This is a genomic window from Pedobacter sp. AK013 (genome assembly GCF_014205835.1).
Lineage (GTDB): Bacteria > Bacteroidota > Bacteroidia > Sphingobacteriales > Sphingobacteriaceae > Pedobacter.
In genome coordinates, this window is record NZ_JACHCQ010000004.1 from 173,014 (window position 1) to 227,626 (window position 54,613).

Genomic DNA, 54,613 nt, shown 5'->3' on the forward strand with positions numbered 1-54,613 from the left:
GTAGAGAAAAATCTGCCAGAATTAAAAGAAAGCATTACGCTGCAGCTTGAAGAAAAAATGTCCATTATCAAAACGAAATATCCGGATTTTAATTTGCAGGAGGTATATCCGTTTCATGCAAATCTATCTGACGGATTAGATCGGGAAGCATTTTATACCTCATTCTTCAAACAGCCCGATCTGTTTATTAGGGTAGGAGCCGAAGAATCTGCAAGTATTATTTCCAAATTAGAAGATGAAAAAATTGAGGTTAAAGCTATTTCTCCAACTGCTTTAGCCTTACCTAACGGAACCAAGCTCGAAACTGTTTTAAAGGAAGGCAGTTACCAGGTTCAGGATTTATCTTCTCAGCACACGGGCCATTATTTTAAGCCTAACAAATGGGATAAATGGTGGGATTGCTGTGCAGCATCTGGTGGCAAAACATTGCTTTTACATAGTTTGGAGCCTGTTATCGAACTTTTGGTTTCCGATCTGAGAGAAAGTGTACTCCTAAATTTAGATGAACGTTTCCGCTTGGCAGGTATCAAAAAGTACCATAAAAAAGAACTAGATCTTTTACAGAACAATGATCAGGTTTTACATCATTATCAATTTGATGGGATCATTTTGGATGCCCCATGTACCGGTTCCGGAACATGGGGCAGAACACCAGAAATGCTTACTTTTTTTGAAGAACGAAAAATCAATCAATTTGCAAACATCCAAAAGGGGATTGTCCAAAATATTGTAAAATATTTAAAGCCTGGTAAGCCTTTAATTTATATTACCTGCTCTGCCTTTGCCGAAGAAAATGAAGCCATTGTGCAGCATATGATTGAGCAGTTGCCATTAGAACTGGAAAAAATGGAACTGATTAAAGGTTATGAAAATAATGCCGATACGATGTTTGTAGCGAGGTTGATTAAGAAAAGCCAGGATTAATCACTCGGTTCGTCTCCCTGAATTCATTTCAGGGTCTTAGCGCATAGATGAAATAAATTAAGCATAACAACGCTTTTAGCAACGTTACGTATGTTCAAACCAAGATTTGAAATTCTTTTTGAAGTATTTAACCGCCTCGATTAAAACGGCTATTGCTCCGATAATTACAGTATATTCTTCAAAGCCGTTCATAATGTAAGCTTTATGTTTAGATGAATGTACGGAATTATTGTTACAGATTGATTGAAGGATTGTCATTTAAAAACGTTATTTACCTCGATTAATCGTCATGCTGAATTTATTTCAGCATCTTTTCTGTAAGCGGACATTGAAATAAATTACCTTCGGTGAGCTCGCTTAAGGTTCGGTTTACTTCATAGCTTTTCGCTTCGCTAGAGGTCAGGGTAATGAATCGTTGAAATGGCACTTTAAAGCCCTGTATTATTTCTGAATAATTTAATTGCTATAGCCAATAAAATTACCCCAAAAGCTTTACGTAAGATGTTTAAACCAGATTTTCCGAAAAGTTTTTCGAGTCTGTTGGTGTTTTTCAATACAAAGTAAACAAACAACATATTAAGTATAATGCCTACTAAGATATTCTGGGTATGGTATTCTGTTTTTAATGATAGCAAAGTGGTCATTGTGCCCGCTCCGGCAATTAAAGGAAAGGCCAATGGAACAATAGAAACCGTTTCGGGTGCTTCTTCTTTAAAAATGGTTAATCCCAATACCATCTCCATGGCAATAAAGAAGATCACAAATGAACCTGCTATGGCAAAAGATTCTACATCTAGTCCGATAACTTTTAACAACGATTCTCCAACAAACAAAAAGAGGATCATTAAGCCTGTAGCCACTAATGATGCTTTTTCTGATTCGATATGACCAGCTTTTCTACGCAATTCGATCACAACAGGAATAGCTCCCAAAATATCGATAATAGCAAAGAGTACCATCGTTGTCGACAGAATCTGGCTTAAGTTGAACGTCATAAAATCGAATTTCATAGCGGCGCAATTTTAAGCAAAGGTAGTGGAATTTGTATCAATTCCTCAATTGTACAGTTATTTATTAGAAATAGAACTGCGTTCTTAAAGTAAGCACGTTGTCTTTTCTGTCAGCTGTATAGCCCTGAATTTGGGTCGATTCGTTTTTAATAATATCATAATAAAGCACCGCTTTAAAATGTGGATTAAAGTGGTGTAAAAAGCCAAATCCAAAGGTATCGAAACGCACATCAGCAGGAGAAAGCCCTTTATCGCTAGAAATATCCATGCCTTTTACTTTAGCATTCGGATCGTACCAGTCATATTTTAGAATTAGCTGGTTATCCGTACTGTTCAAGGTTTGTACAAAGGTAAAATAAGCGCCATTAAATGTGCGTGTATAAAAAGGCAAAGCAATGGCCTTATTATCAACAGGGTAAGAGCCAGGCGTAGTTGAAGTGGTTGAGGTACCTGTTTGTAAGCCCGATATTACTTCTGCCCTAAACTCCGATTTCCAACTTTTGGTTTTGGTAGCCAGTTGTATATCCGTACCATAATATCTTCTTGGCGCTACCTTGTTTATGGTAGCTGTAGATGAATCTTTAACCATTTTCCATGTATCATTTATTTGCTCCATCTTGTAGCTCACAGGTAAGCGGTGATCTAAACCTCCCTGTAGGGTGCTTATACCACCGGCAATGGTAAAGTTTTTAAATGCATAAGTTTTATGGCTTAACCTTAAAATATAATCCTTGCTGTTATCGAATTCTCCGTTGCCGGCTAAGCCCTGACCATTATAAACACCAAAATCGAGTACAAAATTTTTGAGTTTGGCATCTTTCCAGCGCGGGTTTAAAGTAAAGGTTACGCCCAGATCGCGTTCTGTTTTCATTAAAATCTGCGACATTCGACCACGTTCAGGTGCTTCCCTTACTGATGATGACAGCTGGAGCTCATTACCAAAGGGACGTCCCGAAAGACCAAGTGTTACTGCCAATATCTTCCATTTATTTTCGTAATAACGTCCCCAGAAATCCCTGATCGCTACACCCTGTTCTGTACCATCAAATTGAAGTACGAAGTAGGTAGAGGGAGCACCGTCTTCCGTTAACATCATATAATCTGCTCTCAAACGGCCTCTTCTTAACCTAAACCTGTTATTGGTAAAATCACCAAAATTTCCACCCTGAAACTCAGCCTGCGTACCTTTCGATTGCGCCAATTGGAACTGTGGCTGTAAATAGCCGCTGAAAGACAATGAACCATATTTCTTCGAGATAATGAGCAAATGGTTTACTGTTGTAGAATCCATTACATCATTAATTGTTCTTTGTGCATATCCTGCAGCAGAAATGAATAGCAAAATAATAGTTAAGGAGAAATAAATGCGCTTAAATTTGGCTGGCTGGCGGTACATGTTATCAATTTTTTGCAAAGGTAGTTTTATTAACAATTATTTAACATAAAAAAAGCCCCGACTTTTGGTCGGGGCTCTAAATTTTTTAAATATTAGGCTTATTTGGAATCTTTTAAATGAGAATTCTTTTTGCTATATCCAAAATAAATAATAAAGCCTAAAGCTAACCAGCCAAATAACCTTAACCAGTTTGTCCAGCCTAAACCAAGGATCATTAATCCGCAGGTAACTACACCTAAAATTGGAATTAAAGGTACCCAAGGTGTTCTGAACTGACGTGGAAGATCAGGATCCGTTTTTCTTAAAATAATTACTGCAATACAAACCAGCATAAAGGCAAATAAAGTGCCAATACTGGTCATATCACCCACTACATCACCAGGGATGAAAGCGGCAAATAAACCTACGATTACCAAAATTACTAAGTTTGCTTTGTAAGGTGTTTTGAATTTAGGGTGTAAATCGCTGAACATTTTTGGTAATAAACCATCTTTACTCATTGAATAAAATACACGGCTCTGGCCCAATAACATCACTAAAATTACTGAAGAAAAACCAGCTAAAATAGCTACGGTAACCAACTTAGCTAACCAGCCATAACCCGTCATGTATTCGCTAATTGCTGCCACAACTGATGCTTCACCACCTTTGGTTCTGAAGAACTCAACAGGAGCGATACCGGTTAAAACGTGCGCAAATAAGATATATAAAACAGTACATACTGCTAATGAACCTAAGATACCGATTGGCATTGCTGTTTTAGGGTTTTTAGTTTCCTGTGCGGCAGTACTTACAGCATCAAAACCGATGAATGCAAAGAATACTGTTCCGGCAGCACCGAGAACACCCCAGAAACCACCAAAACTATGGCTGATACCTGCATGATCTACATAAGTAGTTGCTTTTGGAATATATGGATGGTGATTGGCTTCATGAATAAAGCCCCAACCTAAAATAATGATTAAAATTACAATACTTACTTTAGTAATTACGATCAGGCCGTTTACAAAAGCGGATTCTGAAGTTCCTTTAATTAAGAGTAAGCTCAATAATCCTACAATAAATAACGCAGGAAGGTTGATTATTCCATTTACGGTACCATCTGGATGCGACTGGAAAGGGGAGTGGCACCACTCATAGGGTATGGGCGAGGTATGCAATACTTCGACCAGTAATTTATTTAAGTATTCGCTCCAGGCAATACCTACTGTTGCAGCTCCAACAGCATATTCTAACACTAAATCCCAGCCAATTACCCAGGCCATAAGCTCGCCCATTGTGGCATAAGTGTAAGTGTAAGCACTACCTGAGATTGGAATAGATGATGATAATTCTGCGTAGCATAAACCGGCCAGTGCACAACCAATTGCGGCTATAATAAAGCCAATGGTAACAGATGGCCCAGCATTTTGTGCTGCTGCTGCTGCTGTCCTAACAAATAGACCAGCACCAATAATTGCGCCCACACCTAATGCCACCAATGCACCTGCGCTAAGTGTACGCTTTAAGCCTTTTGCTGAATCTCCTGCTTCTTCTAGCAGTAAATGCATTGGCTTCTTAGTAAATAAACCCATATTTTAGTTTTTGTTTAGATTATTTCAGCCCCAAACGTAATTAAAAATTACGGAAAAGTAAAAGGGATTTTGGTTAAAAATCCCTTTTACTTTTATTATATCTATGATTTTACAACTAAAACTTTAATGTATCGGTTGTATTTGTTAAAGTGTCGGTAATTGTATGCCCCAGATTATCGGTTTTTTGCTCAATTCTGATTTCTTTCCGAACTTCTTGCTTATGTTCGCTTGCAATTGCCTTAACTGCGATGTATGGAGCAATAACCAGTGAAACAATAGACATTAATTTAATCAAAATGTTCATCGAAGGGCCCGAAGTATCTTTAAAAGGATCGCCAACGGTATCTCCGGTAACAGAAGCCTTGTGCGGTTCTGATTTTTTGTAATATGTTTCGCCATTAATGATTACCCCCTGCTCAAAAGACTTTTTGGCATTATCCCAGGCACCACCGGCATTACTTTGGAAAATCCCCATCAATACACCTGTAACGGTTACTCCCGCCAATAAGCCACCCAAAACTTCTGGCCCAAAGGTAAAGCCTACGATTACCGGGGTAATTAAAGCAATAGCTCCTGGCATCATCATTTCACGGATAGAAGCTTTGGTAGAAATGGCTACACACTTTTCGTATTCAGGTTTAGCTTTGTATTCCATAATGCCCGGGATTTCGCGAAACTGACGACGAACTTCCTGAACCATATCCATTGCCGCTTTACCCACCGCCTGAATACAAAGTGCAGAAAAGATAAACGGAATCATACCACCAACAAATAGTCCGGCCAAAACTGGCGCTTTATAGATATCTATCGCTGTAATGCCTGCAATACCCACAAAAGCTGCAAATAAAGCTAAAGACGTTAGAGCCGCAGATGCAATAGCAAATCCTTTACCGGTTGCTGCGGTTGTATTTCCAACCGCATCTAAATTATCGGTACGCTCGCGCACTTCCGGCGGTAACTGACTCATTTCGGCAATGCCGCCTGCATTATCCGCGATCGGTCCGAAAGCATCAATAGCTAATTGCATAGCTGTGGTAGCCATCATCCCAGCTGCAGCAATAGCAACGCCATATAAGCCTGCAAAATGATAAGAGGTCATAATACCTCCTGCCAATACCAGGATAGGGATTACTGTAGATTTCATTCCTACCGATAAACCGGCGATAATGTTGGTGGCATGGCCAGTTGAAGATTGTTGAATAATAGAATTTACTGGTCCCTTACCCATCGCTGTAAAATATTCGGTCACAAGACTCATAATGGTACCCACTACCAAACCGACTATAATGGCGTAAAATACATTGATGCTCGAGAATTCATATCCACGGAGGTTAAGGGTTTCTGGCAGCATCCATTTCACAATAAAGAATGACGCCACTGCCGTAATCACAATCGACGACCAGTTACCTAGGTTCAATGCATTTTGAACATTCGATTTTTCATCTTTAATGGTTACAAACCAGGTTCCTATAATCGAAAATATAATGCCCAAGCCGCAGATTACCATTGGAAGAAGAATAGGAGACATCCCTCCAAAATTATCCTTCACATCAATTTCCTGCCCTAAAACCATAGTAGCTAATATGGTAGCTACATATGAACCGAACAAATCGGCACCCATACCAGCCACATCACCTACATTATCGCCAACATTATCGGCTATGGTAGCAGGATTGCGTACATCATCTTCAGGAATACCGGCCTCAACCTTACCCACCAAATCTGCACCAACATCGGCAGCTTTGGTATAAATACCACCGCCTACACGGGCAAATAAGGCAATAGATTCGGCACCCAAAGAAAATCCGGTTAAAACTTCTATAGCAGTTTTCATTTCAACGCTGCTTACAGATACTACGTTAAAATGCTTTAAAAACACAATAAATAAGCCACCTAAACCCAAAACGGCTAGTCCGGCAACCCCCAAACCCATTACCGTACCTCCGGTAAATGAAACTTTTAATGCTTGTTTTAAACTTGTTCTGGCCGCCTGAGTGGTTCTAACATTGGCTTTTGTGGCCGATTTCATTCCGATATAACCCGCAGTTGCAGAAAATACCGCTCCTATAATAAAAGATATAGAGATAATCCAGCTCGAGTGCATCGGAACACCTTTAATTTCGGTAATTGTTCCCGAGTAGGCTAGGAGCGCAGCCGTAAAAACAGCAAAAATGCTCAATACCCTCCATTCGGCTTTTAAAAAGGCCATAGCACCATCGGCTATGTAGCCCGCAAGTTCTTGCATATTTTTATCGCCCGCATCTTGCTTGTTTACCCAGGCACTTTTAATCATCATAACTATAATCCCAACAAGGCCCAGAGCCGGGATACAGTAAATTAAATTGTTTTGTAAAAAATCCATAGTTAATAATTGGTTTTATATTTGGTTAGTTGTTATTGCTTAACTGTGTAAATCGGTTAATTGTTTAAATTGTTTATCGACTCCAAACATCCCGTTCAAACTCCGAACTTCTTTCATCCGTTAATCTACTGTGGACTTAGGACTTATAATTAGCAAGATAATAAAATATTCTTCTTGTGATTAAAATTTTCATTGCCAAGGCAAATAAAATTTGCTCAATTAAAATAATACAAGCGAATCACGCCTATTTTCTTTTTTTTAAATAAATTAGCCACAAACTAAACCAAACTAAAGATGAAAATTGAAAAAGAAGATGGACCTTCTAAAAGAAAATTAAGCCTTTTTGATGCTACAATGTTGGTAATGGGCTCAATGATCGGAAGCGGAATCTTTATTGTCAGTGCCGATATAATGAGGAATTTAGGTTCTGGTTATTGGTTAATTGTAGTGTGGGTAATAACTGGGGTGATGACAGTTGCAGCTGCAATTTCTTATGGGGAGCTTTCTTCTATGTTTCCTAAAGCGGGTGGACAATACACTTACCTGAAGGAGATTTTTGGCAAAATGATGGGATTTCTTTACGGTTGGGGCTTATTTACTGTAATCCAAACCGGAACTATTGCAGCCGTTGCTGTTGCTTTTGGTAAATTTACGGCTTATCTAATCCCTGCATTAAACGATGCTGCTCCGATTTTCCAAAGCGGTGGCTATAAAATTACCTGGATACAGATTCTTGCTATTGGTGTTATTCTGCTTTTAACTTATATTAATACGAAAGGCGTTGAAAGCGGTAAAATATTACAGAATATTTTTACAGGATCTAAAATTGTGGCGTTAATTGCTTTAATTATTTTAGGCTTCTTCTTAATAAAAAATAGCTTTTGGGCTGAAAATTTAGGTTTTGGGTCTAGTGCTTTTAATAATCTCAAAACAGATTCGAGTGGAAATTTCTTAAAATCTGGATGGGAATCTATTTCTGGAATGACTATAATGGGTGGAATTGCAGCGGCAATGGTAGGTTCAGTATTTTCGAGTGTGGCTTGGGAAAACGTAACTTTTGTTTCGGGAGAGATTGAAAATCCTAAAAAAAATGTAGTGCGTTCTATGGTTTTAGGTACCTCAGCAGTAATGATTCTTTATTTGTTGGTCAACTTTATTTATCTCAATACCCTTAACAGAGATAGTATTGCTTTTGCGTTAAATGATCGAGTTGCTGTTGCCGCTTCAGAACAAATTTTTGGTAACGGAATCGGTACAATTGTAATTGCCTTATTGGTGATGATTTCTACTTTTGGTTGCGTTAATGGAATTGTATTAGCTGGGGCAAGGGTTTTTCAGACGATGGCAAAAGATGGCATGTTTTTTAAAGCGGCGCTTAAAAACAATAAAAATGGTGTTCCCGAAAAATCACTTTGGATGCAGGGGATCTGGGCATCTGCTTTATGTTTAAGTGGGCAGTATGGCAATCTGTTAGATATGATCTCTTTTGTTATTGTGCTCTTTTATATGATAACTGTTTTTGGGGTTATTTATTTAAGGATAAAACAGCCTAAACTTGAAAGACCTTACAAAACCTGGTTATATCCAATTACTCCAATTATCTATTTATTAATAGGGGCAGCATTTTGCATTTTATTGCTCATTTATAAACAACAATATACCTGGCCTGGGCTTGTAATTGTTTTACTTGGGCTTCCAGTTTATTTTTTTATAAACAAAAAAGAACAGCAGGAGTAAGCAGGGGTGTTTGTTTCAGTATCTCAATGGTAGTATAGATCCTGAAAATGTTCAGGGCGATGGTGCCAATGAATAATCTATTAGGGAACCTCGCAGGCTTTAAAAACTGCGGGGTTTTTACATTAAAGAATACTGCTTGCCAACCCGGCTTTTAGACCTCAACCTTATATTAGCCCTTCAATCTGATTTTGAAAAGCAAGAATTGGTATCAATAGGTTCCTAAATCCCCGTTATCCGCTTTACTTCTCCAGATGGAAAAATCGGGATCGTGTGCGCTGCTACCGGGTTTAGCTAACTTAGGCCTGTGCAGGTAACAGCCTATTCTAAACCCGACATGGCGGATGCCTGCTCAAGTGTAAGGCCTGCAGGCGTATGAGCATGTGGCGGGGCTGACGTTAAAATGAAACACGGGTATTGCTTTTCTAAAAAAAATAGAATACTTATATATTATAGCTCATTTTCTTTAAACAGTTTTGGAAATCAGGGTTCTGTTTCAATCGGTCCCGAAATCTCCGTTATTCGCTTTACTTCTCCCGATGGAAAAATCGGGATCGTGTTCGCTACTACCGGGTTTAGTTAACTTAAGTCTGTGCAGGTAACAACGTTTTCTAAACCCGACATTGCGGATACCGGCCTGTGTTTAAGGCCTGCAGGTGTATGAGCATGTGGCGGGACTGACGTGAAAATGAAACACAGGTATTGCTTTTCTAAAAAATAAATAAACTATATTTTAAACTTTAGTGAGTTGCAGCGTGTTTCCCTTAAACCCTAATTGTAGGCCCAATCTCACATCTCAAACCTAATATCTTAAATCTAACCTCGTGTCTCGAACAAAAAGCGTATTTTTGCAATTAATGGGAACACTTGTAGATTCAGGGATAAAGGGATATAAAAATTACGGTACGTATTTGCGCGAAAAATATAAAGGGCAGCGCGTGTTTAAAGTAATTGTAGATGGTGGTTTTACCTGTCCTAATCGCGATGGCAGTAAGGGCTACGGTGGATGTACATATTGTAATGTAGATTCTTTTACACCAGAACCCTCGCGTAAAAATCCAAATATTAAAGATCAGCTTGCCGAAGGCATGTTAAGGGCTAAAACTTCTTATAAAGCTGATAAGTATATTGTTTATTTTCAGCCGAACACCAATACTTACGCTCCGGTGCATTATTTAAAGATGATGTACGATGAGGCCTTATCTATTAATACTGAAGATATAGTGGGATTTGCAGTGGGTACCCGCCCAGATTGTATCGATGCCGAAAAGGTAGCTTTATTAGAAAGTTATACCGATCGTTTTGATGTAGACTTAGAAATGGGTATGGAATCTATCTATGATGAAACCCTCGATCAGATTAACAGGGGCTGCAGCCATGGCGAATTTGTTGCCGCGGTTGAGCTTTTAAAAGACAGTAAGCTTGATTTGTGTGTGCATACTATTTTTGGCTTCCCTTGGGAAACCAGAGCGCAGATGTACGGTTATATTCACGAAATTAACCGTTTTCCTCAAATTAAGTTTGTTAAATTTCACCATCTTCATGTTGTAGAGGGTTCTATAATGGGTGCTAAATACAAAAAAGAGCCTTTTAAATTATTTTCACTTGAAGAATATACGGATCTGCTTTGCGAGTTGATTCCGCTTTTGCGTCCAGATATTGTTATTCAACGCCTTTTTGGCATTTCGGACTGGGATTTGCTAATTGCACCAAATTGGGGGCTTAATAAATCAGCAATTCAAACGTATATGGATAAAGAAATAGAAAAAAGAGGAATAGTTCAGGGATCTGATTATTTTTCTTAAAAATATAAAATTCTTAATAATTTTTAGAAAAACCCATGAAATTTCATGGGTTTTTCTGTTATTAATAAGTTTTTTAGGATAATTTTTGTAAATTTTAGATAAAATCAGGTAAATGATGGTTAATATGTGATTTTGTTTTTATTAAAAACTTATATTAAAATCCCCTCAATTTTTTGTTATTTTTAATTTTACGGTTAATTTTTGTTCTGTTTAATAAAAATCATTCGTTTTTATTAAAATATTTCAATTTAATGGTGTAAAAACTACAATATGTCGTATTTTTATAAAAATAAATCAAACGTTTGATCTATAATTATCAATCGTTTGATCAATAGTTAAAAATCACAAACAAATTAAACTAAAAACTATGAGTAAATTCTCCTTTAAACAGTATGCGCCTTTTGCGATATTGATGATTGTCGCAATTTTCGCTCTATTTATTCCACTTCTCCCTAATTTTGATGAAGGCAAGTACAGTGGACCTGATATTGCATTTATATTAATCGCAGCTGCGCTTGTATTTTTAATGACTCCAGGTCTTGCATTCTTTTATGGTGGTATGGTTCACCGTAAAAATGTATTATCCACAATGATTAAAAGTGTTGTAGCGGCAGGAGTAATTACAGTTTTGTGGACAGTTGTTGGTTTTAGTTTGGCCTTTGGAGATACCATCGGTGGCTTTATCGGAAATCCATCAACATTTTTGTTCTTCAAAGGTGTAAATTCTGGAGCACCACATCTTCAAGGAGGATCAGACTTAACTATTCCGCTTTCTTTATTTGCTGTGTTTCAATTAATGTTTGCCATTATTACACCAGGTTTGGTAGTTGGGGCAGTAGCAGAACGTATTCGTTTTACTTCATACATTCTGTTTATTGTTTTGTTCGCAATATTTGTTTATTCTCCTTTGGCCCACTGGACATGGCACCCACAAGGTTTCTTGTTTAAAATGGGCGTGTTAGATTTTGCAGGCGGTACAGTAGTACACATTTCTGCAGGTATGGCAGCTTTAGCAGGAGCATTGGTTTTAAAACGTAGAAAATCTCACTTAGAGCATAAAGAAGTTCCACCAGCTAATATTCCATATGTATTAATTGGTACTGGTTTGTTATGGTTCGGTTGGTTCGGTTTTAATGCAGGTTCTGCATTAAGCGCGGGTAGCTTAGCTGTTTCGGCATTTTTAACTACAAATACTGCTGCCGGTGCTGCTGGCTTATCTTGGATGTTCTTTGATGTTGCAAGAGGCAAAAAACCTTCTGTGTTAGGTTTTTGTATCGGAGCAGTAGTTGGCTTAGTGGCCATTACACCAGGAGCAGGTTTTGTAAGTATTTCGGCCAGTATATTTATTGGTGCTATTGCTGCTGTTATTTCTAACCTTGTGGTTACATGGAAACAAAAAACCAGTTTGGATGATACATTAGATGTTTTCCCTTGTCACGGTGTAGGTGGTATCGTTGGTATGTTGTTAACTGGTGTTTTTGCTACAAAAACAGTAAATGCTGCCGGTGCTGACGGATTATTTTATGGTAACCCAGCTTTCTTTATTACACAATTAAAAGGTGCAGTAATCGTAATCATCTTCAGTTTCGTTGTATCGTTTGTTATTTTCAAACTGGTAAATCTGATCAATCCAATCAGGGTTTCTGAAGAAGAAGAAGAGTTAGGTCTTGATGCATCTCAACATGATGAGAAATACTCTCAAGGAACCTTACTGGTTGAAGAAAGAGCCATCTATATCGAAAAAAACAGCCCATTAACCGAATCAATTTCTTAAAGATTTTATATATCTAAACTCAAATCAAGCTCAAACATGAAGAAACTTTTAACAGCTATTTTTGCAATGGCCAGCACTACGTGTGCCCTGGCTCAAGAAACCACCACATCGCCACTTGAAATTTCAGGGTCGGTAGATACGTACTTTAAATATGATTTTGCCAAGAATCCATTAAATGCAAAAACATCTTTTGTAACAGATCACAACTCAGTATCACTAGGGATGATTGATATTGCGCTGAAGAAAAAAACAGGCAAGGCTTCATTTGTTGGAGAGCTTTCTTTTGGCCCGAGAGGACAATCGCAATCTATTCCTGATGCTGCCGCTGGTGGTTCTTCATTTAATATCCAGAATTTATATGTTAACTACGAGTTCACAAATGAGTTTAGCATGACGGCTGGTTACATGGGTACGTTTATTGGATATGAGGTAATTTCTCCGGTTGGAAACTTCAACTACTCAACTTCATATTTATTTACCAATGGTCCATTCCAAAATGCAGGTATTAAAGCAACTTATAAATTCAGCGATAAAGTAAGTTTAATGGCTGGTTTATTTAATGATTGGAATGTTTACAGCGCATCGCGAGGTGTTTCGGCCATTGGCGGCCAGCTAATGGTTGCACCGGTAGAAGGTTGGACAGCCTACATTAATGCTTTATTGGGCGCAGGTTTTGGTGGGTACGGAACCATTGTGGATTTAACTACTGCGTATCAGATTACGGAAAAGTTTAAATTAGGTTTAAATGCTGCTAATTATGATATTAAGGATAGTGCTGTACCAGGAAGTTATGCTGGTGCTGCTTTATACCCTCAGTACGCAGTATTAGATGCCGTAACTTTAGGGTTAAGAGGTGAATACTTCAAATTTAAAGCAGCAGGTGCAGTTCCAGCTACAGCCTTTACAGCAGTAACACTTACCGCAAACATTAAATCTGGTGGTTTAACCTTTATCCCAGAGGTAAGATTAGACCACAACAGTGATAAACCTTTCTTTAAAGAAGGTGGCGCTGCGGCACCAAATGGAGGTCAGTTCTCTTTAGCAGCTGTTTACGCTTTTTAAGTAAATAAATAATATTAGGCCGTCTCGATGTAAAATCGGGACGGCTTTTTCTTATCTTTAAATATTTAGATTTATCTATTAACCGATTTTACATGAAATATCTTCTTTTTATTATTGTTGCCACCTTTTCAATTCAATTATCTGCACAGCAAAAACAGTTTTCTAAAGATGATAACGGTAAATTTATCTATTATAAGGTTGTAGATTCTCAACGGGTAAGCAAAGATACTTTGCTGCAAAGAGCGAAAGCTTTCGTTAATGTTGCTTATAAAAAATCGATGGTTGAGGAAAGTGTTACTGATTCTTCTGTGTTAGCTAAAGGTACGATAGTAATTGATAAAACAATTTTAGTTGCTGGCCATCCAAGTGGGGAGGTAAGTTATAATTTTGTTTTTGAGGCACGCAATGGAAAATATAGATTCTGGCTAACTGATATGTTGTTTATTCCATACCAGAGAGATCGTTATGGAAATTTTGTGCCGACTACAAAAATTGGTGTGCCTTTAGAGCGTACGCCAGGTAAGCTGAATGCAGGTGCATGGAAAGATATTTTAAATAGCACTTATCTTAAAGTTGAAAAATTTGGCGACGATTTTAAAAAGTATTTAGCGACCAGCAGGGTGGAGAAAGCCAAAAAGAAAGTCGAAACCATTTCTACTAAACAATGGTAGTTGATGCGTACTGAAATTTTCCAAATAACTCTTCTACTTTCTGGGAGCGGAATTTAAAAATCTCGTTGATTTTGTTGTTCACCACAACGGTATTTGCAATAATGCCGATTGGTCCCCAACCGATGCCGTAATGCAAAATATCGTGCATTAATACGCCGTCGTGTACCTTTTCGAAATGATGCTGGTGATGCCAGAATGCAAATGGACCAAACCGCTGTTCGTCAATAAAATATTCTTTATCCTTAACATGCGTTATTTCTGTTACCCAATTTAGTTTGATACCGAACAAAGGCGAAACTTTGTAAGTAATGATCAGACCGGGATACATTTTGGTTTTGGCCATGTTAGGGGAAGTTACCTCAAATGTCATGTTTTTCGGTGTAATCTCGGCTAAATTCAATGGTGAAGAGAAAAAGTCCCATGCGGTATCTAGGTCGGCAGGAAGTTTTTGCGTAAATTCTAATCTATATGTTTTCAAGTTTCCGTTTTAGAGCACAACAATAAAGATGCAGTTTTGTTGAGAATAGTTTAGGTTTAATCGTAAAGTTCACATAATGAAGGCGCAGAGATCGCAGAGTTTGGGTATGCTAATCTATTTACATCTTTTTTTATCGCAAAGTTGTACGGTTTTAGTCACTTAAACCCGAAGCGAAATGCCGATATTTCAATCGGCAGAAGCTAGGGCAAGACTGCAATAACCAAAAAGATATTGCAATTTGCTTTCCAAGAAAAATAAACTCTGTATTAAAACAACCAGCTTTGACAAATTTTTAACACTTGGATAAGAAATTTGTCAAAGCATTTATGCTAATGCACCATTTTATCGGCACAGGTTGAACTTGCAAATGCTTCTGGTTTAGCCTTAAAAATAAAGCCCATGCTTAAAATATATCCCATGGCATCATTAAGCGCCTTGTTTGATTTAAACGATGGACTCGTATTGATATCGGCATGTACTTCGAGTGCAACATCATAAATGTCAAGTAAATCGCAAATAGAGTAAGCTGTTTCAATAGATTTTTGTACTTCCATTAACATTCTTTCTTTTATACTTACCTGTTGTGAGCTCTTTTCCTGGTTGATATACATAAAACCACCATGATGTTCTCTTAACAGAACAATTACGGTTGCAAAATCGGTTACTGCCCCTTTAACCTGCGAATCGGTACCGATGCAAACTTTAAGCTTATAGCCATTTTCTGTTTCTCTGATAATCGCATTTTCTACTTCTTCTAGGATTGAAGACTGAATAATTTCACCACTAAATTTTTTCCACGTCATACATTTGAGTTTTTGAGGTTAACGAATGGTAATCAGGTTTTTATAAAAATAGGCGCTAAAAATTAAATATATGTTAAGTGCAGATTGTTTATTTGCTAACAAAAAGTTAGTTATCAACAAGTTACTCATAATAGTTTAGATGGACTTATTATTTCTTGAAACAAATTATTATTCGGTCAGTTAATATTTGTACATTCATTAAAAATTCTTAATTATGAGAGCAGAATTGATTCAAGAGCTTCAGTTATTACAAAATAGCAGAGCGAATAAATTTGCAGATGAACTGGCTGACAAGATTTTATCTTCGGTTGATGCAGTTAACGAAAAAGTGCTATCATCAATGTCTAAACGTGGTAACATGTTAATGTTACTCGAAAAAAGATTAAACTTTTCTACCCTGCGGAAACTTAGGAAGAGATTTTTCAGGCCCTAACCAAGAGTGCCGTTTTTGCCCTAAAGAGAAATGATTACCTTTATGGCGGAATGATAGAAAATGCCTTAAAAAAATTAAACATTACTGCACTTAATCAGATGCAGGAGTCTTCTGTAAAAGCAGCCAAGACTGGTAAAGATGTGATATTGATTGCGCCAACGGGTTCGGGGAAAACGCTGGCCTTTTTATTGCCATTACTTTCCAACTTAAAAGCCGGAGTTAAGGGCGTGCAAGCCTTAGTTTTGGTGCATTCGAGAGAGCTTGCCTTACAAATAGAGCAGGTTTTTAAACAAATGGGTACTCCATTTAAAGTAAACTGCTGTTATGGTGGGCATGCTGTGCGGATAGAAAAGAATAACCTTGCGCATCCGCCTGCAGTGTTAATCGGAACGCCTGGTAGGATAGCTTATCATTTAGAGCATCAGAACTTTGATGAATCTTTTATCGAAACCTTAATCTTAGACGAATTTGATAAGGCGCTCGAGTTTGGTTTTGAAAACGATATGTCTTACATCATTGGCTCGTTGCTTTCATTAAAACAGCGTATACTTACTTCTGCTACCAAAATGGAAGAAATTCCTGCTTTCGTAAAGTTAAATGCACCTATTGAAGTCGATTTTTCAAAAAATATCGAGACAAAGCCAGATCTAAAGCTCAAAAAAATAACAGCACCTACGGCTGATAAATTAGATTATCTTTTCAGATTATTGAGTAAAATAGGCAGTAAAAATACATTGGTTTTCTGTAATCATAGGGAAACGGTAGATCGGATAAGTGATTTACTCTATGAAAATGGTTTAGGACATGATGTTTTTCACGGAGGGATGGAACAGTTCGATCGTGAAAAGGCATTGCTTAAATTTAGAAATGGTAGCCATCGGATTTTAATTACAACAGATTTAGCCGCCCGTGGTCTCGATATTCCTGAAGTAGAGCACATTGTACATTATCAATTGCCCTACACCGAAGATGCTTATATCCATCGCAACGGTAGAACGGCAAGGATGCATGCAAAGGGAACGGCATATGCTATTTTAACTACAGAAGAGCATTATAAATATTTACCGGATGATATTGAAGAAGAAGTTTTATCAGAGCAGTATAAATTACCAGAAGCCAGCGATTGGGTAACTTTATATCTTGCACATGGCAAGAAGGATAAAATTAACAAAATTGATATTGTAGGTTTATTTTTGCAGAAAGGTAATTTAACAAAAGAAGATCTTGGCTTGATCGAAGTTAAAGATACTACGAGTTACATCGCGGTTAAAAGAAGCAAAGTAGAGAAATTATTAAAAGCATTAAGTGGCGAAAAAATTAAAGGGAAAAAACTTAAATTAGAAGTGGCCAGTTAGATCGATAAGTCCGAAGTTGTAGCATTTTATAACATTACAACTTACAACATTCACTAATTCAGTATTCTACCATTCAATAATTAACAATGAGCAACAACGATATATTAAAAAAACTGAGAGTAGCCTTATCATTAAAAACAGAGGATATTATAACCATTTGCGATCTCGTTGGATTTAAGGTAACCAAGGCAGAACTGGGCGATATTTTCAGGAATGAAGACCACGAGAATTTTAAACCCTGTGGCGATCAGATCCTGCGTAATTTTTTAAATGGTCTGGTAATTTATAAAAGAGGTCCGAGGGATGAGAAAAAGCAATAATTTATGCTTTTTATTATTTTTTATACTGATCACTTTCTCCTTTAACGCTCTCGCTCAGTCTCAGTTTAAAATAAGCGGCCGCGTAATCGATTCTTTAAAAAAGCCCATTGATGGGGTAAGTATCCGATTGATTACCGATAAAGATACGCTACGGTCTAATTCAGATTCGAAGGGCAATTTTACATTTCCAAAAGTAGGCCACAACAAATTCTACCTTAGCATAACGGCATTGGGCTATAAACCTTATGCATCAATTTACGAAGTCGAATCTTCCAAAAAAAGTTCCGACCTGGATCCAATTATACTTAAAACCGAAAGCATCCGCCTCGAAGATGTAGAAGTTAAAGTAAAGGTTGATCCCATTAAAATCAAAAAAGATACCATTGAGTACAATGCCGGCGCTTATACCATTAGGGACAACGATAAGGTTGAAGACCTTTTAAAGCAGTTACAGGGCATCGAAGTTGATGAAAAAGGTGCTGTTACGGCAATGGGAAAAAAAATGACCAAGCTTCGGGTGAATGGTGAAGATTTTTTTACCAGCAATGTAGAAGATTACATCAGACAGTTGCCTGCAGATATTATTGCCAAACTACAGGTAATTGATGATTATGGTGATGAAGCTAATTTTACCGGCATTAAAATCGGTACTCCTCAAAAAATGCTGAACCTGGTTACCAAGCCTGGCATGGATAAGGGTGTTTTTGGCGGAATAAATGTGAATTCTGCCACCAATAATGCGCATAATCTGGGAACCAACGGCAGTATATGGAAAAAAACAAAACAGATTGGTTTTGGCGGTCGCTATGGCATTACCAATAATGCGTTCAGCCAGATGAATAATGGTGCCTTGAACGGCAATATCAGGGATAAAATTTCAAAAGAATTTAGCGTTAACGGGAGTTATAATTTTAGCAATGGTACCAATAAATCCATTCAGAGCAACTACCTCGAAACTTTTAACCCTCAGGGAACCATTTACGATTTAAGGGAAAGTACCAATAACTCCAACTCTTTAAACAATAACATTAACCTGGGGTTAAACGGTGCTACAAAAAAGAATTATTTCAATGTTTCGCTGGCAGGCTCTTTGGCCGATACCAGGAATGATGCTTTTTCCACCTCCAATAAAACAGGCTATATCAAGCAAGATCTTATTTCCAATTCAGCTTCCCGCAATAGTAACCCAAATCTTAACGGAAGTATCAACTGGTCGAGGCGTTTGGCCAATAATAAACGTTCGCTATCCATGGGTTTCAACTTTGGTAGCAGTGGCGGAAATAGCAACAGCACCATTAACGATATTATCCGCTATTATAATGAAACCACCAATGTGCTGGTTAAAGATTCGTTATTAAACCGTTTGGTAGCTAACAATACTTCAAATTCGAACTTTGGCGGAAATATTCAGTTTTCGAACTCCTTAAAAAAGGCAAATGATACTAGCGGATACAGTTTTATCAATTTTTCCTATCGTTTTTCGGTAAGCAGGAGCCGGAACCTGCAGACTACATCGGTTACCAGTCCATTAGGAAATAGTTTTGTGGTCGATTCATTAGGGCAGGATTATGTATCGAATTTCATTAACCAGAATATCAGCATCGGTTACAATACCAATAGCAACCGGATCAGTTATAATTTTGGACTTAATTTTTCGCCAAGCATCATTATTGGTAAATACCAGAACACGGGGCAGGAACTCAAAAATTATCAGCTGAATTTTTCCCCTTCGGCCAATTTAAGCTATCAGATTAAAGACAATGGAAATCTGAGTTTTGGCTATAATGGTTATACCAACTCACCTGATTTTAACAAACTGCAGCCTATCAGGAATAATAATGATGTGCAGAACCTGATTATTGGTAATCCCGACCTGAAAGCAACATCGAGCCACACTGCTGATCTAAGTTTTAATAAATTTAGTACGAAATCTGGCTTAAGTATTATGGCCGGCTTATCGGGAACTTTCGCCATCAACAGCGTGGTGAGTAATACGGTTTTTCTCAGAGATACGTTGAATAGTTTAAAGCAACAAACCACCTACGAAAATGTGAATGGCATTTATAATGTAGGTGGAAATTATTCTTTCAATAAAAGGATGCTTGATAATAAACTGTCTTTATCTATAAATGGGAATGTTGCTTACAGCCACAATGTTTTTTATACCGATAATGTATTGAACAAGAGTAGCGGCATTAATGTTTCGAATGGATTTAGGTTTAACCTCAATCAGAAAAAATATTCTTTTAATACCAGTGCATCATACAGTTTCAGTTCAAATACCTATTCGGTTATGAACCAAAACATTAAAAATGTACAGGTGGTGGCTTTGAGTGGAAGTGCCAGCTGGATCCCCGGCAAGCATTTTCGGGTAAATGCATCGGCTTCTAAAAGCTTGAATTTTGGCTATAGTTTATATGCCGGCAATCCTTTATTGGTAAATATGGGGATAAATACTTCGTTCCTTAAAGGCAACAAACTCCTTTTTTCTGTCCAGGCGAACGATTTATTTAATCAGGGGGCACTTTTTAGTACCAGTATTACCAACAACTCCATTTCCGAGAACAGGACAAGGTTTATCAGCCGTTTTGTACAGGCTACCTTGAGTTATAACCTGAGCCAGTTTGGAAATAAAAAAGGTAAAACGAATGGTAACTTTAATGCCGACGAATAAAATAATTAAACCCAGATTATTTAGTTTAGCGTTTCGCTCCTTTACCAATTACCTATCTCATGAAAAGTAAATTCTTGTTTTTTATCTTGCTGATTTCTACAGGCAGTTTGTTTGCCCAGGCTCAGAAAGCAGATTCCTTAAACAATAAGTCTAAAAAAGAAAACTTTGCCGATGATTGGGCGGCGCTTACGAAGTACCAGAAAGAGAACGAACTTTTGCCTCCTTCAAACCGAAAAGAAAAGCGGGTGGTATTTTTAGGGAGTTCGATTTTTGAATTCTGGAAACAGAAAGATCCTGAATATTTTACTAAAAACCCATATCTGGATAGGGGGATAAGTGGGCAGATTTCGCCGCAACTGCTTATCCGTTTCCGGCAGGATGTAATTAACCTTAAGCCAAAAGTGGTAATTATTTTGGCGGGTAGTAATGATATTGCAGGTAATACAGGTCATGTAACCAACGAAAAGATTATGAACAACATCAAATCGATGGCAGAACTGGCCCGCTTACACCACATTAAAGTGATACTCTGTAAATATCTGCCTGTTTATCAATATCCATGGAATAAAAATATTGAGCCCGCTGAAATTATTGTTTCCCTGAATGAAATGATTGCTGCCTATGCAAAAGAGAAAAATTACACCGTACTGGATTATTGGACACCATTGGTTGATGAACGCAGTGGCCAGCGATCTGAATTAACGGTTGACGGTGTTCACCCCAACCTGGCCGGCTATAAGATTATGGAAGAGGTAACAGATGTGGCGATAAAAAAAGCTTTGAAAAATAGACACTAGAAGTTCATTGGTCATTAGTTCATTGGTTAGCATTGTGTATATAAAATAGAAACGTCGTCATCTCGATTTCGTTTCACTCCGCTCTAAATGACGATAACTTTTAGGAGATAGCTCCTAAAAGTTATATGTCATTCATATTGATTTTTTTAGAATAAAATTGATGGGATAATTTGTTTTTATGAATTTTCAATAATATTTGAAAGTTTAATAAGTTTTATTTAGTTTTACTTCATGAAAGGGAAATAAAATAGTAGATTATACATAATGCCCTTAAATGAGGCTTATTTTTTTAATCTATACTTTCATTTTTTTTCTGAAAATTAAATAATTTAAAGTTGTTGGTTATGGATTACAATGTACTCGGCTATGGCATCTTTATAACGGTTATCGTATTCATCATCGTAGTAGTAGGAAAAATATGTTACCGTAACGGAAATATCTTTGTGGCCGAACTCATTCCCGATCATCTCGATCTCTGTCAGCAGATTAATAAATCCCTTTTGGTTTCTTACTATCTGGTGAATATTGGCTACTGTGCCATGACATTAATAGGGTGGGAGACAATTCTTTCATCGCAGCAGCTTGTAGAAGTTATGGCGGTAAAAGTGGCCACCATTGTTTGCATCCTGTCTATTCTTCACTATTTAAATATCTATTTGCTTACCAATACCATTCATAAATTAATAAAGTAACAATCTAAAATTTTCAATTATGGAAACGACAAAAATTTTAATCGGTTATGCAGTTTATTTGCCAGTTGCACTTTTTTTGACTTTTTATGTTTCAAAAACGCTGTTCAAAAACAGTAAAGTATATATGTTAGATATTTTTAAGGGAAGAGAAGAGATTGCCAATGCGACGAACAAACTCTTCGAAACGGGTTTTTACCTATTGAACATTGGCTTCGCGCTGCTCATTATGAAGATTACGATAGAGGCTAACGATTACCGGAATTTAATTGAGGCATTGGGTTCTAAAATCGGTGGCTTTGCCATTTATCTTGGAATGATGCTGTTTATTAACCTGTACTTCTTTTTTAGAGGGAAACGCAAAGCAAAAGAAAATCAAAGGCCAAATCCTTTCCAACCATCTATGTAGTGGCAATAAGAGATCAAGTTTTTAAGTGCATTAGAGTTTAAGTGTAAAATACTGTATTACAAATTAAAATTTGTTAAAATGATTATTCGATTTATTTATTCTTTTTTAGTCGCGATAGTTGGAATTTTTATACTTTCATTACTTTGTACGATTCAACAACCCAGTTTTAACCCTATTGATTTATTTTTAATGGTCTTATTTTACTATTTACCTGGAATGTATATATTAATAGTAATCTCTATTTTTTTGATTCACCTAATTAGGCAAAATAAAGTACTTAGTAGATTCTTAAAAACAAATACGGGCTTTTTTTTAACTTTTTTAGCTTTTGTACTTATTAGCTCCATAGTTAAAGATAAAATAGTAAGTGATTATGAGTTCATAATAAATTTTGTAATAGCATATATTATATCAATGTTGTTTTATTTTCAGTCTCTAAGAATATTTACGGCCAAAAACAATTTATAATTTTTATTAACGCAATCATCTCAAACAAAAAAGTCCCGATTCTCATCGGGACTTTTTATTAATTCAATTTTTTATATCTGATGCGTTTTGGGGTAACATCGCCCAAGCGTTTTTTGCGGTTTTCTTCATAATCTGAATAGTTTCCTTCGAAGAAATAAACTTCAGAGTTACCTTCAAAAGCCAGGATGTGCGTACAGATCCTATCCAAAAACCACCTGTCGTGACTGATTACTACAGCACAACCACCAAAGTTTTCTAAGGCTTCTTCCAATGCACGTAAGGTATTTACGTCAATATCGTTGGTCGGCTCATCCAGTAGCAATACATTGGCTCCTTTTTTCAAAGTAATGGCCAAGTGCACACGGTTACGCTCACCACCTGATAAAATACCCACTTTTTTCTGCTGATCGCCACCGTTAAAGTTGAACTTTGAAACATAAGCACGTCCGTTTACGGCTTTAGTACCCAGTTGTATATTGTCTAATCCATCGGTAATATTTTCATAAACGGTTTTATCGGCATCTAAATCATTGTGCATCTGATCTACATAACCCAGTTCAACGGTTTCGCCTACACGGAAAGTACCGGCATCTGCTTCTTCCTGTCCAGTAATTAAACGGAATAATGTGGTTTTACCTGCGCCATTGGGTCCAATAATCCCCACAATACCTGCAGGAGGAAGGGAGAAGTTTAAATTATCGAACAATACTTTATCGCCATAAGCTTTGGTAACATTGGTTGCTTCAATTACCACATTACCCAAGCGTGGGCCTGCAGGAATAAAGAGTTCTAATTTATCTTCTCTTTCTCTGCCATCTTCTGAGGCTAATTTATCGTAGTTGGCTAAACGTGCTTTAGATTTTGCATGACGTGCCTTAGGCGCCATTCGTACCCATTCTAACTCACGCTCTAATGTTTTCTGGCGTTTGCTTTCTGTTTTCTCTTCCTGCGATAAACGTTTTGCTTTTTGATCTAACCAGCTGCTGTAATTCCCTTTCCATGGAATACCTTCACCGCGGTCTAACTCTAAAATCCATCCGGCCACATTATCTAAGAAATACCTATCGTGGGTAACTGCAATAACGGTTCCTTCGTAATTTTGTAAAAATTGCTCTAACCAATCGATACTTTCGGCATCCAAGTGGTTGGTAGGCTCATCCAATAATAATACATCAGGATGTTGGAGCAATAAACGGCACATGGCCACACGGCGACGCTCACCACCTGATAATACACCTATTTTAGTGTCAGGATCAGGGCAACGTAGGGCATCCATGGCCCTTTCCAATTTCGAATCAATTTCCCAAGCACCTAAAGAATCGATTTTATCCTGAAGTTCGCCCTGTCTGGCCATTAACTTATCCATTTTGTCAGGATCAGAATAGTTTTCTTCCAAACCAAAGGCCTCATTTACTTCTTCATATTCTTTTAAAATGGCGGTAACTTCGGCAACCCCTTCTTCAACCACCTCGCGAACAGTTTTTTCTGGATCTAAGATCGGTTCTTGCGCTAAATAACCCACCGAATAACCTGGTGAGAAAACCACTTCGCCCTGGTAAGATTTATCTAAACCGGCAATAATTTTTAAAAGGGATGACTTACCGGAGCCGTTTAAACCGATAACCCCGATTTTGGCACCGTAAAAGAAAGAAAGGTAAATATTTTTTAAAACCTGTTTTTGTGGCGGGTAAATTTTATTTACTCCTGCCATTGAAAAGATTATTTTTTCGTCAGACATTATAATGTATTGTTTTTAAAGTAGTTTTTAATGCTAAGATTGATATTAAAGGAAGGTTAACAGTTTTTCTTACAGACTGATTTTGCCTAACCAAATAATGGCAATGCCAAATTGCTTACAAAGATAAGAACAACAAGCCCATTACAAAGTGGTTTGTAAAGTATATCTTAACTTTTGGCGACGGCTGGATCATAATATCGAATTGAAGACTTAGAATCCCTGCTATATTATAGTGTCATCGAAACGGAATGGTATCTAAACTTTAACAAAGTATTATAACCACTTACTGTATTCTGCAAAACTTCATGCGTTAGTTATAATTTTTTCAAAAAAAAATAAACGTTACTTAAACGTTTTAATTTGATGATATATGTTTAATTCAGTACTGGATAGGCTTTTCATATTAATTTGGCCCCTAAAAATTACCATATTGCCCCTCACTCGGATAGGGATTTTAGTAGTTAATTTGTTGCAACCAACCAAATATAATAATGCACATATGAAGAAAACCAAACTATTAAAAACATTGGAATAACATCTGCTTATAGTTATCTCTATAATGGATGATTTTGCCTAATTTATCATCAAGCTCTTCACTAACTAGAAAAGCTTTCAGCTGAGTTTTGCAAAGTAAGCATATCTGCCATCATAAGGTTTGACCATATGGTGATTGGTATGCTCATGAATAAACTAATCAACAAACAATTTCAACTAAAATCAAAAAATGAGAAAAATCTACAAAAAGAATGCCCTGATTTCGGGCTGCTTATTTTTCCGTGGAGGCGTATTCCGAACGCTGCTCAGTATGCTGTTATTTTTGGGCATAGGCTTTTCGGCCTCAGCTCAGAATGAAGTAACGGTAAAAGGGGTAGTCAAAGACACTTTAGGCGGATTACCGGGGGTAAACGTTAAAGTTTCGGGAACAAGCCGCGGAATCTCTACAGATGATCTGGGAAGATATACCATAAAAGTCGCCCGTTCCGGTAAATTACTTTTTTCCTTGGTAGGTTACAAAGCACAAACTAAAGCTGTTATCGACTACGAAAATTCGGGCGATGGAACTTATGTAATTAATGTGGTGTTGAAGCCTGATGCCAATTCCCTACAGGATGTTGCAGTAGTTGGTTTTGGTACACAGAAAAAGCAAAGCGTAATCAGTTCAATCACTTCCATTAATCCAAAAGAGCTAAAAGGACCAACCAGTAACCTAACAACAATGTTGGCTGGAAGGGTGGCTGGTATGATTGCTTATCAACGTAGCGGTGAACCAGGTGCAGATAATGCTTCTTTTTTTATTCGGGGTTTAGGCAGTTTCGGTGCTGGTAAGCAAGATCCATTAATTTTGATTGATGGTGTAGAATCTACCCAAAATGATATGGCACGTTTACAGCCTGATGATATTGCTTCATTCAACGTGTTGAAAGATGCAACTGCTTCAGCAGTTTATGGGGCCAGGGGTGCAAACGGTGTGCTTTTGATTTTAACAAAAGCAGGACAGGCTGGAGAAACCAAATATTTTTTCCGTGCTGAAACATCATTATCCGGTAATACGAAAAATTTCAAATTCGCAGATAATGTTACCTATATGAAACTTGCTAACGAAGCAGCTTTGACCAGAAGCAGATTGGCGATATTACCTTACTTGCAGACTAAAATTGATGCTACGGCGGCTGGTGATAATCCGCTTTTATATCCAAATAACGACTGGATAAAAGAGTTAATTAAGGACTATACATTTAACCAACGTTATAATATGAACGTAACGGGTGGTGGAAGTAAAGCAAGCTATTACATCTCGGGTACTTATAATATTGATAACGGGGTGTTGAAAGTGGCAGATCTCAATAATTTCAATAGTAACATCAAACTTAGAAATTATTCTTTGAGATCTACGGTTAATATTAACCTAACCAACACCACTGAAGCTATTATTAGGGTTTATGGTCAGTTTGATGATTACAGAGGCCCAGTTGGTGGATATGATAGTAACGGAAATAAGATTAATGGTGGTCAGAAAATATTTAACCAGGCGCTTTGGTCAAATCCGGTAATGTTCCCTGCAGTTTATCCTGCTAGTTATCAGCCCTATTCCAAACATCCTCTATTCGGTAACGCAATTTCTCCTAGTGGATCACTTTATATTAATCCTTACGCAGAAATGGTTAAAGGATATCAGGATAACAATTCTTCAACCTTACAAACACAAATTGAACTAAAGCAAGATTTAAAAGGGGTACTGCCAGGTTTAAGTGCACGGCTGATGTCTTACGTAATCAGGTATTCCTACTTTGATATTGCGCGGAATTATAATCCTTTTTACTATTCGGCTGTTCCTAATCCGGCAGGTGGAGATATTATGCTCAACTTATTAAACAGTGGTGCACCTCCAACGTATGGACTTACCGGAACAGAATATCTGAATTATTCAGAGGGAACTAAAAGTTTAAACTCTACTTTTTATACAGAAGTAGCTGTAAATTATAATCATACTTTTAAAGAGAAACATGCGGTAACCGGAATGTTGATTACCAATATGAGGAATTATCTGGCTGCGAACGCAGGAAGTCTTCAGTTGTCGTTGCCGTCCCGTAATCAGGGCGTATCCGGACGTGCAACTTATGGATATGATAATCGCTATCTGGCAGAATTCAACTTTGGCTATAATGGATCGGAGCGTTTTGCTGCAAATAATCGTTTTGGTTTCTTCCCATCCTTTGGTTTGGGTTATTTGATCTCAAATGAAAAATTCTTCAAACCATTGAGCAGTGTATTAAGCAATGTAAAATTAAGAGCCACTTATGGGATAACCGGTAATGATCAAATTGGAAGAACTCAGGATCGTTTCTTTTATCTTTCAGAGGTAAACATGAATAACGGATCTTTTGGTGGAACATTTGGGGAGAATAACTTTTATTATAAAGATGGTATCTCAATTTCTCGTTATGCAAATCCTTTAATCACATGGGAAAAATCTAAGCAACTCAATCTTGGTTTGGATATGACCCTGTTCGATGCATTAAGTCTCAATATTGATGTATATAAACAAAACCGCTCAAATATTTTAACAGATAGGGTATATGTGCCAAGCACAATGGGACTTCAGGCGGCAGTTAAGGCCAATACCAATGAGATGGAAAGCAGGGGAGTTGACTTTTCGGCTAACTATAATAAGTCTTTTGGAAACGGCATGTATTTGCAATTAAGAGGTAATTTTACCTATGCCACTAATAAAATCTTAATCAACGATGAGCCTGCTTATAATACAAATGAGGCATACCGCTCCCGTGTAGGACTACCAAGTACACAAACTTTTGGATATATCGCAGAAAGGCTATTTGTTGACGATGCTGAAGCTAAAAATTCACCTGTGCAATTTGCCGGTAAACCTGGACTTGATTACGGTGGCGGTGATATCAAATACAGAGATGTAAATGGCGATGGTATTATATCAGAAGCAGATGCTGTGCCTATCGGATTACCACAAGCACCAGAAATTATTTATGGTTTTGGAGGAACATTTGGCTTTAAAGGTTTTGATATCTCTGCTTTTTTTCAAGGTTCTGCCCGTTCATCATTCTTTATCAATCCGCAAAATATTTCTCCTTTTGTATTTAACGGAGGTTCGCAAAATGGTCTTCTTGATGTGATTGCCAAGAGTCACTGGAGTGAAGAAAATCGTGATATATATGCATTCTGGCCACGACTGAGCGATAAATTTGTTGCTAATAATAATCAAACATCAACCTGGTGGATGCGTAATGGATCATTTTTAAGATTAAAAACGGTAGAGATTGGTTATAATCTTCCAACTAGAATCCAAAACAAACTTGGAATCAAGGCTACCCGGTTTTATTTAAATGCCAGTAATCCTACCGCATTTAGTTCATTTAGCTTGTGGGATGTCGAAATGGGTGGAAACGGTTTAGGTTACCCAGTACAAACGGTATACAATTTAGGTGTGAGTTTAAGTTTTTAAAGATTGTTAAAGAAAATACAATGAAAAATACCGAAATATTATTTCAAAATAAAAAGAAGCCTGGTTTAATGGGGTTTGCCACCATTTTAATGCTGAGTTTAGTTTTATTGGGCTCGTGTAAAAAGTATCTGGATATTGTTCCTGATAACGTGGCCACAATAGACAATGCATTTACCTTAAGAAGTGAGGCAGAAAAGTATTTATTTACCTGTTATTCCTTTTTGCCTAAAGACGGCGAACCATTATATAATATGGGGTTTATGGCCGGGGATGAAATCTGGTCAAATATAGAAGAGCGGGAATTTATTTCTTATGGTTGGCGTATAGCCAGAGGTAGCCAGAATGCCGACAATCCATTAATGGATGCATGGAATGGACGTTATCAGGGAGGGGGAAATGGTGATAACTTTGGTTTATACAAAGCGATCAGAACTTGCAATATTTTCTTGGATAATGTACAGGATCAAACCAAAGTTCCGGATCTTAAATTGGATGAAAGACAGCGCTGGATAGCAGAAGTAAAATTTTTAAAAGCATATTATAACTTTTTGCTGCTTCGTATGTATGGCCCGATTCCAATCGTAGATAAAAATCTGAATCTTGATGCATCTGTTGAGGAAGTAAGAGTTAAAAGGATGCCTTTTGATGATTGTGTAAACTATGTAAATAATTTGTTGGATGAAGCGATAACCAACTTACCCATGATTATTACCGATAGGACCAATGAGCTGGGGCGTATTACAAAACCGATCGCACTTGCAATTAAGGCTAGATTACTCCTCACGGCTGCAAGTCCTTTATTTAACGGAAATACAGATTATGCAGGCTTCAGGGATAAAGATGGGGTTGCCCTTTTTAATACTACATACGATGCTACTAAATGGATAAAGGCTAAGGATGCGGCAAAAGCTGCGGTAGATGCAGCCGAAGGTGCAGGATTTAAATTATATCAATTTCCTGGGTCACAGTTTAAATTATCTGACAGTACATTGAGGCAGCTTACCATCAGAGGAGCTTTGACGGAGAGAGTTGCTCAAAATTCTGAGCATGTTTGGGCTAACCCAAATAGTTTATCATCATTTATGCAACAGGTAGCTATGCCACGTTTAATGAAAGGTTCAGATCCGATCCCGGTAGGAGCAGCCAGACAACAATTAGCTCCTCCTATTAAAATTGCAGAAATGTTCTATACCCAGAACGGGGTGCCTATCAATGAAGATAAAACACTCGATTTCAGTAATCGCTATACCATTAGGAAAGCGGTAAAAGCAGAGCGTTTTTACATCAAAGAGGGGTATAACACTGCAAGGTTAAATTTTGACAGAGAGCCACGTTTTTATGCCGATTTAGCATTTGACGGCGCTACCTGGTACAAATATGACAGCCCTTCAGGCTCTGATGAAAATACCTATACGGTTGAAGCCAAATCTACGCAATTGGCCGGTGCAAATAACTTTGGCTGGTATAACGAAACCGGTTATTTTGTTAAGAAAGTGGTAGATTGGAATATGTCGCAAAGCAACAGCGGGGCAACATATAGAACTTATGCATGGCCGGAGGTCCGCTTAGCAGATTTATATCTGATGTATGCGGAAGCACTAAATGAGACTTTATCAAGCCCTTCTTCAGATGTGTATAATTATATTAATAAAATCAGAACCAGGGCAGGTTTACAAGGTGTAGAAACATCATGGACGAACTATTCAACCAATCCATCAAAATATACCACTAAAGATGGTATGCGCCAGATTATTCAACAGGAGCGTTTAATTGAAATGGCTTTTGAAGGTAGCCGCTATTGGGATATCAGAAGGTGGAAACGTGCAGCCGAAATGTTTAACCAGCCCATTACGGCATGGAGTGTAAACCAGCCTGACGAGCAGTCTTATTATCGTGTGAGAACGGTATTAAGCCAGAATTTTATAGCACCGCGTGATTATTTGTGGCCAATTAGAACTTATGATTTGACAGTTAACCCTAATCTGGTACAAAACCCTGGATGGTAAAATTATCATTAATCAATAGAAAAATATGAAAAAGATTAATAAACTATTTTTTTTGGTGCTATCGATGGTGGTAGTATCATTTATAGGATGTAAGCAGGATGCACTTATACCATTCGAGAAGAATGAAACGCCACCAGGGCAGGTTTCTAACATTTTAGTAGAGAACGGTCCGGCAAATGCAAAAATTAGCTATACCTTGCCTATTGATAAGGATTTACTTTATGTTAAAGCGGTATATAAATTGGCAAATGGTACGGTGGCTGAAGTTAAAGCATCTTATTATAGCAACAGCCTATTGGTAGAAGGCTTTGGCGATATCAATGAGCATGAAGTTATGATTTATGCTGTAAACAGAAGTGAGGTCGCTTCAGCACCAACAATTGTCAAAATAAAACCTTTGGAAAACCCAATCAGGGGTGTGTTCAGAAACCTAAAAGTGATACCTGATTTTGCAGGGATTAACTTTACATCAAGCAATCCGGCCAAAGCCGATTTATCCATTGAAGTAATGATCATGAAAAATGGTAAATATGAATCGCTGGGTAAAAACATATACACTTCTGCGGCAGATATTAACCAGTCAATCCGTGGTTTGGATACACTTACCAGTAAATTTGCCATTACTATTCGCGACAGGTGGTTAAATTATAGCGATACCTTATATACTACCTTAAAGCCGCTGTATGAAACAGCGCTTTCTAAATCACTGTATAAGGCCTTAAAACTTCCAACAGATGCAGTACAGACTTACACTTCAACTGCATTAGAGAATATGTGGGATAATAATTTTATTGATTGGCCAAGGTGTTCACTTACAGATGTAACACAGATAACACCACAATGGGTAACTTTCGATATCGGAAAACCTGCTGTTTTAAGCAGAATTGTAGTGTGGAACTATCCGGAATATCTGAATGCCGGAAGGATGTATTATTATGGTGGAAATTTAAAGGATTTTGAGATTTGGGCATCGGATAACCCTCCTGCAGATGGTAGCTTTAATAATTGGGTAATGATTGGATCGTATAAATCTACAAAACCATCAGGTAGTGCTTATGGTGTTCAAACATCAGAAGATTATGCCTTTGCCAATGCCGGTATCAGTTATACTTTTGGAGCTGTTGCTAAAAAATTCCGTTATCTGCGTATTAAATCTAATAAAAACTGGCAGGGTACAACTTTTCAATCCATTTCTGAGATTCAATGTTATGGAGATCCGCGATAGCGATTTAAGTTTCATTTAAAAATTATAAAGATGAATAATTATAAATCAAAAAAATATAAAAAGTTAACTGTTTTTGCCTTGCTTATATTGGTTGCAGGCATTTACAGTGCCTGTACCAAACAGGATGACTTTAAGAAATTTGTAGCAGGTGGTGAAATTTCTTACACAGGTAAGCTGGATTCTGTGAAAATGTATTCTGGTGATTCGAGAGTAGTGTTAAAAGGACTTTTTCTGGCAGATCCTAAAGTTGTAAGTTGTAAAATATTTTGGAACAACAAAAAAGATTCGATAGTAATCCCGGTTGTGAAAAAAAATATTGTAGATACGCTTAATTACTCTATACCCATTAGTGCGGAAGGTTTGCAGAATTTTACCATATACACTTATGATAAAGCGGGTAATAAATCTATTCCAGTTTATGCCAATGCCAGATCTTATGGAGATCGTTATAAAGCTTCATTAAGTAACCGCGGTATTTCCACAGCGGTTAAAGGAACAGATGGCAACGCAACCATCCAGTGGTTAGGTATGGATAAATTAACTGGCGTTTTTACAACTGAGCTTCAGTATACAAATTCAAGCAATACGCTGGTTACGGTTAGAACACCAATTGATTCTACCAAAACAATTCTTAAAAATTACAAGAGTGGTTCAACATTTAAGTACCGCACATTGTTTCTGCCAGATACAAATTGCGTAGATACTTTCAGAGTAGCTTATTCTGCCAATCTCGCTGTAGATGAAGATATGACCAGCTTATTGTCGAATACCGGCCCATTTGTAAGAGCTGCTTATGATGGATCAAGATGGGGGACATTAGCCGGATGGACCACCAGTGCAGGTGCCAAAAATATCAACAATAATCAATACGGTGGATATGAGTTAAGAAGTGGCGTTGGTGTATTGTCTTTCGAATCCGGCTGGGGAATCAATACACCTGTTACCAATGGTCTTATTTATCAAACCATCACATTGCCCGCAGGCAAATATACTTTTAGGTTATCCGGTATTGATCAGAATAGTGGAGGGTCAAGGTATATTGCTGTTGCTGCAGGTAATACCTTACCTAATGTAACTGATATTCCGGCTGCAGCTATTGCTTATGCTAATATCGCTGATGGTGAATTGAATTTTTCACTTACGCAACAAACTACTGTATCAATAGGTTTCGCTGTATCGATAGATAATTCTGGCCAATATATAAAAGTTAAAAGCGTCAAATTATTGAAGTGGGCTAAATAATTTTATCACCCTAAGCTTAATTGCTTAGGGTGTTTTTATTCAGAATTTCTTTAGCAAACATAGAAACAAGCCTTTAATTCTTGATTCTGACCTGCTATTGCCTAAATTTTTTTCTCACTAAATAACGACTAAATGAAAACTCAATCAAGAAAATATTTTATTGCAGCATGTTTTATTATTGCCCTATCTGTTGGGTGTAAAAAAACTGAAAAAGTAACAGAAACCACAACTACTAAGACGGAGGTAACCGGTTCTGTCGCTACGTTAACCACTACCGAATTTACTTCCATTACAACAACCGGAGCGATAAGTGGAGGAACCATTACCAATAAGGGAAGTTTTGCTGTTACTGACCAGGGGATTTGCTGGAGTACCTCACCAAAACCCACTATAGAAAGTAAGAAGGTTGGTGTTATTAGCATTAATGGGGCAGGTGTTTTTACCAGTCAGCTTACAGGTTTAACTGCCTCTACTAAATATTATGTCAGAGCCTTCGCCATTAATAAAGCAGGAGTTGCTTACGGTAATGAAATCGAACTCACCACAGCCAGTATAGCCAGCTCAACATTTGGTTTTTCGCCTATGTATATTATAGGCTCAACGGTAGCAGCAGCAGATATTGAAGTGCTAACAGATGGTGGAGATGCCATTACAGAACGGGGCATTGTTTATGCTTCCTTACCCAATCCTACCATCAGCAACAGCAAAGTGAAGCATAATAATGCCGGACTTGGTAAGTTTAGAGTGAGTTTAAAAGACCTTACGCCAAAAACCACCTATTATATCAGGGCTTATGCCATTAATGCAAAAGGCGTGAGTTATAGTAATGAAGTTACCTTTAAAACCATTGCAAAAGGTAATTTCACCTACACCTTTAACAAATCTCAGAATCCTGGAGCAGAAGAGCTTGCAGCATATGGCAGGTTACAGGTGGCTATTGATAGTGCACTTTGGTATTTTAATAATTATACCTCTGTTACGAAACACGTGTATTTAAATTATGTTGATGGTGTACCAACAGCTGATGCCAACAATCAAGGCTGGATGCGGTTTGGAACCAATTCTTCCTATCAAAACCTCAGAACAATGCTTCATGAAGGTTCGCACACTTTAGGTACCGGAACTTCTTCGTGGTGGTGGAATACACTTGTAAATGGTAAACTGCAGGCACCAAGCGTAACAGCAATATTGAGGCTGATCACAAATGACAATACAGCCCAACTTAGTGGTGATAGCCAACATTACTGGCCTTATGGCCTTAATCAGAATTCAGAGGTTACTTCAAGCTGGGATTTTGCCTATACCTGCTTAATTATTGAAGCCATGCGCAAAGATGGTTTAACAGAATTCAGCGGACCCTATACCCCATAATAATTAGATCTGATGTAATAGCATCAGCCATTTTCATTAGTACAATGAAAAATTAATATTCATTTTAAAGCTGCCTGATTTTTAGATTTTCCCGGTTGTAAATAACAGCCAAGGAAATCTAAAACTCGTAAACCATCAATCCTAATCTTTTTTTAATGTGATTTATAGGTGGTGCTGTAAAGAAAATAGATGATTTTTTCTTAGTGCCCAAAATAAATGCAAAAAAATATGCTTGTTATTTTTTAGATAGTTGGCCTATGAAGGTGAATAATAGGTTTGTTAATGGTTTTTAGTTGAGTTTAAGTGATTGAGGTTATGTTTTGTTTAATTTTTTTAAGAATAGTCAGATAATTGGCGTATTTTATCGGGAAATATAAAAATTAGCGTTAATTATCCCTATGAAATTCGAGAATGAAATTTTAAAACCCATTTTTTATTTAATTTATACAAGCGTAGAGAGCGACCTATTTAATAAAGATGAACTTAAAGTGTTGCTTAATCAGTGTAAGGATTTTAATAACCGAAATAATATTACCGGGATATTATTGTATGTAAGAGGTCAGCAAATTACAAAGAGTAAAGGGAGGTTTATGCAATTGCTTGAAGGAGATGAACGGATCATCCGCAGACTTTTTAAAAAAATTGTAAATGACGAACGCCATGAATCAGTTGCTTTACTCCAAATTGGCAAATATGACCGACGCTGCTTTACAGATTGGAGTGTGGGGTTTGAACAGGCCGCAGAAGAACTTTATCAATCATTATCAGGCCATTTCGATTTAAATGATTTAGTTTCACGATGTAATAAACTTGGTGCCACTGATGTTCCGTTGCAGTTTTTGCAGAAGTTATCCTCAAACAATAAAGCGCAATTTGCTGAAACGTTTTTATAGCCCAACTGTTAAAGCCCCTTACCTAAGGGTATACCTATTCTTTTTCTTTATGATAAATGAATTACAATAAACTACTATGTTAAAAAACAAAAACAACCTAATTACAGTTAACTTCGTATTAAGGTTATTATAGGTAGGGTCGATTGAATTCGTTTGTTGATTTTTATCTAATGAAATTGTTAAATGATGTCACGTTGTTTTTGTTTTTCTGTCAAAACTTGTAAATTGCCTTAGTAAAAAGATACATATTGTCAGTTTTTGACGGCGAAAAAATCCTTACAATAAACCGACAATGTAATATCTGTAATCGGATGTTTTTGGCAAATGTCCCTTTAAAACCTATAGAACACTTATTACGTAGATAGATATAAATAAAATAATATTTGTCGAAGCGATAGTCTTACATTGAATTTTGGGTTCTCAGGCATTCGAAAGCCTCTTTATCCACCCATATGGCGCAATTGTTGATAAAATAAAGAAAACAGTACGTTCGTTTTTATAAAGTTATTTTATAGTTTAGGGACGTAGCTGTTAAGAAAGGTATTATGGAAGCAAAATTTTCACCACAGGTTAAAGATGTAATCTCTTTTAGTAGGGAGGAAGCGCTCCGCTTAGGGCACGATTACATCGGAACCGAGCATTTATTATTGGGCCTCATCCGCGAAGGCGATGGCATGGCTATAAAAATTTTACGATCGTTAGGAGTTGATACCGGTAAATTGCGCCGCTCAATTGAAGATGCCGTTCGCGGTACTTCGAGTGTTACAGTAAACTTAGGCAATATTCCATTAACAAAACAGGCAGAAAAAGTTCTAAAAATTACTTACTTAGAAGCCAAAATATTTAAAAGCGATTTAATTGGCACCGAGCATTTGTTGTTATCGGTTTTGAGAGATGATGATAATATCGCCTCACAGATCTTATTACAGTATGGTGTTACTTACGATGTTTTTAAACAGGAGGTTGAAGTGAATAAAAATGGTTTTAGAGATGATATCTCAAATAGTGCTTCCACAGGAGGCGATGACGATTATCGCGAAGAGGAAAGCTTTAGTACACCTAAAAAGGTTTCGGATATAAAATCTAAGACCCCTGTTTTGGATAATTTCGGCCGTGATTTAACAAAAGCGGCAGAAGAAGGTCGTTTAGACCCAATTGTAGGGCGCGAGAAAGAAATTGAACGCGTATCGCAGATTTTATCCCGCAGAAAAAAGAACAATCCAATTTTAATTGGAGAGCCGGGTGTGGGTAAGTCTGCAATTGCAGAAGGCCTAGCCTTACGCATTGTGCAACGTAAAGTTTCGCGTGTGCTTTTTGGCAAACGTGTAGTTACATTAGATTTGGCATCGCTGGTGGCCGGTACAAAATACCGTGGCCAATTTGAAGAACGTATGAAAGCCGTGATGAACGAGCTTGAAAAATCTACTGATGTAATTTTATTTATTGATGAGATCCATACCATTGTTGGTGCTGGTGGCGCATCAGGTTCATTAGATGCATCCAATATGTTCAAACCTGCTTTGGCTAGGGGCGAAATTCAATGTATTGGTGCTACAACATTAGATGAATATCGTCAGTACATTGAAAAAGATGGAGCTTTAGACCGTCGTTTCCAAAAAGTGATGGTAGAGCCTGCTACACCAGATGAAACTGTAGAGATTTTAACACGCATAAAAGATAAGTACGAAGAACACCATGGTGTAACTTATACTGATGAAGCTATTTTAGCTTGCGTTACTTTAACATTGCGTTATATTTCTGATCGCTTCTTACCTGATAAAGCCATTGATGCTTTAGATGAGGCAGGTTCGCGTGTTCACTTAACCAACATTCATGTTCCTCAGAACATTATTGATATTGAAGCTAAAATTGAAGATATCAAATTAGAGAAAAACAAGGTTGTACGTAGCCAGAAATATGAAGAAGCTGCAAAACTACGCGATACAGAGAAAAATTTAATTGAAGAATTAGATAAAGCTAAAGCAGAGTGGGAAGCCGAAACTAAAACTAAACGTTACGAAGTATCAGAAGATAATGTAGCCGAAGTGGTTTCGATGATGACTGGCATTCCGGTACAACGTGTTGGACAAACAGACAGTGCTAAACTGTTGAACATGTACGATAAAGTTGCTGAGAAAATTATTGGTCAGGATGATGCGATCAAAAAATTAACCAAAGCGATCCAACGTACAAGAGCAGGATTAAAAGATCCTAAAAAACCAATTGGTTCATTTATTTTCCTAGGTCCAACCGGTGTAGGTAAAACAGAATTGGCAAAAGAACTAGCCCGTTTTATGTTCGATAGCGATGATGCTTTGATCCAGATCGACATGAGTGAGTATATGGAGAAATTTGCAGTATCACGTTTAGTGGGAGCGCCTCCAGGATATGTAGGTTATGAAGAAGGCGGGCAATTAACTGAAAAAGTTAGAAGAAAACCTTATGCGGTAATTTTATTGGATGAGATTGAAAAAGCGCACCCTGACGTATTCAATATCTTATTACAGGTTTTAGATGAAGGGCAGTTAACCGATAGTTTAGGCCGTAAAGTTGATTTTAGAAATACAATCATCATCATGACATCTAATATTGGTGCCCGTCAACTAAAGGATTTTGGTCAAGGCGTTGGTTTCTCTACAACAGCAAAAACAAATCAGGCCGATTCTCACAGCCGTGGTGTAATCGAAAGTGCTTTAAAACGTGCTTTTGCTCCTGAATTTTTAAATCGTGTTGATGATGTAGTGGTATTTAATAGCTTAGGAAAAGAAGAAATCTTCAGAATTATAGATATCGAACTAAAAGCTTTATTTGGTCGCGTTCATACCCTTGGTTATGAAATTGCATTAACTGAAAACGCTAAAGAATATATTGCTGAGAAAGGTTTTGATAGCAATTTTGGTGCTCGTCCGTTAAAAAGAGCAATCCAGAAATATTTAGAAGATCCAATTGCAGAAGAGATTCTTAAAGGTGAATTAGCTGAAGGTGACGTTTTAGAAATTGATTATGACAAAACTACCGAACTGATTTTGATCAACCACAAAAAAGGCGAAAAGAAAAAAGAAGAGCCAAAACAAGAAGAAGATTCTTCAAGTAAATAAATAAGAAACTCCCGATAAAAATCGGGAGTTTTTTTGTTTAAGATATTAGCCTACTATTTAGCTGTTTTTTGGAATATAAAAAAATAGGTAGAAATTATTTTTTATAAAGAAAATCATTGTACCTTTCCTTAAACTATTCCTTATTAATGAAACCAATTACCTTTTGCTTGGCGTGTTTAGCGCTATGTTGTGCATTGTCCTGTAAAAAAGGAGCTGATTCCGATACATCAGATACAACATCTAAAACATTAAAAATAGAAATTTCTACGGCAACGAACATCAATAACGATGTGCTGTTAAAACTGGTTAATGATACCCGTTTGGCTGGTTGTAATTGCGGTACTACTAAAATGCCGCCTGTTGCGGCTTTAACCTGGAATGCCAACCTGGCCGCGGCTGCAATTTATCAAAGTAAATACATGGCATCGATTAAAAGCATGGTACACACCTCTGCAAATGGCGAAACAGTTGGTTTGAGGGTTACGGCTACTGGCTATAACTGGACAACTGTGGGGGAGAATATTGCATTAGGGCAAACTACAGAAGCACAGGTTTTTAATGATTGGATTGCCAGCGAAAGTCACTGCAAAAATATCATGACTGCATCTTTTAAAGAAATGGGTGCAGCCAAAACAGATAACTACTGGGTACAGGTTTTTGCGGCTAAATAAGAAAATTAATTAAAGAGGGTCGTCATTTCGAGCGGAGAGTAACGCAGCCGAGAAATCTGTCTTGATAGATTTCTCCGTTTCGCTATGCTTCAGTCGAAATGACGACTTATTTATATTAAGTTCGTCATTCAAATCAACTCCATCAATGCCTTATAGTAGTTATCATAATTTTCGGGTTCGGTATTTAAAAACAGGAAAGGTTCTATCAATTCCAGTTCCATCAACAAAAACTCGCCATTAACAAAAGTACCATCAACCCGCGCATACAGGCAATCTTTGGCAAATAACGTTACATATTGTTGTGCAGTAGCAGCCAGTTCTTCACTTGGTTTTTGTGGATGTACAGAGCCACCGTGTGCCGGTTGTACCCTGAAATCGCCAGGTTTAGCCTGTTTGATTAACGAATGACTATATTCACCATTAAAGAAAATGAAAGACCATTCGCCGCCTTCCAAAATCTCGGGTAGAAAAGGTTGAATGATAAAATCTTCATTTTGGATAAGAAGGTTTAATTTTTGATTAACCTCGTTCACATTATCAAAAGTTACCTTGAAGGTATTTTTTGCGCCACCACCACTCACACATGGTTTTACAATTAATTTATGGGTATTAAATTCTTCAAAGAAATGCGCAAGATTTACTTTTTCTTGATTTTGAATAAAAAAACTAGGCGTAACTTTTAATCCTGCTGCTTCAATTTCTCTCAGATACTTTTTGTTTGCATTCCATCTTACTACCTCTATCGGATTAAGCAATTTTATTTTTTTTGCTTCTAAGTAATCAAGCCAAAGGTAAAATTCTTCAATTAGGTCAAAATAATCCCATGGTGATTTTAAAATAGCATGCGAATAATCTTCCCAGTTTACATCCCGATCGTTCCAGATTACTTTTTTAATGTTCAGTCCTTTTTCTTTCAGGAAATTTAAGAGTTTATCATCCTCACTTTCAACTGTGGCGCTATCATAAGCTCCTTTATCTAGGTAGGTTACTAATGCAATATTCATAAAGCTAAACTAAGTTTAATCAATGTAGATTACAAATCCACGGTTCAAAGCGCCACGATTACAAATTGTGACCAACAATATTTGAGATGGCCGTGATGATAAAACCACGGCCTTGAGCGCTGAGGGCTTTCTCCTCAAAATTTTTAAAACAGACTCGCCTGGTTACTTGGGATCTTAAATAAAGTATGGTCTAAAATAATATCCTTCACATTTAAGCCATTTAAACGGCAGTGAAGTCTGAAATTATCCCTGATCATCTGTGAAATATTGCCATCACCACGCATACGGTCTCCAAATCTGCTATCGTTAACATGCCCACCATGGCAACTCTGAATCATATGCCAAACTTTATCAAAACGATCTGGAAAATTTTTCAGCAGCCAGTCTTCAAATATCTGTCCAATGGCACCATTTAACCGAACCACCGTATAACCCGCTTTAATGGCACCAGCATTTGCTATCGCCTTTAAAATTTTAGGAATTTCATGGTCGCTTAAACCAGGCACAAGAGGAGCAACCATAACCCCCATAGGGATTCCATCTTTACTAAGTTCCTCCACAACCTTTAAGCGCTGTTTAGCAGTTGTAGTACGGGGTTCCATCACCTGCCTCAAATCTTCATTTAAGCTATTGATGGAAACATAAACCATGCAGAGATTCAACTTCGCCATTTCTTGCAGAATATCCCGATCGCGAAGGATAAGTGAATTTTTGGTAATCATACCAATGGGCTGCTTGTAGGCCAATGCAATTTCAAGCAGCTGCCTGGTGAGTTTAAACTTTCTTTCGGCAGGTTGGTAACAATCGGTATTACCAGAAAGAGAAATGGTGGTCGCATCCCAACCCTTTTTCTCGAGGAATTTTTTAAATAGCGCTGGGGCCTCCTTTTTAACGATTATTTTCCGTTCAAACTCAATCCCTGCACTATAACCCCAGTATTGATGTGAGTTGCGGGCATAACAATAGGTACAGCCATGTTCGCAACCCTGGTAGGGATTTAAAGAATAAGCCATGCCCACATCGGGGCTGTCAACTTTGTTTACAATGGTTTTCGAATTTTCAAAAATAAAGGATGTTTTACGATCGCTTTCTTCCCAATCGTCTATTCCTTCATCATGCTCTTTTACGTAAACATCCTTTAAAAATTTGTTGTGTGGATTAACTTGAGCGCCTCGTCCCTTAAAATATTGTTTTTCTTCTTCGCCAATCATAAACTAAAATTACTAAAAATATTAGCAATTTTAGTTTCTAAAAAGTATGACTTTTCAACATTTTTAGTTTTAAATCACTCCTTGGTATCACATCTTTCCTTACTTATTCTTCGGTAACGGTACATAATCCATCGGTACCATATCGGCCACTTTTTCGTAAGCCCAGAAACCTTCGTACAGGAGCGATCGGGAGTCGTAAATGCCGCCATTTTCATAGAAACGGACACCTTCGCCTGTTAGGTTGGCAACAGAAATTTCATTTTCGGGTACATCTAAGGGCCTGAAGATCCAAAACCCGGTGTTAGAATAAGCCAGAGATTCCTTTTCTTTGGTGTACTGGATAAGGAGTGCATCAGTATAATTAAGATATTTTAAATTCTGATTAAAATAGTGCACTAATGTATCGGTAAGTACCTCTGCTCTCGAAAATTTGTCGATTGTTCGGGGCATTTCTTTTTGTTTGGTCCAAAAGGCGAGCAGTGCAGTATCTATTTTACCTTTATTCTGTCTGATGCCTGTTTTCTCTGGTACGGCCTTAATCTTTTCTAAATTGGCATTAATTAAATATTCAGGATAACGGTTAGGATTGGGTACTTTAATCATCTTATTAATGATAAACCCTTCTTCTTGTGTTTTGTTGGCATAAAGCGAACGGAAGAAATGTTGCGACGAGCCATAATATGCAACCTCTCTGGCAGCAATATACTTTTTCTTTTTAGCCGCCGATGCCTTTAATTCTTCAAAAAACGGGTGGCCCGAATAATAAATGATATGTGTTCTCGAATTATACTCGAAACGGTCCAGCATATATTTAAGCCGATAACCCAAAGCTTTATTCTCTACAATCAAAAACTCGGTTGTAGAAACCGTTAAGGTACTTTTGGTGATGTCGAAATCTATATTTAGCACCTGCGGATTTAATATCTTGCACTGTAACGCATTTGGGGTTTTCCCAATAAAAAAGTCTTTAAACTGGTTAATATATTTCTGACGGTTGGGATCGGCCCTGATTACAACTTCTTCCAGTTGTGCAACATTTTCTTTCAAAATCAGCTCTACCTGTACCGATTTGTCGGAAATGATTACACTTTTGGAATAGGGGAGGTAACCAACCAGTTGAACGAGCAGGTCATAACTGCCCGGTTTTAGATTAGGTAGTTTAAATCGGCCATCGTTATCGGCCACAGTAGCAATCTTATACCCACTTAAATAGATACTTGCACCGGGTAATCCATCTTTTTGATCCCTAACCAAACCACTAATCGAGAAGGTATTTTGAGCAATGGCATTAGTGCCCAATATGATCAGCGTAAGGGCTACTAAAAGGCTTTTAATCATGGAGACGAATGTAACCAAAAGGCGTAATATTTATTAAAAACGCAAAAGATTTTTAACAAATTTAACATTTGATGGTGATCGTTATTTTGAGTGGAGTGCAACGCAGTTGAGAACCCGAAGGCTCTGCTAAGCAAAATCTTGCTAGATAGATCTCTCCATTCCGCGCTGCTCCAGGAGATGACGACTATTTCCAAAATAGATCAGGTTCGTCATAAAGATTATTTCTATTTGGAAACGAAAGGTCTGTTTTTCCATGGCTGGGGAAGTCCCGCCATCGCTTGTAGTCCTCGTTACGCTACACTTCACTGTGGGCTACCCGCTCTATCGGGTTTATTTAACAAGGGTAGGTGCTGCGTGGTTCCAAAACGCTCAATAGTATTACTGGCCCTTGCCAGCTAAACCAGACCAAAGTGAAAAACCCACAGCCCGAAGTATGAGGGCGAGGATTTGTAACGGAGGGCGGGGCAGTAGCAACCAAGAAGCACTGTATTTGCTTTTCAAAAAAAGAAACAATGACATCTGGTAGTTGTCTCTCTCACTTTATTAATGATATTTCTACTTTTTTTCCACCACATTAACTGGGGGTAAATAATCCATAGGTACACTATCGGCAATTTTTTCCCAGCCCCAATAACCCGAATAAATCATCGAACGAGGGTTGTAAATAGATCCATTTTCGTAAAAATATACCGGAACAACTTGTAAGGTAATGGTAGAAATCTGGTAATCTGGTATGTCTAATGGCCTTGCGATGGACAGGCCGATCCGGTTGGCATAAGAAGGATCTTCTCTTTCTTTGGTGTAAATAACATAAAGTTGATCAGTAAAATTGAAGCTTTTAATACTTTGATTTTTCACGTGTACCAATGTATCCTGCGTTACCGGAGCACGGCTTAAAATAGAAATCCCATTTGGAAGGTTTTTCTTTTTTATCCAATAACTCAAAGAATCTCCAGATGTAAAAGTTAATGTGCGTGTTAAGCCATCCTGTACTTTTGTTAAGCGTTTAATGTTGGCGTTAATCACACTGTCGGAAGGTTTATCCGGATTTGATATTGTAACCAGTTTATTAATAATAAAGCCCTCTTCGGTGGCTCGGTGATGATAAATGGATCTAAAAAAGTGTTGTGGAGAACCTAGATAAGCGGTAATCCGCTTTTGCTCCCAAATTTTCTTCCGGCGTGCCGATCCTTTTAAATCTTCGTAATACGGAAATCCTTCATAATAAATGATCCTGGTTTTGCTATCGTATTCAAAATTATTCAGCAGGTATTTAATGCGGTATCCGAGTGCCTTGTTTTCAATAATCAGAAATTGTGTGGTTTTTACCGTAAGTTTATGTTCCTCTTTATCGTAATCGATAATCAGTACATTCGGGTTGATGAGTTTACATTGTTCTGCATTGGGGGTAGTACCAATAAAATACCCCTTGAACATGGCAATATAATGCTCCCTGTTCGGATCGGGTTTAATGGTTACTTCGGCCAATTGGGTTATACTTTCTTCGAGGGTAAGATCCAGTTTTACGGCTTTATCAGCAATCACTACATTTTTGTTTAAAGCTTTATAGCCGATTAATTGTACTAAAATATCGTAGTTACCAGGTTTTAGCGGTAGTGTGTATGTGCCATCATTGTTAGAAACAGTTGCAATTTTATAACCGCTTACATATACACCTGCACCGGGTAAAGCCTCACCCCGTTTATCTTTAACTATACCCGAAAGCATATAACTTTGTTGAGCAGCACAAAATTTGCCGATGATTAATAATGAAAGTAGAAGTATAAAAGGTTTCATCATTTAAATATAAACTAATTTTTTAGTTTAAATAAGGTGTAGATGTAAAATTATTAGTGCTTTTTGAAATTTTACGTGTTTATCGCCGTGGCCTGTGGGGACACAGACCATGGATTAGAAATTACGGTGACGACCGATTGATAAACTAAGCGAGCAACTCCCGCGCATTTTCTATAGCCGATGTGCCTGGATTTTTACCACTTAACATTTCGGCAATAACACCAATACGTTCTTCTTGCTTAAGTTTGCGGATTCCGGTTGTGGTTTTTCCACGGTCTTCATTTTTGTGAACAAAGTAATGTGATATGCCTTTCGCGGCAATTTGTGGTAAGTGCGTAATCGAAATTACCTGCATATTCTGGCCTAAATCTGCAATTACTTCTCCAACTTTTAAAGCAGTTTCACCAGAAATCCCCGTATCAATCTCATCAAAAATAATGGTCGGTAACGAAGTATGTTTGGCTAATAAAGCTTTTATGGCTAACATCAGTCGCGATAGCTCACCGCCGGATGCTACTTTATTAACTGGCGCAGGCGCCTGGCCAGCATTTGCCGTAAAGAGGAGATCTATTTCATCTAAGCCATCTTTATTCAATTCGCTCAATACTTTTTGGTGCAAAACCAACTTGGCATTTAGCATCCCTACTTTTTTTAAGGTAATACCGGTTTGTTCTTCTACAACCTTAATTGCCTTTTTACGGTTGGCACTTAATTGATCGGCCTGTTTATGTAATTCTTTTTTAAGTTGGTCTATTTCTTTCTGTAGTTTTTCTATGTGCTCATCAGAAGATAGGAGTTTATTCAGGTTCTCTTCTAATTGTTTTTGAAGTGCTAGTAATTCGGTATTATCAGCAACCCGGTGTTTTTGTTGGAGTGAATAAAAAAGATCTAACCTTTGATTTACCAGTTCTAAACGATCAGCACTATGTATGGTATTCTCTTCAATACCAGAAACCTCGTCGGTAATATCCTTTATTTCGATAATTGATGAGCGTAAACGTTCATACAGTCCATTAATTGCAGGATCGAATTTTTCTATACTCTGTAACTGTAACGAAGCTTCTTTTAAAATCTGGAGGGCAGAAGGTTCACTTTCGTTAATTAAACCAGAAGCAGTAAGTAAAGCTCTTTTTATGGTCTCGGCATGAGTTAACCGCTCTAGTTCCTGCTCTAAATCTTCTTGCTCACCTTCCTGTAATTTTGCTTGCTCGAGTTCGTTAAATAGAAATTGCTCATAGTCTTGCTTATTTCTTGCTTCGTCTGCCTCACTCACCAATTTCTTCAACAGGTTGGTATCTTGCCTGAGTTTTTTAAATCCGCTGCGGTAATTAAGCAATAGCGATTGGTGGTTAGCTAAGGAATCGACAATTAACAGTTGAAAATCGGCATCATTAATTTCTTGGGTGGCATGCTGAGAGTGAATGTCGATCAGTTTTTCGCCGATTTGTTTCAGGATTGATAAATTAACCGGTGTATCGTTAATAAACGACCTGGTTTTACCATCTATAGATATCTCTCTACGTAAAATGCTTTCGTTTGCAAAATCTAAATCATTTTCTTCGAAAAGTTCTTTCAGGTTTTCATCTGCCAGTGCAAAGCTTCCTTCAATAACACATTTTTTATCCTGGTTAAAAAAGTATTTGCTTTCTGCCCGCTGTCCTAAAATTAGCGATAATGCCCCTAAAATGATAGATTTACCAGCTCCTGTTTCACCAGTTATAATATTCAAGCCTTTATCGAATTCGATATCGAGAGTATCAATTAATGCGTAATTACGTATAGAAAGTTTTTGTAGCATGCTAAGCAAAAATATTAAAATTTATTCAACAGGTGAATACAAAACAAAAACAGCGAAGAATAATCTTCGCTGTTCATGATCTGTTTGGTTTATGTGTTGTTATTTTATCGAAATGTTAATTACATTACCATTATCAATTTTTAAGTTAGCTGCCTGAACATAACTTTTTATTGCCATTTGATCGGCATTGGTAAAATCTGATTTTTTAAACGTTACTACCGCATTTAGTGTGTTCAGTGCTTTAAAAGCACTAGTAAAGTCTTGATTATTGTATAACATTACTGCTGGAGTTACCTGTGAGCTTTTGTTACCACCTTCTGCCTTTTCCTTTTTCTCTTTTTTCTCCATTCTCTCTTTCAGCTCCTTTACTTCGTTATCGAATTTTTCTTTCAATTTTTTATACTCTTCAGTTTGTCTCAGCTTACTGTTCGAGTTATCGTTGTATCTAAATATCATACCATCTGAAGAAAGCTGATAGCCTTTGGTTTTAAATAAAGAATCGGCATGTAATCTGCTTAAGCCAGATAATTTTGCAATGTCTCCAGATTTTAAAGCCTGCATCCTGATGTTATCGATCTGAGCTCTAAACTCAGGTGAATTCATTTTGGCAGACATTTCTTCGCCCATCTTTCTCCATTTTGCTTGTGCTTCTGGGCTGCTGAACTCTTTCGCCATATCTTCACTCATTTTTTTCCATTTGGCCTGCGCTTCTGGAGAATTCATTTTCTTTTGCATCTCTTCTCCAAATTTTTTCCATTTGGCTTGTGCTTCCGGCGAATTGTATTGTTTGGCAATATCTTCCCCGAATTTTTTCCATTTGGCCTGGGCCTCTGGTGAGTTATATTGTTTGGCCATATCTTCGCCAAATTTTTTCCATTTAGCTTGCGCTTCAGGAGAATTATAGTCTTTATGTATTTTGGCCAGTAACAGCGAATCGTTGAACTTAAAGTTAAAATTACTATCGGTACGCAGTCTGTAGATATTTTTCCCTGCAAAAAGCTCATCCCTGTAAAAATCTTTTCTCAGGCTATCTGGCATTTCCTTTACCGAGTTATATTCGGTTTTTTTACCATCCGCATCAATGGTTACAATTTTAATTTTGCGTTTTTTTGTAGTGTCCGTGCAAACAATGGTTTTTACATCATGGTGGTCGATTACACTCAGAACCTCAATTTTAGGCGATTTTTTAGTTTCTTTTTTCTTTTCCGTTGGATTGATCCAAGCAATAGAAAACAAGCAGGCTACTCCTAAAGTTAAGGCTGCCATTTGTTGTTTGGCGTTTAAATAATTTGTTTTCATATTGGTTATTCTTTTTATGCGTTGATATAAATTCTGGGTCTTGCCTGTTGCCGCTAGTGCATAAGCAGGACTGTTTTTGTCTTTTAATAGTTCGAGTTTAAGTAGGGCATGGGCATAGTTCAGTGGTTTTCCGGTAATTTTTAATACCAGATCATCGCAGGCATGCTCGCGCTCAATATGTATAAATCTACCTGCCATCCACACAAATGGATTATAGAATAATAATGTTTCAATGGCTGTTTTAATCAGGTTTAATAAGAAATCGTTTCTTCTGATATGTGATAACTCATGGATTAATATCGCTTCTACCTGGTCGTTGTCTAACTGGTTTACCAGGGCCAATGGAAATAATACCACAGGTTTTAAATAACCGATAACCAAAGGCACGTTAACAATAGAAGATAAATGGAACTGGATAACTTTATTAATTTTAAGGTGGGCGGTTACCTGCTCGAAAATGGCCTTCCAACTATCTGGAATGGCACTTAAACTTTCTTTCTTTAGTTTTGAAAGCTGACCATAGCCTTTAATAATAACGAATAACTGAAGTAAAATACCAATAATGTAAAATACCACTACAGCAGGAAAATACTGCTCTGCCTTGCTGCTAAAACTTGGCGGTAGGTTGTTAAAGTATTGGTAAACCTGTATATTTTGGGCATTGATTGCAGGAGGCTGATTATTTACATTCAATGTTAACTGATGAATGAAATTATAGCCAAAGCCAATAAACATTAAAATGATGGCGCCAAAAGCAAGGTTGTGCTTATGTTTTGCCGCGAGTTTCGGAATGCTGAGCATTACGATAAATAGGATACCATAAATAATGGCGCTTTGCCAAAGTGAGTTTAAAATACTCCAGCCAAATGCTTTGATGAACTGTTGTAATAAAGTTTCCATAACGGTGGTTTTAATTTTTATACGGGGACAATCCGAAAATTTTACTGTTTATCAGGGATCTAAACCCTACACCTTTCAACCTTCAATGCTAACCTTACTTTAGGCTATCTAAATATTTTTTTATTTCGTCAATCTCATCTGCACTTGCGGTGTGGTTACCCAAAGCCTGCATGACCAATCTCGCTGCCGATCCGTTAAATACGTTATCGATCATTTTGTTTACCAATTGTTTTTCAGTTTTATCCCGACTAACAAGTGCTTTATAGATATGCGTTTTTTGGTTGGTATCTCTTTCTACCATTCCCTTCTCGTGAAGAATCTGCATCAGTTTTAAAGTTGTGGTATACCCAGCGTCTTTTTTATTCAATGCCTCATGAACTTCTCTTACCGTTGCATTCCCCTTTTGCCAAAGCACCTGGAGGATTTCCATTTCACCTTCTGTTGGTTTGATGTTATGATTAGTCATATGTTACAAGTTGTACGAATTATTTCGTATTTAAATGTACGAAGATATTCGTAAGATCAAAATATTTTAACAAATTTTTAACTGTTGGCTTAACTGATTAACCGGTTAACTGCGATATAAGACGCATGAGACAGCCAAATGTTGCATGCCTATCTGGCTTTTGAAAGGAAAACCCCCACTATGAAAAACTGACTTAGGTTATTAAACCTGATTGATATGGATACCGGCCCGTGGATAAGGCCTGCAGGCGTATAAACGAAAGCAGGACTGACTTTAATTGAAATACTGAGATTGCTTTTCTAAAAAAATTAATCACCACAAATAGAGAAACTACTTATCGGTTAACCGTTGAAACCGGTAATTGGTTTACTGATGGGCATGATATACAATTAACCAGTTAACCGTCTCAATGCAATTACTTATCGCCTAATAATTCAGCCATTTTATCCCGTAATTCTTTTCCTTTAATATCCTTGGCAATTATTTTTCCATTAGGACTGATCAGTACATTTGCTGGTATAGTAGTAATACCGTAAAGTTTAGCTGCTTCGTTTTCTTTTTTAAGATCAGATACCTGCATCCAAGGTAACCGGTCTTCCTTGATAGCGTTTAACCATTTGGCTTTATTTGCCAATACATCGATTGATACACTTAAAACCGTAAAATTTTTCTCCTTGTATTTTTCATAAACAGCTAAAACATTTGGATTTTCTTCCCTGCAGGGCAGACACCACGAAGCCCAAAAATCAACAAGGACATATTTGTTTTGATAAGCTGAAAGTTTGATCGGATTACCATTTACATCATTTTGGGTAAAGTCTTTTGCCATCATTCCTACAGCGATTTTTTTACCTTCCGCAATCCTTCTGGTTATTTCCTTACCCTCTGGCATCACTTTAAGCTCTATAGATAATTTGGCAAAACTTCGTTCTACCTGAGGTAAATTTTTGCTTGTACGCGCCAGCTCACTTAATGCTAATAAACTTACATACGAATGTGGATGGTTATCGGTAAAGATAAACTGTTGCGAAATTATTTCATTGTCTACAACAGTAGTTTCCGTTTTATTTAGGTTTGCTGATGTGTTATCTTTTAGTTCACCTGGATTATCTAACTTTTTCCTTTTGTTATAAAGGGGTTTTAACGCAGTAAGTAGTTTTGCGTAATCATTATTTAATGGGGTTCCGGAAATAATGGAGTTACTTAAGGTATCCGGTGATTGAAGTATGATGTTACCTCCTTCAATATAAATTGAAAATGAATCGGATAAGTCGGCTGCATAACGTGGATTATCTTTTCTGCAAACATAACCTCTAACCCTGGTTTTGAAAGTGCCTTTAAATTCGAATGAGCCTTTACTAACTACAGTAGAATCTTGAATTAATTGATCACCTTGCCTGAAGGATAAAAACATCTTATCTCCATCTTTATAAGCCTTGCCATACCCTTTGATACTGAATAAAGATTGTGCCAGCAGGTTTAATGGTAAAAGGCAGATCGTAATTAATAAAAATCTTTTCATCATTTTTAGAAACTATATTTCAGCTGGCCAACGCCCTATAGCGGTTAACTGCTGAAACTGGTTAATTGGTTAACTGATGGCATGATATACAATTAACCGATTTAATATCAACTGCAAAGCTATCAACCATGAACTATCAAACTATTGACCAATGAGCCATTGACAAATGAATTAATTCTTCTTCAACCCTTCGTACTTGCCAATATTCGCCGGATCGATTTCTGCCAGCATATTATAAGCTTTTATGCGTTCCTGCCCATTCAGTTTAGAAAGTACATTGGTTACTTCCTCTGCTTTAGCCGCAAAGTAAACATTAGGAAAAATAGAACCCAGCTTCTGCTTATCCATTTGTTGCAGTGCAGGTAATGCCGCTACAATCTGTGTTAAACCCTTATCATTATCGGTTAATTGATCCAATCCGCTTAAATGATAACTGTAAATGAAATTGCGCAGCTCGCTAAAAATTGGATTTAAAACATTTTCGTTGAACCAAAAACGGTTACGTAAGCCATCTGCTGCTCTCCAGCCAGTATTGCCCGATGCTTGCGCCAGGTTAATGATATTTTGGGCTTTTTTATAGAAAGGAGTTCCACCCATTTTGCTAAAACTATCTTTATCCATTCCGATGATGGTATAAGCGTAATAGGTGAGGAGGGCACTGATATTGGAAATATAATTCTGATCAGAAAAGTCGATTGTAGAACCATCGTTGAAATTAAAATCGAAATTCTTATCACTCATATTTAACAAAGTACTGTTGTAAGAGCTGTTAAAAACCGGGCGGCTGCTTTGAATCTGCGCTTCTGCAGTGTATCCGGAACCACCATCCCACGAATTGATGGTGATGATAAAACTACATTCAATCCGCTCCTGGGGCTTATAACTTTCGTTGCTGAATTTGTTGTTGTTTAAAAAATCGCGGATTGTTTTTTGCAGCGCATCTAAAGTTGGCTTACTGATGTTCGAAACCTGAGGGGCCAGCAAAGTTACCCTCGCATTTAACTCCTGCGCATGCAGTTTCCCAAAACCAACCAATATCAATACCCAAACAATCTTTTTTATCATTTCGCAATTTTTAAAATGGCAGTACAAATATCTTTAGCAACATCCGTTTTCGATTTCATTTCAAATACAGTCCGTTCCAAAGCTTTGTTAAAAATAGTAATTTTATTGGTATCTGATTTAAAACCTGCACCCTTGTCATTTAAAGAATTTAGAACAACAAGATCTAGATTTTTCTTTTCTAGTTTGCCTTTGGCATAATTCTCTTCATCATTGGTTTCTAAAGCAAAACCAACCAAAATCTGGTGTGCTTTTTTTGTTGCACCTAAGGAAGCGAGTATATCTTTTGTTTTTTCCAGTTCCAAAACCAATCCGCTATCCTGCTTTTTAATTTTTTGAGTGGCAATTACTTTAGGACGATAATCTGCCACGGCTGCACACATTACGGTAATATCGGTTTCGGGAAATACCGATAAACAGGCATCGAACATCTCCTGGGCACTTATTACGTCAATCCTTTTTAAAGTTTGAGCAGATTTTTGTGCTGTTGGCCCGGCAACTAAAGTAACATCAGCCCCAAGCGTTGCCAGTTCATCGGCCAGGGCAAAGCCCATTTTACCAGATGAATGATTGCCTATAAAACGTACCGGATCAATCGCCTCGTAAGTTGGGCCAGCGGTAACCATTACCTTTTTGCCAAATAGCGGCATCGATTTTTTTATGGCACCATCCAGAAAAGAAACAATTTCGTCAGGTTCGGCCATTCGGCCTTCGCCCCAGAGCCCACTGGCCAGTTCGCCATTAGCAGGAGCTATAACCGTATTACCGTAGCTAATAATACGTTCGATATTGCCCTGGGTAGTTTCGTGCTTCCACATGTCCAGATCCATAGCCGGAGCTACATAAACCGGACATTTGGCAGAAAGGTAAACAGCCGTTAATATATTATCGCAGATGCCCGTTGCCAGCTTAGCCAGTGTATTGGCACTTATTGGAGCGATGATCATTAGATCGGCCCATAAGCCCAGTTCAACATGATTGCTCCATACGCCTGTTTCTTCTTCGAAGTATTGCGTATAAACCGGGTTTTTAGAAAGCGTAGCAAGGGTAAGTGGTGTAATGAAATTAGCACCATCAGGAGTAAGAATAACCTTTACGTTTGCACCAGCTTTTACAAGCAGCCGAACTAAAATAGCCGACTTGTATGCCGCGATGCTACCGCAAACGCCAAGGATTATGTTTTTATTTTTGAGCATAGTGTTTAGGGCATGGGGCATAAAGCATAGAGCGTAGTATTAAACGCTTTGCCCTAAACGCTATGCGCTATGCCAGTTACTTTTGTTCTTTAGCAGGATTTCTGTGATAGATTTTCTCGTTCAAAAATTCATCAATAGCAACTAAAACAGGTTTCGGCATACGCTCGTAATGCTTGCTGATTTCAATCTGCTCACGATTTTCGAAAATTTCTTCTAAATTATCGTTGCTTGAAGCAAATTCTGCCAATTTACCATGTAACTCTTCTTTAACGTTGTTCGAAATCTGATTTGCTCTTTTAGCAATTACCACTAAAGATTCGTATAAGTTATCTGTAGTTTTATCTAAATCGTGTACGTTTCTGGTTACTGTAGTGTTGGGTACAGCAGGTTTGTTAGTATTCATGTATTACTTGTTTTTAATATCCGTTTTATTAATTGTAGCAGAAGTATCTTTTAACTTCCCGGTTCTGATCAGCATCTGCTTGTATTTTTCCTGATCTGCAGCATATAATGCCAATTCTTGCTTCGTAGCTGCAATTCCTGCTTCAACATCATCCTTAAGCGCCTTTGCGTCTTTAGTGTATTTACTGTCAGGATGGTTCTCGGTAAACTCAGTATATAAAGCAAGCGCTTCATTATAACGGTCTTCCTGGCGAATCACATAGCTGTTTTTTGCGTATAAATATTGCGCTTTAATCATCAAGAAATCCATTTCCTCAGCATATTTAATATCTGGGTAATCTCTCTGCGCATTTTTTAAGGCAATAACAGCTGCTCTATAATTATCTACATTACTAGGCCCTGTAGTTAAGTACATTTTAGCATTTTCAAATGCTTTATCCTCTAACTTGCCCCTTAGTGTGGCAATATATTTGCCAGCAGCTGCAGCGCGATCGCTAGTAGGGTATAAGTTGATAAATAATTGTAGTGCATCAATAGCTTTATAGGTGTTTTCCTGATCTAAAGAGAAATTTGGAGACTCTAAATAGAAACAATAAGCCCCCATATATCTAGCTTCTTCGGCATTTTTACTTGCCGGATAGGTTTCTGCAAAACTTTTAAACTGGTATCTTGCAGTTGTATAATCACTTAATCTGTATAGTGTATAAGCGTAATAATAATTCAGATCCTCCGCTTCTGCACGGCCCCTATATTTTTGAGAAAGATCCTCAAAAAGCACCAAAGCTTTACTGTAATCGCGTTTATTATACAAACGAAGAGCCTCTTGGTATTTTTTTGCAACATCATTACTCGCTCTCAATTTCTCGAAACGACTTTTACAACCCGCAATACCTAAAGCGGCAATAAATACTAAAATAATTAAGTGTTTAACTTTAAACATTCTGCAAAGATAATTAATAATACGATAACATCAATAAAAACAATTGGGCACTAAGCTATGCAAAGCAATTCAGTACAATATAACAGTTAACAATTTTTAACATATATTATAGTATAACCTAATTTATCTGGAGGTTTTTGTTCCTACACTATATATAATAGTATATGTCTCATGTTTTTTCAGCAAAGCAGGGTTAGTACTACCTATATAGGTTTGTTCCCGCTATGCGCTGCAAAGCCTTGGTTCGTTCCTCACCTTCGGGTTTTCCGCTGCTATCGGGTTTGGGCTGGCGGGGACAGGGTTACTTACGAAGTTTCTAAGGCCATGCGCCGAGGAAACTTCGTAAGTCTTTAGATCAAACCCCGCAGGTTTTTAAAACTTGCGAGCTTTATAAGCACGCATAAACACTAGATCTGCAAAAAAAGTTTTGTTCGTGCTGACATTTTTTCTGTCTGAAAACCATTAACTTACGCTTAATCCTGGTCTATCCAGCAAAAACACTTTGGATTGAGGGATATTTTTTCTACTTTTGCATCCCGCTCCGGAGGAGGTGGCAACAGACTGAAAAGATAGCGTGAGGTTAAGGGAGAGCGGTATTTATTTTAAAATAAATATTGCTGGATTGGAAAAGATTGCTACCTTTGCAGCCCGGTTCGGAAGGACGGAAAGCTGATCAACATCGGCGTATTGAAATAGAGGAAAGAGGAAAAAAAGGGGTTT

At 37.5% G+C, this 54,613-nt stretch carries 40 protein-coding genes (1 of these 40 cut by a window edge); 21 read left to right on the plus strand and 19 right to left on the minus strand.

All coding sequences use genetic code 11. The features are described 5' to 3' along the window. Nucleotides 1-924 carry the 3' portion of an RsmB/NOP family class I SAM-dependent RNA methyltransferase gene (locus HDC90_RS04625; protein ID WP_184464333.1) on the plus strand. The gene continues 246 nt to the left of window position 1, outside the view, so the window shows 924 of its 1,170 coding nt (coding positions 247-1,170); its start codon lies beyond the left edge, outside the window; its stop codon occupies nt 922-924. Between the two features lie 428 nt (nt 925-1,352). Here HDC90_RS04625 and HDC90_RS04630 read toward each other — a convergent pair whose 3' ends face one another. The 4 genes from HDC90_RS04630 to HDC90_RS04645 all read right to left on the minus strand — a co-directional run bounded on the left by HDC90_RS04630 (nt 1,353) and on the right by HDC90_RS04645 (nt 7,266). Next, on the minus strand, nt 1,353-1,919 hold the full coding sequence (locus HDC90_RS04630) for a MarC family protein (protein WP_029274105.1): 567 nt from the start codon (nt 1,917-1,919) through the stop codon (nt 1,353-1,355). Nucleotides 1,920-1,998: 79 nt separating this feature from the next. After that, entirely contained in the window at nt 1,999-3,348 is a 1,350-nt protein-coding gene (locus tag HDC90_RS04635) for a porin (RefSeq protein ID WP_255497483.1), read from the minus strand. Between the two features lie 80 nt (nt 3,349-3,428). Further along, entirely contained in the window at nt 3,429-4,904 is a 1,476-nt protein-coding gene (locus HDC90_RS04640) for an amino acid permease (RefSeq protein ID WP_184464334.1), read from the minus strand. 115 nt (nt 4,905-5,019) lie between these two features. After that, nucleotides 5,020-7,266: a sodium-translocating pyrophosphatase gene (locus HDC90_RS04645; RefSeq protein WP_184464336.1), complete on the minus strand. Its 2,247-nt coding sequence runs from the start codon at nt 7,264-7,266 to the stop codon at nt 5,020-5,022. 294 nt (nt 7,267-7,560) lie between these two features. Here HDC90_RS04645 and HDC90_RS04650 point away from each other — a divergent pair, with 294 nt between their 5' ends. The 5 genes from HDC90_RS04650 to HDC90_RS04670 all read left to right on the plus strand — a co-directional run bounded on the left by HDC90_RS04650 (nt 7,561) and on the right by HDC90_RS04670 (nt 14,312). Beyond that, the gene (locus HDC90_RS04650) at nt 7,561-9,003 is read left to right on the plus strand and encodes an APC family permease (protein ID WP_184464338.1); all 1,443 of its coding nucleotides are present in this window, start codon (nt 7,561-7,563) and stop codon (nt 9,001-9,003) included. An 854-nt stretch (nt 9,004-9,857) separates the two neighbouring features. Continuing rightward, nucleotides 9,858-10,805, plus strand: a complete 948-nt coding sequence (locus HDC90_RS04655) for a TIGR01212 family radical SAM protein (RefSeq protein WP_184464409.1) — start codon at nt 9,858-9,860, stop codon at nt 10,803-10,805. Nucleotides 10,806-11,172: 367 nt separating this feature from the next. Then, nucleotides 11,173-12,579, plus strand: coding sequence for an ammonium transporter (locus HDC90_RS04660; RefSeq protein WP_184464341.1), 1,407 nt, complete (start codon nt 11,173-11,175; stop codon nt 12,577-12,579). A gap of 36 nt (nt 12,580-12,615) precedes the next feature. Continuing rightward, nucleotides 12,616-13,641: a porin gene (locus HDC90_RS04665; RefSeq protein ID WP_184464343.1), complete on the plus strand. Its 1,026-nt coding sequence runs from the start codon at nt 12,616-12,618 to the stop codon at nt 13,639-13,641. A 92-nt stretch (nt 13,642-13,733) separates the two neighbouring features. Beyond that, nucleotides 13,734-14,312 (plus strand): DUF4468 domain-containing protein, encoded by a 579-nt coding sequence (locus HDC90_RS04670; protein ID WP_184464345.1) that lies wholly within the window; start codon nt 13,734-13,736, stop codon nt 14,310-14,312. Here the strand turns inward: HDC90_RS04670 and HDC90_RS04675 are convergent. Further along, entirely contained in the window at nt 14,299-14,790 is a 492-nt protein-coding gene (locus HDC90_RS04675; RefSeq protein WP_184464347.1) for an SRPBCC family protein, read from the minus strand. The two genes, HDC90_RS04670 and HDC90_RS04675, sit on opposite strands and share 14 nt — an antisense overlap. 329 nt (nt 14,791-15,119) lie before the next feature. Further along, nucleotides 15,120-15,593: a ribonuclease H-like YkuK family protein gene (locus HDC90_RS04680; protein ID WP_184464350.1), complete on the minus strand. Its 474-nt coding sequence runs from the start codon at nt 15,591-15,593 to the stop codon at nt 15,120-15,122. Nucleotides 15,594-15,807: 214 nt separating this feature from the next. On the opposite strand from HDC90_RS04680, the gene HDC90_RS04685 reads away from it, so the two are divergent. The 7 genes from HDC90_RS04685 (at nt 15,808) to HDC90_RS04715 (ending at nt 22,270) form a co-directional block, all read left to right on the plus strand. Next, the gene (locus HDC90_RS04685) at nt 15,808-16,026 is read left to right on the plus strand and encodes a hypothetical protein (protein ID WP_184464352.1); all 219 of its coding nucleotides are present in this window, start codon (nt 15,808-15,810) and stop codon (nt 16,024-16,026) included. Between the two features lie 50 nt (nt 16,027-16,076). Further along, nucleotides 16,077-17,381 carry a DEAD/DEAH box helicase gene (locus tag HDC90_RS04690; protein ID WP_184464354.1) on the plus strand — a complete coding sequence of 435 codons (1,305 nt, stop codon included), beginning with the start codon at nt 16,077-16,079 and terminating at the stop codon, nt 17,379-17,381. 86 nt (nt 17,382-17,467) lie between these two features. Beyond that, a complete protein-coding gene (locus tag HDC90_RS04695; RefSeq protein WP_029274124.1) occupies nt 17,468-17,701 on the plus strand; it encodes a DUF1456 family protein in 234 nt (77 codons plus the stop codon). Continuing rightward, a complete protein-coding gene (locus HDC90_RS04700; RefSeq protein WP_184464356.1) occupies nt 17,685-20,375 on the plus strand; it encodes an outer membrane beta-barrel protein in 2,691 nt (896 codons plus the stop codon). The genes HDC90_RS04695 and HDC90_RS04700 overlap by 17 nt, the downstream gene beginning before the upstream one ends. A 59-nt stretch (nt 20,376-20,434) precedes the next feature. Beyond that, nucleotides 20,435-21,172 carry a GDSL-type esterase/lipase family protein gene (locus HDC90_RS04705; RefSeq protein ID WP_184464358.1) on the plus strand — a complete coding sequence of 246 codons (738 nt, stop codon included), beginning with the start codon at nt 20,435-20,437 and terminating at the stop codon, nt 21,170-21,172. 344 nt (nt 21,173-21,516) lie between these two features. Further along, nucleotides 21,517-21,864 (plus strand): hypothetical protein, encoded by a 348-nt coding sequence (locus HDC90_RS04710; RefSeq protein ID WP_184464360.1) that lies wholly within the window; start codon nt 21,517-21,519, stop codon nt 21,862-21,864. Between the two features lie 19 nt (nt 21,865-21,883). Further along, nucleotides 21,884-22,270 carry a hypothetical protein gene (locus tag HDC90_RS04715; RefSeq protein ID WP_184464362.1) on the plus strand — a complete coding sequence of 129 codons (387 nt, stop codon included), beginning with the start codon at nt 21,884-21,886 and terminating at the stop codon, nt 22,268-22,270. A gap of 526 nt (nt 22,271-22,796) precedes the next feature. Here the strand turns inward: HDC90_RS04715 and ettA are convergent. Further along, nucleotides 22,797-24,476: an energy-dependent translational throttle protein EttA gene (gene ettA / locus HDC90_RS04720; protein ID WP_184464364.1), complete on the minus strand. Its 1,680-nt coding sequence runs from the start codon at nt 24,474-24,476 to the stop codon at nt 22,797-22,799. A gap of 724 nt (nt 24,477-25,200) precedes the next feature. Here ettA and HDC90_RS04725 point away from each other — a divergent pair. The 8 genes from HDC90_RS04725 (at nt 25,201) to HDC90_RS04760 (ending at nt 38,958) form a co-directional block, all read left to right on the plus strand. Then, complete coding sequence (locus HDC90_RS04725) at nt 25,201-28,452, plus strand: TonB-dependent receptor (protein WP_184464366.1); 3,252 nt, start codon at nt 25,201-25,203, stop codon at nt 28,450-28,452. 20 nt (nt 28,453-28,472) lie between these two features. Beyond that, complete coding sequence (locus tag HDC90_RS04730) at nt 28,473-30,458, plus strand: RagB/SusD family nutrient uptake outer membrane protein (RefSeq protein WP_221451788.1); 1,986 nt, start codon at nt 28,473-28,475, stop codon at nt 30,456-30,458. A 25-nt stretch (nt 30,459-30,483) separates the two neighbouring features. Then, nucleotides 30,484-31,683: a DUF5000 domain-containing lipoprotein gene (locus tag HDC90_RS04735; RefSeq protein ID WP_184464368.1), complete on the plus strand. Its 1,200-nt coding sequence runs from the start codon at nt 30,484-30,486 to the stop codon at nt 31,681-31,683. Between the two features lie 30 nt (nt 31,684-31,713). After that, entirely contained in the window at nt 31,714-32,925 is a 1,212-nt protein-coding gene (locus HDC90_RS04740; protein WP_184464370.1) for a DUF4998 domain-containing protein, read from the plus strand. 132 nt (nt 32,926-33,057) lie between these two features. Continuing rightward, a complete protein-coding gene (locus HDC90_RS04745; protein ID WP_184464372.1) occupies nt 33,058-34,296 on the plus strand; it encodes a fibronectin type III domain-containing protein in 1,239 nt (412 codons plus the stop codon). Nucleotides 34,297-34,694: 398 nt separating this feature from the next. Then, on the plus strand, nt 34,695-35,189 hold the full coding sequence (locus HDC90_RS04750; protein ID WP_184464374.1) for a BLUF domain-containing protein: 495 nt from the start codon (nt 34,695-34,697) through the stop codon (nt 35,187-35,189). Nucleotides 35,190-35,734: 545 nt separating this feature from the next. Further along, nucleotides 35,735-38,287: an ATP-dependent Clp protease ATP-binding subunit gene (locus HDC90_RS04755; RefSeq protein ID WP_184464375.1), complete on the plus strand. Its 2,553-nt coding sequence runs from the start codon at nt 35,735-35,737 to the stop codon at nt 38,285-38,287. A gap of 146 nt (nt 38,288-38,433) precedes the next feature. Then, the gene (locus tag HDC90_RS04760; RefSeq protein ID WP_184464377.1) at nt 38,434-38,958 is read left to right on the plus strand and encodes a CAP domain-containing protein; all 525 of its coding nucleotides are present in this window, start codon (nt 38,434-38,436) and stop codon (nt 38,956-38,958) included. A gap of 128 nt (nt 38,959-39,086) precedes the next feature. On the opposite strand, the gene HDC90_RS04765 is transcribed toward HDC90_RS04760, so the two are convergent. The 12 genes from HDC90_RS04765 to HDC90_RS04820 form a co-directional block, all read right to left on the minus strand. Continuing rightward, on the minus strand, nt 39,087-39,962 hold the full coding sequence (locus HDC90_RS04765) for a RimK family alpha-L-glutamate ligase (RefSeq protein ID WP_184464379.1): 876 nt from the start codon (nt 39,960-39,962) through the stop codon (nt 39,087-39,089). 143 nt (nt 39,963-40,105) lie between these two features. Beyond that, nucleotides 40,106-41,173 (minus strand): PA0069 family radical SAM protein, encoded by a 1,068-nt coding sequence (locus tag HDC90_RS04770; protein ID WP_184464381.1) that lies wholly within the window; start codon nt 41,171-41,173, stop codon nt 40,106-40,108. A gap of 99 nt (nt 41,174-41,272) precedes the next feature. After that, nucleotides 41,273-42,511: a carboxypeptidase-like regulatory domain-containing protein gene (locus tag HDC90_RS04775; RefSeq protein ID WP_184464383.1), complete on the minus strand. Its 1,239-nt coding sequence runs from the start codon at nt 42,509-42,511 to the stop codon at nt 41,273-41,275. A gap of 555 nt (nt 42,512-43,066) precedes the next feature. Continuing rightward, nucleotides 43,067-44,308, minus strand: a complete 1,242-nt coding sequence (locus HDC90_RS04780) for a carboxypeptidase-like regulatory domain-containing protein (RefSeq protein WP_184464385.1) — start codon at nt 44,306-44,308, stop codon at nt 43,067-43,069. Nucleotides 44,309-44,453: 145 nt separating this feature from the next. After that, entirely contained in the window at nt 44,454-46,106 is a 1,653-nt protein-coding gene (recN, locus tag HDC90_RS04785; protein ID WP_184464387.1) for a DNA repair protein RecN, read from the minus strand. A gap of 99 nt (nt 46,107-46,205) precedes the next feature. Continuing rightward, nucleotides 46,206-48,305: a M56 family metallopeptidase gene (locus tag HDC90_RS04790; RefSeq protein ID WP_184464389.1), complete on the minus strand. Its 2,100-nt coding sequence runs from the start codon at nt 48,303-48,305 to the stop codon at nt 46,206-46,208. 94 nt (nt 48,306-48,399) lie between these two features. After that, complete coding sequence (locus HDC90_RS04795) at nt 48,400-48,771, minus strand: BlaI/MecI/CopY family transcriptional regulator (protein ID WP_184464391.1); 372 nt, start codon at nt 48,769-48,771, stop codon at nt 48,400-48,402. Nucleotides 48,772-49,186: 415 nt separating this feature from the next. Next, nucleotides 49,187-50,296: a TlpA disulfide reductase family protein gene (locus HDC90_RS04800; RefSeq protein WP_184464393.1), complete on the minus strand. Its 1,110-nt coding sequence runs from the start codon at nt 50,294-50,296 to the stop codon at nt 49,187-49,189. Nucleotides 50,297-50,464: 168 nt separating this feature from the next. Continuing rightward, nucleotides 50,465-51,358 carry a DUF4835 family protein gene (locus tag HDC90_RS04805; protein ID WP_184464395.1) on the minus strand — a complete coding sequence of 298 codons (894 nt, stop codon included), beginning with the start codon at nt 51,356-51,358 and terminating at the stop codon, nt 50,465-50,467. After that, nucleotides 51,355-52,551 carry a bifunctional phosphopantothenoylcysteine decarboxylase/phosphopantothenate--cysteine ligase CoaBC gene (gene coaBC, locus HDC90_RS04810; RefSeq protein ID WP_184464397.1) on the minus strand — a complete coding sequence of 399 codons (1,197 nt, stop codon included), beginning with the start codon at nt 52,549-52,551 and terminating at the stop codon, nt 51,355-51,357. Before coaBC ends, HDC90_RS04805 begins: the two co-directional genes overlap by 4 nt. Nucleotides 52,552-52,627: 76 nt before the next feature. After that, on the minus strand, nt 52,628-52,954 hold the full coding sequence (locus tag HDC90_RS04815) for a DNA-directed RNA polymerase subunit omega (protein ID WP_025145617.1): 327 nt from the start codon (nt 52,952-52,954) through the stop codon (nt 52,628-52,630). 3 nt (nt 52,955-52,957) lie between these two features. After that, the gene (locus HDC90_RS04820; protein ID WP_184464399.1) at nt 52,958-53,893 is read right to left on the minus strand and encodes an outer membrane protein assembly factor BamD; all 936 of its coding nucleotides are present in this window, start codon (nt 53,891-53,893) and stop codon (nt 52,958-52,960) included. Between the last annotated feature and the right edge of the window lie 720 nt (nt 53,894-54,613).

Coding starts and splice junctions, on each gene's coding strand:
- HDC90_RS04815 (WP_025145617.1), bottom strand. CDS start 52,954: ATGAATACTAACAAACCTGCTGTACCCAACACTACAGTAACCAGAAAC.
- HDC90_RS04715 (WP_184464362.1), top strand. CDS start 21,884: ATGGAAACGACAAAAATTTTAATCGGTTATGCAGTTTATTTGCCAGTT.
- HDC90_RS04745 (WP_184464372.1), top strand. CDS start 33,058: ATGAAAACTCAATCAAGAAAATATTTTATTGCAGCATGTTTTATTATT.
- HDC90_RS04725 (WP_184464366.1), top strand. CDS start 25,201: ATGAGAAAAATCTACAAAAAGAATGCCCTGATTTCGGGCTGCTTATTT.
- HDC90_RS04765 (WP_184464379.1), bottom strand. CDS start 39,962: ATGAATATTGCATTAGTAACCTACCTAGATAAAGGAGCTTATGATAGC.
- HDC90_RS04805 (WP_184464395.1), bottom strand. CDS start 51,358: ATGATAAAAAAGATTGTTTGGGTATTGATATTGGTTGGTTTTGGGAAA.
- HDC90_RS04735 (WP_184464368.1), top strand. CDS start 30,484: ATGAAAAAGATTAATAAACTATTTTTTTTGGTGCTATCGATGGTGGTA.
- HDC90_RS04775 (WP_184464383.1), bottom strand. CDS start 42,511: ATGATTAAAAGCCTTTTAGTAGCCCTTACGCTGATCATATTGGGCACT.
- HDC90_RS04790 (WP_184464389.1), bottom strand. CDS start 48,305: ATGGAAACTTTATTACAACAGTTCATCAAAGCATTTGGCTGGAGTATT.
- HDC90_RS04760 (WP_184464377.1), top strand. CDS start 38,434: ATGAAACCAATTACCTTTTGCTTGGCGTGTTTAGCGCTATGTTGTGCA.
- HDC90_RS04750 (WP_184464374.1), top strand. CDS start 34,695: ATGAAATTCGAGAATGAAATTTTAAAACCCATTTTTTATTTAATTTAT.
- HDC90_RS04800 (WP_184464393.1), bottom strand. CDS start 50,296: ATGATGAAAAGATTTTTATTAATTACGATCTGCCTTTTACCATTAAAC.
- HDC90_RS04755 (WP_184464375.1), top strand. CDS start 35,735: ATGGAAGCAAAATTTTCACCACAGGTTAAAGATGTAATCTCTTTTAGT.
- coaBC (WP_184464397.1), bottom strand. CDS start 52,551: ATGCTCAAAAATAAAAACATAATCCTTGGCGTTTGCGGTAGCATCGCG.
- HDC90_RS04670 (WP_184464345.1), top strand. CDS start 13,734: ATGAAATATCTTCTTTTTATTATTGTTGCCACCTTTTCAATTCAATTA.
- HDC90_RS04665 (WP_184464343.1), top strand. CDS start 12,616: ATGAAGAAACTTTTAACAGCTATTTTTGCAATGGCCAGCACTACGTGT.
- HDC90_RS04660 (WP_184464341.1), top strand. CDS start 11,173: ATGAGTAAATTCTCCTTTAAACAGTATGCGCCTTTTGCGATATTGATG.
- HDC90_RS04645 (WP_184464336.1), bottom strand. CDS start 7,266: ATGGATTTTTTACAAAACAATTTAATTTACTGTATCCCGGCTCTGGGC.
- HDC90_RS04730 (WP_221451788.1), top strand. CDS start 28,473: ATGAAAAATACCGAAATATTATTTCAAAATAAAAAGAAGCCTGGTTTA.
- HDC90_RS04695 (WP_029274124.1), top strand. CDS start 17,468: ATGAGCAACAACGATATATTAAAAAAACTGAGAGTAGCCTTATCATTA.
- HDC90_RS04640 (WP_184464334.1), bottom strand. CDS start 4,904: ATGGGTTTATTTACTAAGAAGCCAATGCATTTACTGCTAGAAGAAGCA.
- ettA (WP_184464364.1), bottom strand. CDS start 24,476: ATGTCTGACGAAAAAATAATCTTTTCAATGGCAGGAGTAAATAAAATT.
- HDC90_RS04780 (WP_184464385.1), bottom strand. CDS start 44,308: ATGAAACCTTTTATACTTCTACTTTCATTATTAATCATCGGCAAATTT.
- HDC90_RS04685 (WP_184464352.1), top strand. CDS start 15,808: ATGAGAGCAGAATTGATTCAAGAGCTTCAGTTATTACAAAATAGCAGA.
- HDC90_RS04740 (WP_184464370.1), top strand. CDS start 31,714: ATGAATAATTATAAATCAAAAAAATATAAAAAGTTAACTGTTTTTGCC.
- HDC90_RS04820 (WP_184464399.1), bottom strand. CDS start 53,893: ATGTTTAAAGTTAAACACTTAATTATTTTAGTATTTATTGCCGCTTTA.
- recN (WP_184464387.1), bottom strand. CDS start 46,106: ATGCTACAAAAACTTTCTATACGTAATTACGCATTAATTGATACTCTC.
- HDC90_RS04630 (WP_029274105.1), bottom strand. CDS start 1,919: ATGACGTTCAACTTAAGCCAGATTCTGTCGACAACGATGGTACTCTTT.
- HDC90_RS04655 (WP_184464409.1), top strand. CDS start 9,858: ATGGGAACACTTGTAGATTCAGGGATAAAGGGATATAAAAATTACGGT.
- HDC90_RS04680 (WP_184464350.1), bottom strand. CDS start 15,593: ATGACGTGGAAAAAATTTAGTGGTGAAATTATTCAGTCTTCAATCCTA.
- HDC90_RS04700 (WP_184464356.1), top strand. CDS start 17,685: ATGAGAAAAAGCAATAATTTATGCTTTTTATTATTTTTTATACTGATC.
- HDC90_RS04710 (WP_184464360.1), top strand. CDS start 21,517: ATGGATTACAATGTACTCGGCTATGGCATCTTTATAACGGTTATCGTA.
- HDC90_RS04795 (WP_184464391.1), bottom strand. CDS start 48,771: ATGACTAATCATAACATCAAACCAACAGAAGGTGAAATGGAAATCCTC.
- HDC90_RS04770 (WP_184464381.1), bottom strand. CDS start 41,173: ATGATTGGCGAAGAAGAAAAACAATATTTTAAGGGACGAGGCGCTCAA.
- HDC90_RS04690 (WP_184464354.1), top strand. CDS start 16,077: ATGATAGAAAATGCCTTAAAAAAATTAAACATTACTGCACTTAATCAG.
- HDC90_RS04705 (WP_184464358.1), top strand. CDS start 20,435: ATGAAAAGTAAATTCTTGTTTTTTATCTTGCTGATTTCTACAGGCAGT.
- HDC90_RS04650 (WP_184464338.1), top strand. CDS start 7,561: ATGAAAATTGAAAAAGAAGATGGACCTTCTAAAAGAAAATTAAGCCTT.